Here is a 54868-nt window from a genome sequence, read left to right on the forward strand (position 1 = left end):
CCTGCTTTACTTTGTGTTGCAACTGTCCTAGGAATACTTATGCCTACTTGTTTATAACACCACTGAGTAAACCCAGAACAATCAAAAGTGTTAGGTCCTTCTGCTCCTCGAGCATATTTACAACCTAGCTTGCTTTTTGCTATGCTAATTAGTTTATCTGCTTTAGAATTATCTGCATTACTATTTTGGTTATTACCTTCAACTTGATATGTTTGTTCTTCATCTCCACCTATAATTATATAGCCATTCTTTCTACCAAATTTTTTACATTCACTGGCATTAGCTAATAGTATATCTATATGGTATGTTCCGTTTGTTTCAACATATATTCTTCCTCCATTATCCTTAACTGTATATACTTTGTTATCATAAGCTGTACCAGGAAGTATAATTTTTACTTTGTCACCATATTCAAAAACAGGATGTTTCTTTAGAAAATCATCAGTATACCAAGTTTTCTTAACTCCTTCTCGGTTCATTGGACCTGCAACGGTTCTTGATTTTACATCAAGTGGTTTTCCATTACAATCTATTTTCCCGCCTTCCATTGCATTGTTTCCTGGATAATATGCTGTAAATAATGCTGGGACTTTCTTACCTGTTTTTGTAGTACTTTGTGCAGGACCATTTTTCTTTTCATCTTTATTGTTAGTATTTCCACTTGAATATGAACTTGAAGAATAAGAAGCAAATTCGTCTCCATCAACTAAAGTTAAATCCATAAAATGCGAATTATTTTCAAAAGTATGTTTAACTTTCTCAACTAGCATATAATTTTGAACTTCTATATCTCCCAAATCTAAAAAAACAGGTACTAAACAACCTGCTCTCACTCTAATATCTCCAAGCACATTTTTTAAACTTAGTGACTTAGTTTTCTTATTATATAGTTTTAAAAGTATATCACATTTTTGTTTTATTTCTGCTTCACTCATGTTCTTGTCTACTGTATCAAACATTTGAAGTATTCCCCAACTTCTCATATGCGTAGAATCTTGTGCAATATAAACATCCCTTTTTCCTGTCTCCTCGTTGTCTCTTACTAGTTTAATTTTTGTATAAGTATCACTATCAATCGAAGAATTGTAGTCAAAGTCCTCTATGACATCATTATTCATAACAGTATCTAGTTTCATAGAAGCAACATTTTTTAATGTTATCCTTCCAAAATCATCATACAAGGTAAACATTTCTTTTTTTTCTCTTAAAGTATCATCAAGTGCAGTTAAAACCATATCAAAGAGTGTTTTATTTTCTTCAACTCTAGATATTTTATATTTTGTATCTTCTATAACGTTGTATTTTAAATTAAAATCTTTAGCCAACATTTTTATAAGTTCGCTTGCTGTTTTATTACTATACACATAAGTATCTTTATTCTTAAAGTATCTTAACTGGTCATATGCAACTATCTTGATGTGGTTTTCCTTATCTCTTTTCTTCTGAAATATATATCCATAGAATATACCTATTCCTTTATAATATAACCTTACAGAGTTTCCTTCACAAAACTGTAGTATATCATCCATTACTATTGTAAATTCTAATTTACTTGGTGTTCCTCGTCTTTCAATTTCCCATGTGATTCCATCAATAACGGCAGGTTCGTAAAAATCTTCCCAGTGTGCAATAACCAATCTTACATCTCTATCATTCGCCAAAACTAAATCATCAGCCAAGTTTTAACACCTGCCCTTTATAGATGGTGTATTTACTTAAGTTTTTACCTTTATTCGCTTTATCCATCATAGTTTTATTTAACTCATATACTTTCTTATATAATGAACCATTACCAAGTTGTTTTTGACAGATTGACCAAAGAGAATCACCCGATTTTACTGTATAAGTCTTACCACTTGGGGCATTAACAGAATCGACCCTCTTAGGCTCTATTTTTACATTAGGTCTACCAGTATCACTTTTAGGTGGAGCAGGAACTAATTTTTTAGTTGAGTAATCTCTATATTGTTTTAACTTTATTGCAACCTTAAAATCTGAACCATTGTCTGCATCTTCTACTATGTTATATTCCTCAAGAGATACTTTTCTATTAGTGTTAAATAGTACTTTATTGCCAAGTTGTCGAGACACAATGAACTGAAATGGCTTACAATCTGTCTTTAGTAATTCCAGTTTACTTAAAAAGAATTGGACATCTTTAAATTGACCACGATAAAATGGTAGTTTATTATGTGTAAATTCTGCTTCAAATGAAAACTCTGATAAGCCAGGAGTCTTTAATATGTTTACTTCACCATCATTTATAAGGTCTACAGTTTTATTTTTGTTTGTTATCTTTACTTCTAATTTGCCAGGTGTGATTGGTAATTGCACTCCATCTAAATAAAAATCATAAGCCATTTATATCACCTCCTAAACTATTCCCTCAGCAGATACAACCATAGCGTCATTCAGTTTCTCAGTTAAGACATTAACTATTCCATCTAAGTCAGTATCTTTACTTATGTTGTTTGTATTGTTCATGTCAATTTTAATGTTGACTCCTGTAAAACGATTGATAGTCTCTTGTTCTGCTATGTCTCTTAAGTATTTTAAGTCTTCTTGACTTTTATCCATGGTCTTAGCCATCTTTGCAGTATTTCCCGCAGTATCTTTCGCTCCTTTGGCAGCATCCCCAAGCGGAGAATTTAGACCTGCCGAACCAAATCCATCACCTAAACCATACTTTTTATCCCAAAGGTCGTCAAGTCCAAGCTTTTTCTTTGCATCTTCTGCTATTTTGCTAATGTCAAAAGTGTCTTTCAGTTTGTTTTGTAATTGATGTCCTACATCATATCCTTTTATAAACTCTGACTTTAAATTTTTGTACTCTACTAATTCTGGTTTCCATGCTTTAGGCTCAGGCGGTTTTTGAATGGGTTTAAATGTTGTTTTTGTACCAATTACAGTATTTACTTTTTGAAATTCTTTCATTTGTGGTAAATCAAGTCCTGGAATTTTATTAATCTGTTGTACTAACCAATTCAATCCTTTTACAGCTATATTAACAGCCTTTATAATACCATTTGCTAGATTGGTAGCAAATTTATCAAAAGCTTTGTCTAAATTAACACCTGCCTTGAGTCCTGCATTAGCCATATCAATAAAGAAACATTGCACTGCATATAAGCCAGTTCTAAAGATATTTGCTATTTCAACTACGCAAATATTTATCGCATTTACTATCCCTACAATTACGTTGTAAACAACTGCACATAACCAATACCAAGCTCCAACAGCAAGGCTTATTACACTTATATTTGTTCCTGCAAAATGGTTATACACAGCTACTAATATAAATACAGCAGTTATTACTGCAATTATACCTAGAACTATCCAAAAAATAGGACATGCATATATAGCAGCATTAAATCCCCATTGTTCAGCTTTTCCTATTGCTAAAGCTCTAGCTGTTCCTAAAATTCCTCTTTGTCTAATAACTTCAGATGTCCACGACATCCAATTTGCTACAGTTCCAGCTATAGTAACTGCTTGCATAATACCAAGAGTTATTATATAGGTACTAATAGCTGAAACTACACCTAAAATTATAGGTGAAATTATACTCCAATTTCGCGAAAATACATTAGCAACACTAAGTGCTTGTGTTATTATCCAACCTAGCCCTTGCACGACTAAACTAGTGCCAACAATCATCACATTAAAAAAGCTTTGAAAAGCTGGACTACTTAGTAAATTAATAAATCCACTAAATACATTAAATCCAACTGCTCCAAGTATATATAAGGAGTCCTTAACATCAGTTATAAAGGTTCGGAATCCTTCACTTGATACTGTATCCTCAATTTTCTTCTGTATGGCTCCGAAAATCATGACTGCGTTATTCTTGATTGATGTGAAAATTTGACCTAAAGTGTAAGGCATTTTTTCAAACTGAGCATTAGTTTCAGCTGATGCAGCAAGCAAGGAATTTTTTACAATATCAGCTGTCAACATTCCTTCGCTTGCCATTCCTCTAATTTTCCCAATGTCCACATCGAGATAATCGGCAATGCTTTTAATAATATTGGGTGCTGACTCAAATACAGCATTCAGTTCCTCACCTCTTAATACGCCAGAACCCAATCCTTGCGTTAACTGCAATAATGCTGAACTCATTTCTTGTGTAGTAGCTCCTGCTATTATAAATTTTTTATTCAATTGTTCAGCAAAGCTTACTATTTCTCTAGTGCTACTAAATGCACTTCCTGCATTCATACCTATCCTTGAGACTATTTTCGCTGTGTCTAAGTAAGATGCACGAGACCTTTCAGCCGATTGGAAAATCATCTTATTTAGTCCTCCATCAGATAATTGACCATCATTTATCATGTTTAAACGGGCATTTGTACTCGTCATTTGGTCGCTTAAATTTGCTAACCCTCCTAATGTTTTTAAGCCCATATAAGCCCCAACAACCTTTTTGACACTTCCAACTAATCTATCTGTAGAACTTGCCCCCTTATTTATATCTTCATTAAGTCTTCGCTGTTGCCCATCAGCTTCTCTTATCTGTTGCTCTAATCTATCGAATCCAGCTTCTGCTCTTGCCAATTCTTCTCTAGCTCTTATTATGCTATTAGCATTTACTGCATTACTAGAAGTTCTTTGTAATTGCTCAAATGAACTCAGTACTATATTCATAGCAGTTGTCATGTGTCTAAAAGCAGGTGTCATTCCATCAAAAATTCGGATTGAGGTTTGTATAGTTGCCATTTTTCAACCGCCCTTCTTTTTGATAATAATAAAAGCACTTACCTGTTTTTAAGTAAGTGCTTTTATTATTATAAATTCAATAATTCCTTTTTCTTAGCATCAAATTCTTCTTGTGTAATAGCCTCCATATCTAATAAATTCTTATATTTTAATATTTCATCAGCTGTAGAGTTACACATAGATTCTTCTTTTTTATCTTCTGTTACATTATATTTTGTAATTATTGATAGTATTGATAATATTTCTTGGGCATCAGAAAAAGCTTTCTGATAAATAGAAGAGTTTGTTTTTACTTTACTATTAATTAAATTTATATATTCAATTGGATTATTTATGTCCTTTAAAGTTATTTTTATTTTAAATACTTCTACAACCTTTCTGCTTGTTTTTTTACCTGTAATTCCTCCAACTACAGCACCTGTACCTCCGAACAAAACTCCTCCAGTTATAGCACGACCTAAACCACCTTTAACTATAGTTTCTCCATCTTCCAAAAGTTCAAATTCTAATATATCATCAAATTTTATTATTTTCTCTACTAATATTTGGTTTCTATTTTTATACGATATTTTTAAAAGATTTTGCTCTTCATCGAAAGAAACTGAAGAATTTATATTTTTGGTCTCATTAAATTTATCTAACAATTTCATGTTGTTCTTTTCAATCTCTATAAACTTTTTCATTCCCTCTGAGTCTGCCATCATTTTCATAATACTAGTTACCTTTAGAATCTTTTCAGAGAAATCTATATATTTACAATTACAAGCTGTACAAAAGTTTTCTCCTTCTATCGATGGTATAAGCCCCTTTTCACTTCCACAAATACAACAAGGCTTCTTATTCTTCTTACCAAATAATCCCATTTATTTAATCCCCCTAGCATAATAATTTTATAATATTATTATACTATACTAGTACAATTTTTACATTATACATTATCTCCTTCTGCCTCTCTTTTTCTCTCTTTCAGCTTCTTTCATTGCTTCTTCTTCATCTTCTATTTTAACAAGTATCGAGGCGGCTGCTAATGCTCTCTCATTAACTTCTAAATTCAAGTATTCACCAGGTTTCCACTTTAATTTTTGAATACAATAATGAGTTATGCTAGCATCAAAATCGCCACCTCGAATTAGTTTTTTGCTTCTTCTACTTTTTCTTCAAAAGTTGTATCAAATCCATTTACTTCATTCACTTTTACTGTGTAATTTACATATTCTCCTGCTGTAAGCATTGTTTTTAATAGCTGAGCTTCTCCCATTACTCCATAACTATTTTGTAACTCAACGTCTTTCAAATCGGGAAATACAGTAGATGCTACACATAATTCAGCTACATAACTATTGTAGTCAATTTCACTTGTATATTGTCCAGTATGCTTACCATTGTTACCAATCACTTTTACTCTTTTGGTACAATTTCTTCTTAATGCTTCATCTTCCTCGGAAGATAGTACCCTCAATTCCCATTTTATTGGTTTTCCTTCTTCATCTAAAAATCTATCACTTGCCACATACATTACATTCTCATTTTTTATTGCATTTTGACTTAAAAAAGCACTTAAATTACTCATTTCTTAATTCTCCTTTTATTTTAATTTTTACATAAAAACACACATCTATAATTTATAAATGTGTGTTTTATTCCATTCCCAATAATATTTTAAATTCTTCTGGCATTTCAAAATCATCAAATGTAAAATCTATATCTTCCTCTAAATATTCACTATCTGCATCAAATGTAGCCAATATGCCACCATCCATATTACATTCTTTTAATATAATTGTTTGTCTCCCAACACTTGATGTAGGGTCTTCATTAGTAATTTGCATATCAAAATATACATCTTCTCCAGTCTCCTTATATCTAAGCATAAGTTTTCTAAATATAGAAGTATTATAATGAATAGTTGCACTTCCTGTTCCCTTCCAACCTGTAGTCTTATTCCCTTTTCCTGTTCTACCTAAGATTGGTATTTCACTTTTAGTTTTCTCAAACTTAGCTTCTACTTTTATACATTGCATCAGATGGTATCTCTTGCCTTCTATTGTTACAAAACATTCTGCTAAGGATGCACTTATTGCATCTTTTGAATTCATAGTAATATTACTCACTTTTTTACTCTCCTCTCTAACTAACTGAAACAGTCATGTAAAGTTTAGTCATAGCATTTATAACCTTAACAGCATCACTTACTATAACAGTTTTCTTGTCATTTCCAAGTTCCACCAAAACATCCTCAGTTTTAAAATCTTCTATTGCCCTTATATTCTCTAATTCTTTGTGATGCTTAACAACATCATTCCAAAACGAGATACGACCAGCTTTATCATTTGGAACTTTACCTAAGTACTTTTCATTAAATAAAGTTGCTATATCATTAGCAATTTGGTCAAGTACTCTAACACTTTGATTACTTGAAAAATCGTCATTTTTATCATCTGTAAAGCTAACAAAAGTATTTATATCCTCTAATACATGAACTTCATCACCTACTTTATGGAATATAAACTTACCAGTTTTTAAAGCTTCTTCAAGTTGTATTTGAGTGTAATTAACATCAACATCAAACTCACCATCATATCGCTTATTTGTATTAGATTTATTTATATCACATCCAGCTATAGCACCAGTTGACCAATAAACTAAACTAGATTCTAATAATCCAGTATCTTTAATCTTATTTTCTACAGATACTACACCTTCATAATCACTATCATTTTTCTTATATAGTACAGTTTGAAATTTTGCCCCTACCTTATCTCTCATCCTTTTAGTAAACTCTACAAATAGGCTCTTAATCTCTGATGTTGTAGCCAAACATCCTAAAGCATTAAAGCTATAGCTTTCTATTTTATCTAAGAAAGCTTGATATTCTGTCCCTGTAACTGCTTCTCCATTAGTACCACCAGTAAATACAAGTCCTGCACTTGCTTCTAGTGTTGCATCCTTTTTCCAACTAACATAGTCATTGTCAATTAAATCTGTAATGACTTTAGCTATTTGTGTATCTACTTTCTTATTATCTAGCAAAGTTACAACATCAAATTTAGTATTATCATCAACATTTGTTGTAACTATTACTTTTAAGTCATTACCTCTTATACCACTGCATCTAGCTATAGCAATACTACAACTAGCTTTAACTCCTTTGTTTAGTTTATAAAAGTATCCTAGCCTTATATTTTTAAATAAATCTCTAAGACCTTTTAACTTCTCATGAGTGTAATCATATCCAAAGAACTTTGTTGAATACTTCTCGAAATCATCGCTTGTAACTTGAAATACTTCTTCATCAATACCCCAATCAAGTTCAATTGGCATTGCTACAATACCTCTATCACTAAGAGAACTGGTTGCCCTCTTAGCTGAAATAAAGTTTATATAAGAACCAGGTAGTACCTTATTTTGTGTTACAAATGTTCCTCCACCTAAAGCCATCTAACTCACTCCTTTCATGAATTTATTTATTATTTCCTCTACTTCTGAGAAAGAATATAACTCATTTTCTTTTAAAATTGCATTTAATAAGTCTTTTCTATTTACATATTTTTTAGAATTAACTATCTGCTCCTTAGTGAACTTGTAATTTTCTTCTTTACTTAATGTTTTACTCAAGCTTATCACCTCTCTTTAATCCACCAAACAATTCAACATCACTCATCTTATCTGTATTATTACTTTTTATAGTGAAATAGTTATAATCAACAAAGAAATGTAGTACATTATCTATAATTTCAAAGTTCATATTTGTACCTCTTACTAAATCTCCATCAATTTCTATATACTCTAATTCCTCCAACAACATTTCAGCTATCTCATTTATCTCAAATGATTTATCATTGCTTTTTGGAAAATAATGTACATCAAATGAGTTCTTATTTAATGTCCTGCCACTTGGATATGGTATCTTGCTTGGATTTAAAGGAACAATAAAAAAACAAGGTTCATTTATACCTTGCTCCACATCTTCACTATAAATTGTAAAATTTTCTCCAAATGTTTTATCTAACCTTACTGATATTCCATCTATAATACTATTAAGCATCAAACACTCCTTTCAACAAGATTAGTAATTTTTTCTCTATAATCTTATCAACTTGACTTTGTAACTCCATTTCTGAGATAGTCAAGAAATGTTGCCCTTTTACCCAACCCTTGCCACTCTTAGTTCTATGACCAAATTCAACATAACTTGCATATGTTGTTGGATTAACAACTTCTATAATATAATTATTACCTTGTTTGTAAACAGGAAGCGACCTAGCGTAAGCTACTCCACTCCAGCCTTCTCTTAGAAATCCTGTATCAACTGGTGTTCTTCTAATTACTTTTCCTAGTAACCTTGCTGCTAATTCTCTTGCTGCATCTTTACAAAATTTATCTAAATCAATCTTTGTAAATTTCTCCATCCTTTTACAAGCTCTTTTAAACTCTCTAAAATCAACACTACCCCATCTAGCCATTATGCTTTATCCTCAAATAGTTCTAATATTACCTCTTGATGATTTGGATATATAGCAGGTTCTCCACTTTTTACATATTCTTTATTATTTATAATAAGCTTTGAACCTGCCTTAATATTTATATTTGGAGATATAAAGAGTTTAATCGTCTGTGTAAGTTTAGCCACTTTTCCTTCTTCTGTAGAAGTAATGTTCTTATATGAAAGCTTGCAAGGTTGATTTTCTAATACAATCACTTCTTTGTTATTTGTTCTTTTACTTACAGGGTCTTTAATTGGTTTATATTCTACTATAGTGCATTTATCTCTATATAAAAGTTCTATTGCTTTCCTTGATTTGCTTACCATCTTAAACACCTAAAGGTTAATATTTTATCTTTACCATAAGCAGTAAGGTATGCTATAAGACTGTCAAATCGTTGTTCGGGTGTTTGTGAGCCACTTCCTATAGCAAAGTCTATCTTTGTATCACCTTCTGATATAGACTTTTCTACAGTTTCAAAATTAAGACTTTCTATATCTAATTGACCCATATTCTTCTTAGTAAACAAAAACTCTCCAACTATCATATCTACTTCTATATTGTATAACTCTTTTGGGATTTCATTTATATTGCAATCTAGTTTAATAATATTTTCTATTTTTTCTCTTACAAAATTTATTAACCACTTATCCCCATCTTTTAATTTATATCCAAAGTTTTCAAGTCTTTTTTCTATATCATCAATCAGATTATTTTCCATAACTTTCACCTACTTTTTAGTAAGCTTATTTTTCTCTTTAAGCTGCTTATTTTCTTCTTCTAAAGACTCAACTTTATTTCTTAAAATATTATTTTCAGCCACCAAATCTTTTATATTTAATGACTTCCCATATTTTACTGCCTTACCAGTTTCATCTATCAAATCATATCCCATCTCTAAAAAATCATCTATTCTACATTCTTCTATAGTTAGTATTCTATTTAGTTTTTTTACTTGTGGCACTATATATCACTCCTTTTCTACGCTTCAACAACAAATTGTATAGCATCAGCTTTTTTATTTAATATAAATACATCCTCAAAACTTTCTTCAAAGTACAAGTATTTTCCTTCTGTAACTGCTCTTGGTTCATCTAAAGTAGCGAACTGATAAGAGACTGGTGTAATTACTGCAGATGGATGTATTAAAGACATATTTATTTGTTTAGCTCCTGCTCCTGCTTTCCATCCAGTTGTGAAATCATATGCAGTTTTCATAAGTGCTGATGGAATTTTAATTATCTTTACTGTATCTATATCAGTTGTTTGACGATTAAGAGAAGTCCCTCCATCTTTTATATTTACTGTTCTTTGTATCTCTTTAGCATTTTTAATAATAGTGTTTATTACTGGTGTAACATACAATATTCTTCCATTTTCCGGAACCCTAGCTTCTGTCATTCTTTCCATCATCATGTCAAATATTTCTAAGACATTTGCAGTTGTAATAACTGTTGTATCTGCTACTTTGCCTAGTGCTGTCCAATCAGCATATATTTTAGATATACAATAAGCGTCCATTTCAGGGAACTTTTGTTCTTCATTATATACTTGAGTTATATTACCTATTGAAGCTACATGGTTAGTTTGGTCAATATCTGCTGGATGAACTAAAGTTGACCATTTCCTTTGGTTAGTTAATACTTTAGGTTCCCAAGCATTATCATAGTTTCTTTGAGCTACTGCAATTGTATCCCTATTTGAATCAACTCTCCCAGTTGTAGATATAGTTGGTATTTCTATTGTTTTAGAACCAGTCCATCTATATCTTCCATTATTTTCTGTTGCATACAAATCCCCGAAATTTAAAGTATAAGGATATGCTTGTGCTAAAACATTTGAATATTCTTTTGCATAATTTAGTGCTGCCATTTTATTTCCTCCTATTTATTATTATTTTCATGAGGTCTTACCCCAGTAAAATTAAAACCAAAATCATTTATCTTAGGCTCTTGACCTGGTGTTATCGTATCTATTTTAGGTTCTTCACCTTCTAGCGTTGCATTAAACAAATAATCTTTATCCTGTTTCAAAGGATTTATTTGCTCTTCAAAAGCTTTTTGTCTATCTTTACTATTTCTTAAGCTTTCTATGTCTAAATGAGCTTTTAATGCGATTTCATCTCTACATTTAACAGATTTGAAAGCATCACCTAACCAGTAATTAAAGTCTTTTTCTTCAATTTCTTTTTTGTAAGTTTCTTCTAAAGTTTTCTTATCAGTTTCATAAGTTGTTTTTAAGTTATCTACATCTTCTTTTGTCATACCTCCTTCAAACTTTTTAATAGTTTCATTAGCTGTATTAAGTTGTGTTTCAAGATTTACATAATCTTCTTGAGTAACTGTAGTCTCTTTTATTTTCTTTTCTATAGACTTTTGAAGAGAAACTACATCAATTTTGTTATCCTCGATTTTTATTCCTTCCAGTAATTCTTTTATCCAATCCATTTCTAATATCTCCTTTCATTTTTTACAAAATAAAAAAAAGCCTCTTAAAGACTTTTTTCTAATGATTTATTTAGCTCTTCTTTTACCTTCTTTAAAATTTCATCAGAAACTTCGTCTATATTAGCTTTATTTTCTTTTTTTAATTTATTGCAAAGAATACTTACACTAAGATTAGCAATACAATTAATAACAATTTGTACTACACAAACTACAACTATAACTTGAGTTAATATACACATTAAAATCACCTACCTTTTTTATCTAATAACTTATCTTAGTTTTCCCTTCTTTAGCAAAACGTGTTTTTATATCTTTAGATGCTGTCTCTCTTATATACTCCAAATCCTCATCAGAAAGTTGCTTTGTAGGACTTTTTATTTTTATTTTTGTTTCATTAATTTTTTCTTTTCCAAATATTCTATTTAAATTTTCTTCTAAATTACTCACTGCTTCGTTAAATATGCCAATTTCTTTTGTAGCACTTTTTATATTTTCCTCAAAATCTGTTGTATCTAGCTCCAACTTAGCTGAAAATTCTAAGTTATTTTTCTTAACCTTTTCTTTATCAATGTATTTATGCTTTTGTTCTAAATTTTCAGCATAGTTTGTTAAATTTTCAATAGTTGCAGTATATTCAACTTTCTCATAAGTCATTTCAAATATATCAGCTTTGCAAGGATATATTTCTCCTTTTACACCTTGTATAATGTAATCCCCTTTATTTGCTCTCATAGTACCTTCTAATGTTTCTAAGTCACAACTCGCATTACCACCAATACATTTTTCTTGTATAAAATTACAAACTCTATCATTCCCAACAAACCATTTTGGTAAATCATCATAACCTAATCTAAAAGCTTCCACTTCAACTGCTTTCTTTACAAATCTAGCCATTTATTCATCCTCCAAACTTTCTATTATATCCTTGTTTGTTGCAAACAAAGAAACTACTATAAATATTAAACCAAGAATAAAGTTTAACAATGGAAACAAAGCTATAAAAATAATTTTACTTTTTTTCCAACCCTTATACTTTTTTAAAGCTTCGATTACTTCTTTAATATTTCCAAGCCTTAACATATACAAATAAAACCCAGCACAAAACACAATTATTGATAAAATATATAATTTAAGCATTTCAAATCACCCTCTCAACTAAATTTTTACATAATAAAAGCACCTACTAATATATTATTTAGCAAGTGCTTTCTAATACCAATAAGATGTTTTCTCATCTGGATAATTATTTTCTTCTATAAATTTACGTATCATACAGTAAACATGAGACATATAAAAATGATTCCCTTCACTGTCTCTTTCTGCTATTTTTACTATATCAAAAGATTTATCTTTAGTATAAAGTATAACTTCTCCAAACTCTCCATCTTCTTCTGGTTGATAAAAATAAGATACTTTATCATCTTTTATATAATTTTTCTTTATAAGTACCATGTTTATCCCTCCCTCAAAGCTTTTTCATAATCATATTTTCTCACAACTAAACCATGAGCTTTCTTATAATCATAATTATATCTATCCATAAGAAACTTTTCTAATCTCTCATGTTTTAATAATATTATATCACATTTTCTTATATCTTTTCCCTCAATTAATCTTTGCCAAGAGATAGCCATATCATAACTAGGGTCAAAACTTTTATATCCGCCATATAAATTATATTTATTCATAAATACATGGCTTTTTATATCTTGTATTACTTTTTCACTATAGCCTGTATTTTTAGCTATAGCTTTAATATCACTGGTTCTTTTTCTTATTTCTTCATAATATAAATTAGCATGTTTTTCTTCTCTTAGATATACTTCTAGGTCGTTTAGTCTTTTCCTGCTTATTGCTCCACTTGAGGAACCATCTTTTACATACTTCGAATACCACTCATTATACTTCATACTTGATGGTACATAATAAGTCTCACCATCTTCTTCTCTTGCAGCTCTATAGCTTTCTTCACCATCAAAATACGGCACTACTACACATCTACACCTAGGATGAAATGGTGGAGCTGTAATTCCTATTTCATAATACTTCATTTCAATGACTTTGCCATCAAGAGGACTGCATCTTTTCTCACAAACCCTGCTATCTAATGCACTTACTATTTCATATTTCTCAACTCCTAGACTATTAAAACAATCCCTTTGACTTGCTGAACTAAAAAAGGCAAGCTCAGATTTTACTAATAACTTAGCTTCTTCTTTGCTTGTATTAAAGTTTTTATTAATTTTATTCGTTAAGTCTCCAGGAGATGCTCCATTAATTAAAGTTTGTTTTAATCCTTTATCAAGTTCACTTATTAATTTTGGTCTATGCTTATTCCATATTCTATTACTAAATGTTATTCCATCAGTAGTCCAAGGTTTATTAATTATTTTATTAATCATATTTGGAATAAACATGGCTAATAAAACTCCTGAGCCTTCACCTTTTTGAGTTTCAAAAGCAGTATGATAATAACTATCTTTATATGTGTCTGTTATAAGTGTATTTATATCTTCATACTCTTTTGAATATAATACTTCAATTTGATGCCTTGTTTTTAACTCTAATGCTTCTAGTCTACTTATGCGAACTCTTTTAACCGCACTTTCTAGTTCTTTCATCCACTTTTGACTAATTGCATTTTCTTCTCCATACTTGATATATTCTTCTAACGATAATTTAAGTTCAGTTAATTCACTTGAATTTAATAACTTCTCAGCTTCTTGCATGCTTATTTTATTATCCTTAGCAAATTTCATATACCAATTATTTATTTCTCTAAGGATATTGTAAAGTATTATGTCATATTGTTTTTCTAGTTCCTTGTTAAAGGTATCACCTTTGTTATGAACATCTTCTTCTAACTGATTAAATGTCTTTATCCAGTAATCCATATTATTCATTTATAGATTCACCTTCTTCAGTTTTCTTTTTAGTTGGAAAAGCATCTTCATATTCTTTTATACTTTCTTCTTTCTGTTTTTTAAGTCTTTCAAGTTCGTCATTAACATCTTCAACCCATGGATGATTACTAACAATAGTTTCATCTGATATAATTCCAGTTGATTTAGCTGCCATATCTATCTTTTCAGCTTCATTTATTATCATAGAGTGATTAAATGTTATTTGAACTGACTTATAATCATAGCTTTTACTGCTACTTATCTTTAAATACTCACATACAAACCATAGAAGCTCTCTAATTGCTTTTTTAAACTTCTTCTCAGTCTTAGAACATTTTAAATCAAGTAGTGAATATAAAAATTTAAGTGCTACACCCGATTTATCACCTGTGTTTTGAGATTCGGGATTAACTCCTTGACCAAAAATAATTATGTTCTTTTCTAATCTGTCAAGAAGCTCCTTTTTAGCTTCGATTGGTATGCTTATTTCTAGCTTGTCAACTCCACCTCCACCATCTACTTTAATTGATTTATAATATCTTATATTATCTATAAACTCTTGTAGACTTGTTCCTGGATATTCTTTTAATACGTAAATAACCTCTTGTATCTCATCCAAATTGTCTGCAAGTGTAGAAATGTTATTGTCATATATATCTATTAATGATTTATAGAAAGTTAAATCTGAGACACACTTTTCATTGTTTTTAAAAGGTATAAAAGGTACTTTGCCCCATCCTTGCTCCTTGTTGTTTACTCTAAAATGACCCTCTTGTATTTCTGTCAATTTTCCATATTCATCATATAAAAGCTCTTGAACAAAACTATTACCTCTTTCAATAAAGTAAGTTACATCATTTTCTGTATAATATTCAACTCTTTTTATCTTGTTACCATCTATATCTTCAATGTAGTAGAATCTAATAAATGCAACTAACTCCTTTTGCCTTTTGCTGTCCCAAATAGGAATAGCTTCCTCAACAGGTATTATTACATATTTAAACTCACCTTTTCTATTAATATATGGATGTAACCATTCAATCCCTTTATTACTAGCATTAAGGTATAGTTCTGTTATTGTATCGTCAAATTCTTCCCCTAGTATATCATTTAAAAGCTTAGTGAGATGGTCATCATCTGCATTAAATACAATAGGATTTCCAACACTATAACCTACTTTTTGGTCAACTAAGAGTTTATGATAATTATTAACTGCTTTATTATTAACTTTAGTAAAATCCTCTATTTTAGCACCATCTAAGAAATAATATCTTCTCTTATTATTTATGTCGGCTTTACCATAATAATAATCTTCGCCTTGTTTGTACTTCTCTGGTCTATGTTTTAAAATATAATGCTCTATAACATTAATAAGATTAAAAGTACTCTCTTTTTTTAGTTGAGCTTTTATTAAATCTGTTTCACTTATATAAATATTTAACACCTCCTTTACTTTAAGAAGCTTATTCCATTATTTTTAAGCTTACTATCTATAGAATATCTAAGAGCAGCCATTGCATCATCCATAAACTCAACTGGTTCATCAAGATATAACCCTGTTCTTTCATCTTGTTTCCATTTCCATTGTTGAATTTCTTTTATTGTATTGATGCAACTAGGATGTACATGTATTCTTAACTGTTTTAAATAATCTATTTGAGCCTTAACACTTCCAGGTCCTTTTTTAACTCCTTTGGCTTTATATCCTGCACTTTTCCACATCTTAATTCTGTCTGGTTCAGCACTATCACAGTACATAAATAGATTCTTTTCTAAACCTTTACTATTTGCAATCTTTATTATCTCTGAGGTATCCATTTCATGCACATATATTTCATTGCATATATATAACTCTCCATCCTTAAATCCGATTCTAAGTACTACATTTGCATGGTTAAATCCAAAGTCTTGTGATAACCTCATATTATCAAAATACTCAAATTCTGTAGGAAATTCATGTATGACATAGTTTTTAAGTATTGCTCCACCAGTTTCTCCCCATTCTCCAAGCCCATAGACTTTGTATCCTTCGGGGTCTTGCTCTTTTCTCATTTGCATTCTTCTGTAATATGCTTCATCTATAAATCTATTTTGTAGATAAGTACTATGATGAGTAAATATATCATCATTTTTATAATCAAAATACTTTCTTTTTATCCAATGAGTAGCGGATACTGGATTAAATGTAAATGTCATTTGATAGTACAAGTTAGGATTAGTTAAAATCCCTCTTAAACGGTCGTCTAGTATGTCTATGTCACTTTCCATAAGTTCTGTAGCTTCTTCACACCAAACCCATGTTAATTTTCCTTTCGAGAAGTTAATTGATTTTAATTTTTCTCTCTGTTTTGCATCATTAACTCCTCTAAATATTATAGAATTACCAGTAACCTTACTTTTGATTTCTAAAGGATTTAAAGTTGTTTTCCAATACTTATCAGCTTGCTTACCATAGATACGATTTATAGCTCCTGTAAGTTCTGCATATGTTGAATATTTGTGTGTAGCTTCTGATTTTCTAACTACTAATAAGTTAGCTCCTTGGTACTTTTTATCTCCTAACTTTAGTATATAATCCTGTGCTACATTAACAGATTTTCCACTACCTGCTGAACCTTTCATAGCTCTGTATCTTTTTTTAGTAAAGTTAGCTTCTCTAAAAGATGGATTAAATTGTACTCTAGTTATCATTAGAATCACCATAATCTACTACTATTTTTAATTCATCATCTTCATCATCAGTTCTATTAAGTTCTCTTACTTCACATTTTAACTTCTCAACTCTATTTTTCTGCTCCTCTGTAGCTAAATTCCAATCCTTATGAATCATTTCATCATACTGCTTAATTAAACTCCTTAACTCACTCATTGCCCTACTCTGTGCATTAAGAAAAGATGCTTGCCTATCCCATGCAAATTGAAATTCATACTCTTTCTTCTCACCATTTTCTGTACTTTCATGTTTCTTTAATTCCTTAATCATTTCTTCTTTATCTTTAACATACATTATCTTTTGTGCTCTTATTATTGCTGCATATTGAATTGTTATCTGTTCCCAAAGAATATCAAATTTATCTTTTATGGATATTTCTTGTATCAATTCCCTAGTTTCTTCGGGTAGATATTTTGAGAAGAAACCAAACTTTTCAGCGTTCTTATTTCCAGGTGGACCAGTAGCATTTTTATTACCTATGGGTGCACCCTTTTTACTTTTAGGTGCACCCTTCTTTTTCTCACTAGCCCAATTGTATCTCTTAATCCATGACTTTAAGGTGTTTAAACTAATGTCATACTTTGCTGATATTTCCTTTTGTTTCATACCTTTTAGGTAATCTTGTTTTACATTTTCTTTGACATCTTGCACATCACCACCTCATTTGTTTGTCGTTTTGGGAATAAAAAAAGACCTAGAATTTTATATCTTCTAATTTAAGGCCTCCTATTCTAAATACCACTAGTTCCTTCAATATTTCTCATTTGTCTATCTAAAGTTCTTTTTCTAAGCCACATCAAGCATTCTTCTAACTTCTCTATAGCCTTCTCATTCTCTTTACAAGCATATTTGCTTTCTTGAAATGCTTCTAATCTTGTTATAACTGCTAATATTACATCTTCATTGTTAATTCCATTGATACCATATTCTTTTATAGCTCCTTCTTGAAAACTAAGATATTGAATTGGTTCTATACAATCATCCTCACAATCTGCTCTTCCTAATATAAAGTAACATGGGGCATTATACTTCCATTCTTCTTTATCCTCGCAATAAAGCTTAGTATAATTTTGTGTGCATAAACTGTTTTTAACTTCCATAATTCATTCTCCTTTTATAATTTTCCTAGTTCACATTGAAGTCTATAACCTTCTAATTTCCAAAGTTCATTTTTAATTTGTTCTTCACAAATATCTAGTCCTATTTGTTCATCATAGTTTGCAGGGTCAACACAAGCACTATGTCCTACTAAAGTAAATCCATTTTGAAGTTGTATTGTCATTACTGTACACTTACCCCAATACACTTCCACTATCTTTTCAGCTTGATTAAACAAATCATCTATTTGTTGCTGAGTTATTGAATTTTTATTCATAATCTTATTCTCCTTCTTAATTTATTGTATAAAAAAAGACCATCCCTCAAGACAGTCATTTATATCATTTCTATTAATTCCTTAATCTTTTTATATACTTCTTTATAATTCATATCTTTGTCTATCAACTTGGGCAATTTCATAGAGATAATTCTTTCAAGTGCTTGTATATCAAACAATTCACTTTGATTTAACTCATCTCTTTTTACACCCTTTGGTATACCTAATTTTTTTCTTACAAGTTCGGTAAAATGTTTATAATACATCTTAGGTTTATTACTTCCTTGACTAGTAGCATAATAAACAAACTCTTGTATTTCATCTGTAAAATCTTTTCTTACCTTTTTACCTTCTGTTCTTATATCTAGCCATTCTTGGTCTTTTTCTGTAGCAATATAATAACCATGTATTCTAATTTGTTTAAGCGTTTTTGTAACCCATTTTGTAAATAATTTTGCTTCTGCTTTATTACTTCTAAATGACATATTATACACAGCTTCTTCTGTAACAAATACTTCTCCACGATTATTCAACTTAACTTTAAAATTTCGGTTATAGGAAACTCCGACATCTGAATCCTTAAATTTCTTTTTATATTCCCTATCTATATTTCTTAATGTGTCATGAATATTTACTATGCCTAATTCCTCTCCTACATCTCCAGCATGAAACCAAACTTCACTACCATCTTTTGACCATATCATCCTTACATTTTTCTCTTGTAAAATTTTCAACATACTACTACCTCCTAAATGATTTATTAATAAAGGGTGCTCAAATTAAACACCCTTATTTTCTGTTATCAGAATTACTGATATCTAAAACTTATTAAATTTTTGCATAAAAAAGACCTAGAAATTAATCTAAGTCTTTATTCTCCATATTAACTACATAACTTGCTCCAAGCACAACTCCTCTTATTAGCAAATTTTCATCATCTATACCTTCATCTATAAACTTTTTAATGTGTTCAACTGCATATTCCAAAAATTCATCATCTGCTTTTATATTAAATTTATCTAATTCTTTTATTATCTTTCTTCTTAAATCATTCATATTATCATGCTCCTGTAAAAAAATAAAAGACTAAGCTTACCCAAACTTAGTCTTTTTATAGGGGAGGTATATACTTTGTGGTAACAGTAATAGGAATCGAACCTATGACCTTTCGAGTATAAATCGACTGCTCTAACCATCTGAGCTATACTGCTATGTTGAGTGAGGTTACCAAGCCCCACCCGATTTTTAGACCTCTGAATTAAGATACAAAACTGTATGAGATTTTAATCTCAATTCAAATACTAACATAGTGTATTAATAAAACCTTTTGAACATAGTTAGAATTGAACTAACAGCATCCTCATGCCCTGCCTAGTCTGTTCATAGTAATAAAAAAAGACCATATACTGGTCTTAATTAAATTCATATTTTTCCTTGTACTCTTTAATAGCATCATTCCATGCCTCTTGCTCTGTTATTTTCTTTTCTATAGCAATTCTTTTTGCTATATCTCTTATCTTTGTTGCACCTTCTAATATTCCCATTTCATATTTCCCCCTATTCTATATAATTTAAGCGAGGTCATAAGTCCTCGCTCTATTTAAAATATAAGTTAAACATCTTTTTTAAGTTGTAAATCAGGAAATGGTATAACTTTAGCAGAAGTTAGAGTATTTTTAGGTAAATTTAATAGATATTCTACCTCTTCTGGTTCTAAACTAAAGTTATAAGAGAATGAAAGTTCATCCATAAACTCTTTTGGAGTAAATACCTTCTCATTTAATAACATTAAAATTGCTGTTTTTAACAATGCTGGTAGAGAAGTTAATAATTCATCATCTAATGGTTCTGATTTTCTTAGTCCCCTACGTTGTAAAGTACGAATCATAGACTGATATTCATCCATACTGATAATTCCTAAAGAATATGAACGACGAATCATTGCTTGTATAGAAACTTTCCATTTACGTTTCAATTCTGTATAGTTTGGAATACGTAAAGGAGTTCTCTTAGCATCAATTTTAAAAGTCTCTTCTGGTAATAAGAATGCAGATGCAAATCTATTAGCTTCTGATTCTCTGTCTTTAAATTCTTGTTTTTCTAAAGCTTCTACATCCTCGCTCCACTCATGCAAGCATATATGCCCTAATTCATGAGCTATATCAAAATGAATTCTAGAGGCAGAAGTCTTATTACTAGAATATCCAATCAGATAAACTGTCTCTCCCGAAATATCTACCATCTGACTGAATGCATCTATATCATCTGTAGAAGTCGAGAAACTTGTTACAAGTATTCCATGCTGTTCTACTTCATATATGATATTATCAATAGGTTTTAATCCTAATCCCCAAGCTTCTCTTAAAAGTAAAGCAGCTTCTTCTGGTGTTTTCCCAGAACAATCTGGTAAATTTAATGTTGGGAATTCAATATAATCTTGTAAGAAGAAATATATTTCTGCTAGAAATTCCATTTTTTGAATTTGCTCTGCTCTATATTTTTTATTTGTAGTCAATAATGCTCTGAAATATGTTGAACCTATTGCAATATTATTTCCTGTTTCTAAAAAGAACTTAACTGGAAAACCTAACTCTTTTGCTATTCGTTTCACTACATTATTATCATTTGGTTTCGATTTATTATTCTCATACATCGAAACGGTCTGTCTTTGACAGTCAATTCTCTCAGCTAATTCAGCTACTGTCATTCCTCTATATATACGAGCTTTCTTTAAACGCTCTCCATTAAAATTAATTTCCATAATTATTTCCTCCATCTATTCACTAAAAAGTGACTACTTGGCATCTTCCTCCTTTTTCGCCTTTTTTAAAGGATGTGTTTTCTTTCTTGCAACTGCTTTTGAAGTTAAGTTTAATCCAAGAGTAGGATTATTTGCAATAGGGTTAGTATTATCAACTTTTTCTGCAACTGTACTTTCTTCTATAGATATATAAGAACTCCAATCTTTTTCTGTAACAATGTCTAAGTTTGTATCAATCATTACAGCACGAATAGATGTAAGTTGATATTCAGATGCATCAAACAATATTAATGCATGATGGTTAACAACAACATTATCTTTTATTAGATTCGCAAGTAATTTTTGTACATGTTCCTTAACTTTATCTTCATCATCAAATTTTTTAGGGAAAAAGGATATTTGCCCAATTGGTGCTTTTAAATCTTCATTAAAGTTTTTAGTCAACTCATTCAAGTAGTGCATGTTTCTTCTTTCAGGTTGTTTTTCATATATTTCCTTAAATCGTTGCTCTCTCATTATGGTAAAAATATTTTCACTACTTTTTTCATGTATAATGACCATTCCCCAACATCCACGTTTAGCTTCATATGCCATACAATCAGGAGTATTAAGTACTTCACAAAGGTCTCTATTTAATAAATCCCAAATACGGGTAGGTATACTGTTTTTAGTCACAAGATTCTGCTTTTTAATATCTTCTTTTATTTTATCTCCAACAGCTCCATTAACACATTGAACAATTGTAGAAATTATTTCAACAGGTACTTCTAGTCTTACGTCTTCTGGCATAAAATTATGCACCTCCTACATGTTTATATATTTATTGTAGGCGTTTTGTGCAAAAGTGTCAATATTAAAAGCCAAATATGTGCATTTTTTATATTTAAAGCGTCATTTAAAATTTTTTAATTGTCTATATAATATCCTTAATTATAAAAATTATTCACTTTGGCTAGAGCAAAAACAACCCCTTAACTCTAGCCAAATATTAAGTTTTGAGAGGGAAATATTTCATTTCCACAATATTATTATCTCATGCTTTTTTAATCAAAAAGGGGAGAAAGTAGGGAATAAAGTGGGAATTTCTGGGGAAAAACTGGGGAATTTTCTAATTTTTAAATAATGGTAGCTCATTTTCCTTAATTCTTGGATAAAGCATATCCATAACTTTATATACTAACCTTTCCCTTACACATCTACACGTTTTCCTATCTGAGTTCATTTCTAAAGATATATAAACCATGCTATTTTTCATTCTGCTATCATAAAACAGTTTAAAAAAATGTTCTTCTCTTATATCTAAACATGTAAGTGCATTTTCTATCTTCTTCTTTTCTATTTCTTTATCTTTTTTTAATTTCTTTAATCTAGCAATATCTCTTTCTTTTTTAATAACTTCATCTTCCACACTTGAATTAAAAGCATATGTCGGACTTACTTTCTCACCATAACCAATAGCTTTACACCCAAATATTTCATTTTCTCTACTTTCTATATCCAATTCAAGATTTTTAATCTCTGCATTTAAAAATTTATAATGATGTAATCTACCTTCTACTTTTTTAAATAGTTCTTTTTTATTGATATTATTATCCATACTTTCACACTCCTGTTTATGTTATAATAATCTTGGATAAAAGTTTTATATTTTTGACAAGTGGAGTGTGAAAGCACTCCTTTTTTCTTTTAATTAACCTATTGAAGGTTTTCCCCTTTAAAGAGGGAAAGTCTATCCCTGTCTTAACTTACTATTGATAATTGACTATTTAACAATCTTATTTCTTCTTCAAGGACTGTAGGTAACTTATAATTATCTACTATTTCCAGTACCTTATATAACTGACAACGTTTTATAGCCTTATAACTTTCTACTCCAAATTCTCGCTTAATTTGATGGTATATATCACTATAAACTTTGCCTCTTAGAGATTTATTTTTATAAGCCCTACTACCATGTCCACCAAGTGATTTTGTTGCTACTCTCTTAACTTCTTTAACAATACTCTCACACTCAATATTGAATAGTGGTGCATCATCCATGAAGTTCTCTAACTTCTCATTAACACTCTCTATTTTAGTCTCTAAGACTTCTTGTTTCTTATCTAGCATAAATATAGCTTGTAACTCTTTTGATGCACTTAAAAGAGGATTATTTAATTCTTTTCTCATAGAGAAGTATCCATCAACTATTTTTTCATATTGCTCCCAAGCCTTATCATCTTCTAATATCTTTAGTAGTTTTGAATAACCTCTCTCAGACAACAAGTAAATGTTATTTGCATTTGCATAAGATTGATTAGAGTAACCCATTTCTAAACTCAGTGATTTTAAATCACTCACTTTTAAATCTAATATATCTATCATATCTTTAAATCTTTTTCTATTATTATTTATATTTTTATTTATCTCCTTCAGTTCTCTATTATGTATCTCAGCTATATCCTTTACTAGTATTGCTTTCTTACCTTCTCCAAATCCACCCTCTATGTCATGAAATTTCATTCCCTCAACTTCTAAAGTTCCAAGCACTGTTATTTCTTTACAAATTGTAGTGTTTTCTTTCATAGTCTATCGCTCCTTTTCTCTTTTGAATAATTCATTTCAATTTATTTACAGTTCTAAAAAACATATTGTTACTATTAACATCACATAGTATGCTTAACTTACATTACTTAACGTGTAAGGGGGCAATCTATGTTATCTACAATAATCTTGCTTCTGATGTATTTAATATGTTTACTTCTAATATTTTTAATATGCTTTTCGATTGGGATTATCATATGGAAGCTAAACAAAATATACCCTTTTAGAAACTATTTTTTTATATGGATTATTTTATTACTATTTGCAACATTTATTATTTTTCATATTATTAATTTTCTTAAAACTTTTATTTGATATTGTGTATAATTAGGATAAAATAAGTTTATTTTGTCCTAATTAATATCTTCTAACATAACTTCAACTCTGGGCTTATCACTATAATATTTCTTACTCATTACTTCTACAATTTGAGAATCATCTTTGTATGCGATGCCATTCAAACTATCAGCTACAGACTTAATTATATTATCTAAATCGGGTTTTTTACTTGGTCTTATTAACCCTTCTATCTTGCCTATGGCATCCTTATACGCTTTAGTATTTACCTTATTTTTCTTTAGTGATTCTCTATCTTTTTTAGTAATGTCAAAGTAACAAATAACTGTCATTTTAACATTGCCTTCAAAGAAGTGTTTTACTGTAGAATTATACATAAGTCTAATCCAGTTTTCATAAAGTACAGTTTGTTCGGTTGTGTATGCTTTGCCAGTTTCTGTACTCATTCTAGGTCTTGCCTTTGCCTTTGGTTCTCCATCTATTGTAAAATTAACCTTCATTTGCGACCTCATTTAGTTCTATTTCTTCTACATCTACAACCATGTACCAGTCTGGCTTATATCCAAATTCATTTATCCAATTTTCGAATACTTCATTTAATCTATCATCAAGTATTTTTTCGTCTTCATCTTTTATATAACTTGACCAGCTCTCTCCAAATTCTCCAAACTCATCATTAATTCTATCTTGAACATAATCTAGTATGTTTTCTGCATCTACACAAGGAATATAAGCTTCTTCTTTTTTTCCAATATAAACCCAACGTTTAAACTCTCCAAGCTTTCTAAGTTCTTCCTTAGCTGCTTCAATAGCTTTCTCTTTACTTTCATATTCATCACTGCTAAAACATTCATCATCCCAGCTATATAACCAAACATCTTTCATATAAATTCCTCCTCTATTTATTTTTCTTCTTAGCCTTATTCCTACATCCCTTACAACAATAAATCTCCTTAGATTTTTCATCAATATAAAATAATTTCCCACACCAACTGCATCTTATCCTTTTCAAAGAATCACTTCCTTTTAACTCACATATTTAATCTATTTCAATTTCGACTATAGCTCTGCTTAAAAGCTTCACATTATAATTTTCTTTTATATTTTCCTCATCTTTTTTAAAAGCTCTTGCTTCTTCTAAATCATTAAATATAGAGCTGTATATGTTCCCTTTTTCCCATTCTCTTGTTGTCTGCCAAGTTACTTTAAATTCTGTAATAACCATATCGACGACTCCTTTTATAAGTCAAAGTAAGTCTATAACATTCTAGTTTCATTCATAAACTTATCTTGACTATTTATTTTTACAAATTACTTAGTTGGAACTGCATTATCCTCTATTTCCCAAAGATGAAAGCAATTTTCATGTAAATTTATATATTCTTCTTTTGGTGGTAATATCTGTACTATAGTCTTATTTGGTTTCATTAATTTATATCTAACATACTTAATTTCATTCCAATTAGGAAATCTTTTTTCATTTGATATAGTTAGATGCTCTTTTCCATTTTCAACTGAATATATAACATTGCTCCCAGTATCCATATTATATATTTTCACATTTTTAGCCCCTAATCTTTCAAGCGATTCTTTTGCAAGAATGGACCTATCATTTTTATTCTCAACTAATAACATTTTATTCCCTCCAAATTTTATAAATAATTTTCTGCTTCCTTCTTCAACCATATTTTATGTGCTATATCACAATCTTCACTTTCACAATCTCTCTTAGTATTTTTGCAACTACCACAAATCTCTTTCCTAAATTTCTTATACACTTCTCTTTCATCAAGATTCTTTGACTCGCACATTTCTTTATTAGTCATATACTCACCTACTTAAATTCCTCAAATCTATACTCTTGTGAGACATTAGGATATTTTTCTTTATCAACTTTAGATAAAAATATTTCTATAGGTCTTGAATAAACTCCAGTAGCATCATATAAAGTTTTGTATATTACTAAATCTGTGCTATTATCATCACTTCCATGATGATAGAAATTACCTTTATTGTCTTTATATATAACTACAGTATCATTCGTTTCTGTATGTCTAGAAAGAAATCTATAATCGCCTATATATCTTTCATCAAAACCTGCTGTATCTAATATTTCTCCAAGTTCATTTCCACCAACTCTTTTACTAACTCCCATAACTGCATAAAATCCACCTTTGAAATGTTTATATATACATGGATACTTTAATAATCTATTCATTGCAACCTCCTTATTTTTCATTATAAAAACTTAAATTTTTAATAATTATATCTACAGTTCCATTCACATTATGTCTAATGCCATACTTCATAAAATCCTCAAAATCATCCATTTTGCCTTTTATCTCAAAGCCTGTATCTGTTTTTATATGTCTATTTTTTAAATTTTTCTCAACCCATTTTTTATCAATATTAAAACTTCCATCAAGACCTTTTTCTTCTACATGTTCCTTAAAACTATCTTTTAAATCATCCTTTATTGCCTTATCAGTAAACTCATTTATATCAAGTTTTTGTTTTTCTCTTAGCATGTAAAGCAAGATACTTCTTACGTCTTCGCCCTGCCTCATATCACTATATAAATTCGCTATAAAAGCATCTACCAAGCCTTTAAACGCCTTAGTCTTATACTTATCATCTTTAATTTTAGTAGCATTTAAAAACTCTGTAACAAACTTAGAATTAGTTTCTTCCTTTTCTGCATCCTTGTCTAAAATCCTAAGATGATATTCGTCATTCATTCCACTCAAACCAATAATTGCCCCTATTTTAATTGCTTTAGTTTCTTGAATATTAACTTCATTAGTTGACATCTGTATATTAAATTTATCATCCTCAAAGCTAATAGAATGAGTATACGACTTGTTGTAATCAAGTTTTAATATAGCAATTCCCTTTTCATCTTTTTCAGTATATAAACATATTGCTAAATCACAAGATTCTAATGTAGCATTCACTTTCATAATCTCAAATAAATAAGCTGCTATTTCTTTAGAATTACTTAAAAATAAATTTTCATCATATATTATCTGTTCACAACACTTCTTAATTAGATTATTACTATAGTCATTAAATACAGCTTTTCTGATGTCATTATCTCTTGATACTTTGTTTATTTTCTTTTGAAAGAAAGCTTCAATATCTTGACTGACTCTACCCTCAAAATCATTTAATATTGGTGTATCGCTATTCTTATCCAAAACATGTATTATAAATTTGTGTATTATCATAATTCCACCCTTTCATTCTCTAAATATTCAATCATTTTCTAATATATCTATTAATTCTTGTAAGCAGCTAAGACATACATTAATCGTTACCTCTATCCCCATAATTTTTTTTATATAAATTACGTAACCAGCTTCTTTGTCTATTGCCTTTTCGCAATTATCGCATGTTATAATTTTATCCATTTTGGATACCTGCCTTATTCCATTTTTTTAGCTATTTCATATATTATATTTACGGTAACACTGTTCCCTGCTTGCTTATAAAGTTGGCTCTCTGAACATACACTTGCAGCTCTTTCGTAATAGTTGTCGTTAAAACCTTGTAATCTAAAACATTCTTTTGGTGTCAGCCTTCTTATATTTCCATCCCTTAAAATACCATGCTTATCTTGGGATGTTAGTGTAAACATTGGTTCTCCATTTGCTTTGATTCTACGACCATTTTGTCTTTTATTTATCCTATCAGGTGTTAAAACTGCATTAACCAGGACTCCACTATTATCACAACTTCGATTTGTCACACCTGCATTATATTTTGCTTTAAGACATCTAGCATTCATTGTTATTTTAGAGTTTTTATTTAAGTCTACAAAGTATAACCCCGTTTTAGCACCACCACCTCCTGCTTGACTTCTAATACATCTCGCAATCCCATCTGCATTATAAATTCTATTTGTACTATGAATTGGTTTATTTAGCTGTTTAAGATTTTTTCTACTTTTTCTTTCGATAGGAAATATTTTTCGTGTACTTCGTCCTCTAAAATGTCCAACAATGAATATTCGTTCTCTATTTTGGGGTACTCCAAAGTTTTTAGAGTTAAGAACTTGCCATTCTGCATCATAGCCGATTTCATCCAGTTCAATGAGAACTTTGAGGAAGTCAAATCCTTGACTAACACTAAGTAGATTTTTAACGTTTTCAATAAGTAAATACTTGGGTCTATCTTCTTCTTTGAGTTCTCTAATAATTTTTGTAACTGTGAAAAATAAACTTGAACGTTCTCCTCTGAATCCAAATTGTTTTCCTGCAACAGAAATGTCTTGACATGGGAATCCAAAACACCAGGTATCTGTTCTTGGGATATTTTCTGTTCTAATTTCTCTAATATCTCTTTCAAACCATTCATCCTCCTTTGGTTTGTGCATGGCATTATAACTTAAATTTGCAAATTTATCATATTCGCAATGACCTAAACATTTATGTCCTGCTCTTTCCATTCCTAACCTAAATCCACCTATTCCCGCAAATAAATCCAAAAATGTAAGCATAAATCTCCTCTCTATTTTCATTTCCAAGAGTAGCAAAACACCTCAACGATATTTATATTAAAAGACACTTTGCAACTCTCCAAATTGTTTTAATTAGATATTTTCATTGCTCTTTTACTTCACTTTCAAGCCACTCTTCACATCCATCAATACATTTTTCATCTACACTGCAAATTTCATGTCGATATTGATAACTACAGCAAATACAAGTACATTCATCACCAATTTCGTCTATAAATTCAGCTAACTCTTTTCTACTCATATTTTTTATCATTTCAAAGTTAGTCATTCTTAGCACCTTCTTTATTTTTACAATAATTTTTTATTCCAAGATTCCAACAATCCTCACAAATACGTATGTCTATATACCTAAGCAGACTTGTATTGCCCTTTTCTTTATTAATAAAATATTTTTGTTTCTCAACATTAATTGTCTTCTTACAAAAATCGCACTGTATGAGTTCGTTCATTACTCTTCCACCTCATTTTCAACCCATTCTCTAATTCCTGCCCTGCATTTTTTTTCATCATCAGAAACAAACATACAATCACAAGCACAACAGTCACAAATCTCATGTTCAAACAAAAAGTCTATCAATTTATCCTTAAATCTTTTAGCATTTTCTACTTTCTCTATTTCCCCTTCAACCAATTTTTCATAACAAGTTGGGCATATGTGTTTATCCATCCCAAGTACTCCTTTACTACAATCCTTTTTATATAGCTCAATACATTCTCCATTATATTTTTCAAATATTCTCTTACAAAAATCACATTGTATAACTTTACTCATTTTTAAATCCTCCCATATTATCGCAATTTTCACACTCTTTCAGATTCAATCTATACTCATAAATTCTACCAGCTATAAAACTTCCTATTACAAACATCACAACAGCTAATATATTCATTTTTCTAACATCCCCTCATATTCATACTTACTTAATATTTTTATAGCTGTATCAATCGCCTTATTAACTGAGCACTTTCTCCTACTCAATATAATTTCTGATAATTTAATTACCTGCTCTACATTTGCTAATACCATCTGTCACTCCTTGAATATATTCTGCTTTCCAACCTTCTCTAGTTACTCTATTATCTCTAGCTAAACAGCTAGCATAATCTCCACTAATCTTTAAGTATTTACTTGCATCCTTTGCACTTTTGAATATCCTAACTTCTCCAGTTTCAATATTAAAAACTTTTATAGGTTTACTTTTTGTATCATTAGTTGGTTTTTTCCTTATTTTCTTGAATTTCGATTCATTAAGTTTCAGCTTTATTTTCTTACTTTCATTTGCTTTTCTTACTTTTCTTAAATTAAGCTCAAACATATCTTCTATATCAATAGTTTTTTCTAAAAACGTTCCTGCATCTACCCAAATTTTAGCCATATTCTACCACTCCAAATCTTTAAATATTATTTCATAGCTACACTCACCAGCTTCAATAAATATACCTCTTTCATCTTGATAAATATTTTCTACTCCAATAATTCTTAATTCTGAATTTTCAAAGAATAACTTACACATATTGCCTTCTCTTAAATCTCCAAAATCTATAAGACATTCTTTACCTGTTAAAAATGAAAATTCTTTTTCTCCTGTTTCAAAGTTAAAAACAATCACCAATTCCATAACTCTTAACCCTATTCCACAAATCTTACAATATCTAGCATCTTCGCTTATATCTTCATTTCTACATTGATAACAAACACTAATATTACTTTTTCCTGTCTTTCCCAACATTTCAGCTCTCCTTATTTTGAAATACCTAACATTTTATATTGCATTATTTTTGCTATAACTGCTGATAAATACAATATTTTAAGCCACAACATATCTTTTTTTAAACACTCATTTACAGATATAATCTCAAAAGTTCCTTTCCATTTTTCTGTTAATGGTTCATATTTATCAGTTTTTCTATTACTTAACTTGATTTCTTCTGTTGAATTATTCTGTATAAATTCAAATCTTTCACCATCACACTCTAAAAAGATTTTTCCATACTCTTCTTCCATTTTCCCTCCAATATTTTTAACTTCTAGGAAGTAATATTGTATAACTACTCCCTAGATTATTTAATTTATCCAAATTTACTTTTTTCAAGTTGACCTCTCTTAGACATCTCACATAATTCTTTATCTGTGTATTTGTCAAAAGTCTGATTAAAGTTATGAAACTTATTTTTATTATGCTTACTTGGTATAAGCTCAAAATCCCTCTCTAAAGCTGTTATAAGATAACCTGTGATACTTTTTACATTATCTGTATTCTTAGTAAGCTCTAGCTTCTCTATTAGATAATTTATATCTCTCTTTGTATGTATGAATACATCAACAATCTTTTCAATGTCTTTAGATTCTAAATCAAAATATCTTTTTATGTTATCCACAACCACCGTAACATCTTTATTGTTGTTGTTATTATTATTGTTATTGTTATTGTTATTGTTATTCCCCTCGTCACGAGCTTCGTTACATACACCGTTACGGAGTTCATTAAAATAATCCTCAAATATCTGTTTAAATTTCTTATTTTCTATATGTTCATAAATAAGTGATAGCAATGATTTGTCTTTAACATCTCTCAATTCTTTCCTTACACAATTTTCCATGGGAGTACCTGCTCTATTGAGATTATACTTAGCCCAATTCTTAATTGCTATTTCCCTAGTTTCAGAATTATAGTTTATAAGTTGGTGATGATTAATAAATCTATCCATAACTGCACTTGTAGATTCTAATGTCCAACCTATTTCAAAAGCTATTTGTTTTTTAGTTATCGTATATATTCCAATTTGAGTAGTATGAGGATTAGTCAATAAATACATATAAAATAACTTATCTTCTACTGAAAATTCTTCTTGTATCTTGGGGTCAGTCCAAAAATTTGTATATATCTGTCTGAAAATTGGCACTCTATCACCTACTTATTCAAAATTCATAGTATCTTCCATACTCATTTGACTATCTTTGTTTTCAATTTCTTCTTTTATTTCTACTTCATCCTCTTTTACTTCCTCGAACTCAGCATCTATAAAATCATCTTTTGGTTCATATTCACTTAGTAATTCAATTAATTCATCTACTTCCTCAAATTTTAGTTCTTTTAAGTTGAGTCCATTACTTTCACAAAATTCTTCTAACTTTGATGTATCTTTTTTATTCTCGTAATCATATAAGTCTTTCATTGATGCTAACTTAAGTATTCCTTGTTTTTGAGATGGACTTGCCTTGCCTATTTCAATAGGCTTTTGAGGTAATTTATCGGGTACAGTCTTTATTTCTGCACTATCATATAATCCTTGTAAATCCTCTGGGAACGCTTCTCTTAAAGCTGTAACAATTGCACATTTTCTTATCATAACACAAGGCATTTGCTTCCAAGTAGCTTGGCTCTTTGAATACTCTTCTAAAGACACTACAGACTTTATAGGGAACTTCATACCTCTTACTGATACTTCACACCATCCACCGATTAATTCCTCTTGAGGTAGTTTTAAACTGCCCTCCCTTTCAAATACTTCTCCATTTTTATTTACAGTTACTATCCCAGCTTTCATACCTTCAAATTTAGGATTTTTATTTGCTCTTTTTACAAATACATCTTTACCAACTACTATATTTGCTGGTGAATTACCAAACTTTATTAAATATGCTTCTTTTATAAAAGGATTTAGTTTCTGAGCCTTGCATAATTCTATAAACATTAGAACTTCTTGGTCTGTTACATTTCCACTACCACTTACTAGATAATTCTTTACTGTTGTATAATCAAGTATTTGACCTGACTCTAAAGTACATGTCGCTAGTTCTAAAGCCTTGTTATTCATTTTCTAACCCCTCCATATCCTTTATATTTCTTCTTAAAACTGACATAAAGCCATCTATATAATCTCCGTATTCATTTTCTTTTTCATTATCTTTTAAATGCTTTTTAAACTGTTCTAAAGTCCAATCTTTTTTATGTTTTTCTATGCAAGATTCTACGGCTGATATTTGTCCAAACCTTTCATCTGCATCTATTTCATCCACTGCCATGAATTTTAATAAAAATAATCTATCTTCTAAATCTTTTATTATTTCATTTCTAGTTTTCATTTCTTCCCCCTTGTGCTATAATATACATTAATATTTTTATTTTTTGTTTTTGATTAGAGCCATTACCAGTGGCTCTTTTCTTATATCTGCACATCTATAGGTCTATCTCTTTCGATTTCTTCTAAAAACAATTCGAATCTCTTGTAATCTTCACTTTCCTTATGTTCTATTGTTTTAATCTCTATATTTATACTTTCTAAAATATTTTCAACAGCATACTTTGCTCTTTGCCATGCAACTATTTCTCTTAGATAATCTCTCATGTGTGCATTGTCTATTAAATCCCTGTCTTTGTTTCTAAGTTTCTCATAAAGCACACCATTTTTACTTATCTCTAATTCAGCTAAATCTAATTGTTTTTGCACCATTTGTTTTACTTTGTTTAAACTTTCCATAATTAAACCCCCTAGTTTAAATTTTTAACTTCATAATCATTATCTTTAATATCTTCTACTGTTAATGCTTGATACTCCATACATCCTCTTTCTTTATCGTAGTATGCTAAATTCAACTCTTTTTCTGTTGCTACTACTACAATGCAATCAATTTCAAAACCAAGTCTTTTACAATTTACTTTTACTGCATTCCCTACTTCAATTTTCTTTAAATCAAATTCTTTTGATAATTTAATCATTATTCAACCTCCTTATTTTTCTATTTCTTTTATGTAATCCCAAAGTATGTGTAATATAAATGAATTCATAGAACTGCCTTCTGTTGATGCTATATCTTTTATTTTTTCAAGTAATGTTGTTGGTAATCTAAAAGTAAACCTTACTCTCTCGTCTTTGTCATACATTTGACGTCAACTCCTTTCTTGTTTTAATAATACCATGTCATATATTTGACGTCAAGCATTTTTATTGACTTTCTTCATTAATTATTTTATTATTAAAGTGTCATAAAGACGTCAAATTTTGTATTAAGGAATGATAAAATATGTCCAATAAAGATATTTATACTCGTGAAGAAGATAAGAGATTTACACTAAGAATTAATAAACTTCTTTTTGAAAAAATCGAACAACTTGCTCAAAAAGATAAACGTTCTGTAGGTAGAGAAATTGAATTTATTCTTGAGAGGTATTTTGAAGATAATCCTTTAGAATAAAAACTACCATATCTTTTAATGTATATCCTTTAACTTTTGCCTGTTTTAGAAGCTTGTCTTTAAGTTCTCTAGACAGGCGTATTGTTGTTTGCTCTATTTGCATCTAATCACCTTTTTCTTTAATTATTTATAGATTAAACTCATTTTATTTTTAAATTAGCTGGTAAATATGTGTTCACTACATTTATATCTCTTGTTAATACACTTCTTTTAACTTTTTTATCTTTATTAAATTTCTTATTACTTCTCTGCTCATCATAGTATGTAATCTTATATAACTCTTTGCCCTGCTCTACCTTATATATTTTGTTTTTATAAATTGTTTTCAACTTATCTCTCCTATCTTATTTTTAATTTAAGTCTGTTACTAAAAAATCTCTTTTTTAACTCTATAGTTGCAATCTTTTCTCTATTTTTAAGTAATAAAAGTTTGTTTGTGCATACTAGCAGTTCCAACTAAATCACCCCCTTTCTCTTTTTCATTACATTCCTATCTTTTAGTGCATTTTTCATTACGTACTCTTCAAAAGAAATTAAATCTATCCTATAGGAACTACCCAAAGGAATTACAGTATAATGATTTTGTGCCATTGCTTCTCTTATCATGTTTCTTGCAGTTGAATCAGAAACTTTCAAGTACTCACAGAACTCTTTTACTGTGACTAAATTCATTCTTCTAATTCCTTCTCTATCTAAAAACATCTTAATTATGTCTGTTGTATCGTCTCTTTGCATTAATTCCTGCACTAAGTCTTTTGTATCTATGAATTGTAATGCTGTACTCATTTTTATACCTCCTTTATATATTTTGAATATTCTGTATTCAGTTTTCAAAGTGCTGGTTTTACTTAACCTAACATTGATATTTGATTTACTGATTTCAATTTGTTGATAAAGTATATTTGACCTTTGCCGGTTACTTTTGGTGTTTTAGTAATCTTTGTGCTTCCATCAGGATTATATATTGCTCTTTTTTTAGTTTCCATTATTTTTAAGTCAACACTCTTTTGAGTTGGTGTATTATAATCCTCACCTTTGCGTTTTATTAAGTAACCATTATCTCTTAGCCATGCAAATAATCTTTTCTCGCCTGTGTTAACTCCATTTTGATTTAGTAGCTTTGCTAACTCTCCAATTAATATAGAGTCATCAGAAGAGGCTACTGCATCAGCAAAAAGTACTTTTGGTTGTTGTAACTGAATTACCTTATCTTTTTCCTCTATTTCTCTACTTTTCTTTTCTATTGTCTTTTGAGCTACTTGTAATGCTCTTGCCATTATTTCATCATCTGACATATCTTCTGTTGTATGTATATATCCTCCGGTTTTACGAATACTTGGTAGTATCTCATTAGTTACCCAACGTTTAAATGTTTTTGCACTTGGCAACTTAGAACTTAATATTAAAGAATAAAGTCCACTTTCATTAATTAACCTCATATTTTGATTTCCTCCAGGTGTCGGTATTTCACCCGCCCCCTTATCTTCATCATCAACATGTCTTTTTAAAGCATCAGATGTATCTTTATACCCTAGCTTTTCTGCTATATCTTTTCCAACAAACCAAGGCTCTTCTTTTATCTCAATTACTCTTATTTCACCAAAAGTATTATTTTTAAATATTTGTAGATTGTTCATATTTAAAACTCCTTCCTTGATATTTAAGTTTTTTATGTTTTTATACTCATATTGAGTATCAAGTGTTCAAAAAAATTTCTTTTAAATCTTTCCCAAAATACTCAGCTATTGCAAGTGCTTCTTTTATTGTAAACCTTCTAGCTCCATTCTCTTTACTTGCATATGTTGTTATCTTCATTCCAATGTTGTCTGCTACATCTCTCTGTCTTAAATTTTTTTCTTTTCTAAGTTCTTTTAAAGTATAATTTTTCACTTCTTATCACCTCTCAATTCCGCGTTTTGAGTATTGGTATATTTATATATTAATACGCAATTTGCGTATTGTCAATACTCTTTTACAAAAAAAATTCATTTTGCGTAATTAATACACAAAACGCGTATTTTGTAGTAAAATAACGATTAAGATTAATATGACGGGGGAATATAAAATGTATTATGAAGAAAATGTCTTTGCTAAAAGATTAAGAGATGCTAGAGAAGAACTTGGTTTAATGCAAAAAGAAATGGCTAACAAGTTAAATATGCCAGTTACAACTTATAATGGTTATGAAACTGGAAAAAGAAGCCCTTCTTTAGATATTGTTAAGCATATAGCTGATATGTTAGATATATCAACTGATTATTTGCTAGGAAGAACTAATATAAAAATTAATATTTCTAATTTGAAGGAAGAAGAACTAATAGAAAAATTAAATCCAACTGATGAAATGAGAGAATTATTAGAACATTTTAATAAACTTGATGAAGATTCTAAAGATAAAGCTTTAAAAATAGTTAAACTTTTTTCTGAAGAAAACAATTCTAAAATAAGCAAAAAATAATATTTTTATAAATAATTGAAAAAGAGGAACTAGTCCTCTTTTTTTATGTTGAGCAATATTTCTAACTCTTCTCTACATTCATTATATTTCACTTCATCCTTCTTTTTTAAATTTTCTAACCCTTCATAAAAAATTAATAGTTTACAGTAAATTTCTTCTTCCATACTATTATCCCCCATTATTCAGAACTTACGTTCTTATTTTTAGTTAAAAACTCCCAACAATTTTTAATAAAAACTATGTAATTATACCCTTTGATTTCTAGAAATGTTTTCCGACTATTCAGAATTGTCTTTGATAATTATCTTACTTACATAATAATACTTTTGTTAAATATATGCAATAAAAAAAGGGGAATTGTAACAAAAAAATCGAAATTTGTAGACAGTTGGTTATTTTTTCCATTCCTGTATATTATTAATCGTCTTTTTAATTATAATTTTTTGTATTTTCTTGTTTTTATAATATTTTTTATTATTTAATTTTAAAATCTTCGTTTTACTTTTTATACCATATAAATATAGTATTCTTTTCAAAACTATTTAATTCTATGTTTTTCCCAATATACATAGTATTTGTATGGAAGATTTTATATACTTAAATTATTATTATAAAGTAAAACAAAAATAAAAAAGGATAAACATGTTGAACATGTTTATCCTTTTTCCTTAAACATTAATAATTAAACTAGCTTGCATCTGACTTAGAACAATCTTTATCAAATATAATTTGTTTTGACATCTTATATATTATAAATAAAACAATGCCTAAAAATATAGAACCTGATATAGCTATAAAAGCTACTTTATTATCTAAATTCAAAATATCAGCTATAGCACTAAGGATATTGTAATTATCAATATTATATAATAAAAATACTATAAAAATTGAAACACTTGAAAAATAATTATAATAAAATAACAAAGGATGCCTATTTATTAAACAGTTTGATATTTTTCTATCTTCACAACCCTTGCATTCTTTTTTCTCCATATATATCTTACCATGAACTAACTTTGATACTATATAGAGCAACATATAAATAACATTAAACATTATAAAACCAATCGTAAGTAGCACAAAGATTAATCTATATTTACTTACATTATCCATATTGTTTAACGCACTTCCTATTAAGCTCATGCCTCCAAGAAATGCGATTATGACAGCTGCAAATATACTTAGAATACTTATAAATTCACTCTGTGATTTTGAAACCCGTTCCTCACACTCTTTTACTGCCATCACATAATTTTGTATCTCAGACCTCATATTATTATTTGTTTCTTTTGTATTTTTACTTTCATTTCTTAGAGATTCCATTTCTTTAGCTCTAGGAATCTCTAACAAAATATGATTTAATATATGAACTAAAATATCATCAATATCCCCTTCATTGGTTTCCATATAAAGTAAAGTGTTTATTTGTAAATTATCTCTACTATCAACGCCTAAAACTTTTATATATTCTAATATAAAACTGTACCTAATACTATTTCCATCCAGTTCAATCTTCTTTAGCTGTTCTAATTTTCCTTTTTCTAACTTTTTTAATACTAGCTCCACTTGCTCATCAGATACAAACTTCATTGTTCCTCCTAATGCTTTTCGAACCAATCCTTTAAATCCCAAATTGATATTTCCTCATTTCGACCTCTCATATAACTATATTTCCATGGGTCTTCTGAGTGAGTTTGCTCTACAATATCCCATACATCTTTATATACTAACGATTCCACAATTTTATTTATAAATATTTCATCGTTTTCATTAAACAAATTAAAATCTATAGGTTTTATATTTTTTATTGCCTTACTATTGTATTCTCCAAACTCAAAATATACATCTGGAACTACTGGACCATAATCCCAGGCCTCTATCCTATTATAAAAAAGAGGTTTTCTAAAATTGGCTACATATTTTCCTTGTACATAATATAGTATCTTTTGTAATTTCAAATTACTTATAGGATGATTGCATGCATTTTCGCAATACCATAAGATATATTTAGCAACCTCTATAGCACTACAATTTACGTTAAACATATAAAACACCTCCGCTCGTATTCATTATTAAATAATATTTGTAAAATTATATTATTTATACTAAGTTTATATTATTTGAATAAAATGTCATAATAGCGGTTCTATGTCTATAGAATTATTATAGCATAAAATTTCCACTTTTACTTATTCTAATCAAATATATGTCAAAAAATACCATATACTTTGTGCTTTTTAAAATATAGATATAAATTAGTATATACTTCTTTATATTCAAAATCGTCGTAACATTATACAAGAACTGTTTCGATAATGACCAAGTATTTCTATTTAATAATCATAAAATTGTTTATCACGTACATACGTTCGATAACATTGTACAATATATCTTGTTTTATCAATTTAAAAACAAATACATCAATCTAACACAGTTAAGTATCCTTTTTGTAACATAAGTATAACACACTAAAAGCTCAAAAACTACTATATTTGTAAAATTTTATATAATACAATACAATATGCACGTATAGTTTTAATTCTCTTAATTGTTAAAATACACCTTAATAATTTTACACTAAGCTTTCTTTTCATTCTTTAAAATATTTATCTTCTCATCAATTGACACGTATATAAATACGTGTTATAATATAATTGTAAGGAGGGAATATGAAATCTTATTCTTCAAGAGAAATTTTAAAAATACTTAATGCAGATGGATGGTATGAAGTAAATTGTGTTGGTGACCACCACCAATTTAAACATCCTACCAAAAAAGGTAAAGTTACAGTACCACATCCAAACAAGGATTTGGCTATCAGAACTGTAAAAAGTATTTTTAAACAAGCTGGGATTAATGTTAGTTAATCCCTTCTCTCCTTGCAAAACCTTTAAAGGAGTTGATAAAATGAAAAAAGATATATATGTGTACCCTGCTATACTAAGCTATGATAGCGATGGTATCTCTGTAGAATTTCCTGATTTGCCAGGTTGCCTTACATGTGCAGATACAACAGAAGAAGCCTTAAAAATGGCAAAAGAAGCTCTAGGGCTACATCTGTATGGCATGGAAGAAGACAATGACATAATTCCAAGTGCAACTACTATAGATAACTTAATTTTAGAGAAAAATCAAATACCAACTTTAATAGAGATATATATGCCTATTCACAGAAAAGCTATAGAAAATTACTCTGTTAAAAAAACTCTTACTATCCCACAATGGCTTAATAGAGAAGCTGAAAAAAATAAGGTTAATTTTTCTCAGATACTTCAAGAAGCTTTAAAAAATCATCTTAATATTCATTAGATATAATTAGAGCAGTCTAACTGCTCTTTTATATAAAACTTATAAAGGGAGTGTACATATGAATATAAAATCAGCTTTTATAAGAAAAAGAAGTGAAAAATTTCATGTATATGTGGAATATGTGGAAGAAGAAACTGGCAAAAAGAAACAGAAAAGTTATGGAAGTTATGAAAAGAAAAAGGATGCTGAAAAATATTTAATTGAAATAAAGTCTACTATAAACAATAATAAGTTTGTTGTTCCAAGCAAAACAACTCTTGTAGAAAGGTGTTATAAATACATAATGTCAAATGAAAAAAAATGGTCTCCTTATACAACTGTAAATAGAAAATCGTGGGTTAAAAATTATATAGAGACTTTTTTTAAAGATACAAGATTGATAGATGTGAATCCTAGCCTTCTTCAAATCTTTATAAATAAAAATTTTGACGGTTCTGCCTCATCAACTGCAAAAGTTAGATATAATTTTCTATCTTCTGTTTTAAAAGAGGCTTATCGACTAAAAGAAATATCTGAAAATCCTTGCGATTTTGTAAAATTGCCAACTCAAAATGTTCCATCTGAAATTGAAATATATAATAGAGAAGAAACACTATTGTTAATAGAGAAGTTAAAAAATAGTTTAATAGAAATGCCCATCCTCTTAATGTTGCTGTTAGGTTTAAGAATTGGAGAGGTCGCTGGTCTTAGATGGTCTGATGTTGATTTAGATAATAGTATAATAAATATTAATCAAATTCTCATATATGCAAATAGTAAAATAACTTTTAAAGAACCAAAAACTACAAAATCAAAAAGAACTTTATCAGCTCCAAACGAATTAATTGAAAAATTAAAAATAGAAAAATTAAAACAGAACAAAATGAAATTGCAAGGTACACTTGAAAATGAAAATAATTTAGTGTGTTTAAATACAAATTTAAATCCTTGGATACCAACAACATTAAGTAAAGCTTTTCATAACTTTATTAAAAGAAATAATTTAAGAAATATTAGAGTACATGATTTGAGACATACAAATGCAAGTTTGCTTTTGTTGGGGGGTACTAACATGAAAGTGGTTTCTGAAAGATTAGGTCATACAGATATAAAAATAACTATGAATAGATATTCTCATGTGCTTGAAGAAATGGACAAAGAAGCTTCTGACAATCTAAGCAAACTTCTATTTAAATAATGAAAACTGACTGTCAGTTAAATGTCAGTTAAACCTAAAAAATAGGTTTTGTCAGTTAAATGTCAGTCAGTTATTTTATAATAACTTATTTTAAATATCGCTAAAACTGCACGTTTTAACACTTATTTATGTTTGTTTATACGTATTTATTATTCCTTATTAAAGTAATACCCTGCTCCTCTTATTGTTATGATTTTTTGAGGATTTTTGTAATCTTTCTCTATTTTCTTTCTCAGTCCGTTCACTGCAACTACTACACTATAATTATCCTCTAGATAATCATTTAACCATACATGTTCATATATCTCTTTGGTAGTTAAGGTCTTTTCTGGATTCTCTATAAAATAGTTCAACAACTTATTTTCTGTTGGAGTTAATTTTATTATTTTATCTTCTAATTTTATTACTCCACTTGTTCTATTGTATTCTTCTAATCTTGTATTACTTTCATTGTTATTTATATATGAATTTACTCTTCTTAAAATTGCTTTTACCTTTGCATATAGTATTTCCAAATTTAAAGGTTTGATTAAATAATCATCACCACCAGAATTTAAAGCATTTAAAATACTTTGGTCTTCATTTATATAAGTCATATAAACAATCGGACACGTAGTTACATTTCTAATCTTTTTACATAAAGTCCATCCATCACCATCAGTTAAGATTATTTCTAAAAATATCAAATCGTATTTATTGCTAAATATTTTTCCAATAGCTTCTTCACAGTTATACGCCAAATCTACATTTATTCCTTTTTGCTCCAAGAAATTTTTTAATTCCTGGCAATTATTCTTGTCTCCATCTATTATTAATATCTTAGTTTGCATTATAATCACTCCTAAATATCATTATTCTTTTATATTAAATAACTATTTATTATAAAAAACATAAACTTAATTTTATTGTAAAAACAGTTCCTTTTCCCAACTCTGAATCTACAAAAATCTCTCCATCATGCTCTCTTATAATGGATTTAACAATATATAATCCTAACCCTTGACCTTTTGAAGTACTATTGTCCCTTTCTGTAAAGAATCGGTCAAATATCTTTGGTATATTTTCTGCTGGTATACCTTTACCATTATCAGAAATTTTAATAATTGCAAATCCATCTTCTTTATTCACTGACAAAATTATTTTCCCATCAAATGAAGTAAAGCTCAAAGCATTATAAATTAAATTTTCAAATGCTCTAGCCAATCTTTCTTTATTTACTTTTGCATATATTTTTTTATCTAATATATAAACTTCAAAATTTACACCACATGCTTGTGTATCTGGTAAATTATTTTCATATACCTCTTTAATAAAATCATTCAGACATATTTTTTCACTAAGACCAATTTTTTTATCTTGTAATGTAAATTCTTGTAAACTACGTACTCTATTTTGAACTTCATTTGATTTTTGGTTTATTGCATAAAGATAGGTTCTTGTCTCCTCATCTACATGAATATTCCCCACCTTTATTAAATCTATAAATGCCTGTATAGCTGAAACAGGTGCCTTTAAATCATGTGCTACATCTGCCAAGAATTTTTTACGTTCATTTAATAGTGTTGTAAGTTCATTAGTTCTTACTTCAACTTCATGCTCAAGATTTTGTGTGAGTTTTTCATTTTCTTTTATTATTATTCTATTTCTATTTATCATCATAATAGAAAATAAAATAACTATTAAAAAACCACAGTATTCTGTTTGCCATCCTGTAAATATAGGTTCAAACCTATTACTAGTCACTACATCAAATAATATACTGACACCAAACACTATGTTTGCTGAAACTAAAATATAGGAGCTTAATTGCTCAAAGTATGTTTTTTTATAAATTGAAACTATTGAAGACATCAATATATAAATAAATACAACATATTTATATATGTCTATTAATTTTCCATAGATATTAACAAAGTATATATCATATGGAAGAAGAATAACTGGTATCACAATGGATATGATACACATAGTAATTCCTAATGGTAAAATTAAAAATCTATATACTTTATTTCTTTCAATTTTGGATATATTTCCATTTATACAAATAATACATAAAACTGCTATAAAGTATGATGAATCTTCAACTGCATATGTAAAGTTCACTAAAGGAAGCCCCATTAAATGTATAAAAGGATATGACACGTGTATAGCAAAAAAAATACACATACATCCAAAGTATAAATATAGCTTGCTTTGTTTTGAAAGTACCCAAACAGCTAGAGAAAATATAGCTATTGCAATAGTTGTAAAACAAATAACACTATAAAAAACTAATCTATAAAATATCATATTACTTACATCTTTTGTTTTTCCTAATGCAGGTGGATAATACAAACCGCTATAATAATGTGAGAAATTGGACACATTGATTATAATTTCTGTATCTTTCTTTGCAACAAAACTTACTACTGTGTTTTTAATTTTAGGTCTATATCTTTCTGTACCTATATCTCCTAACTTAGAGACTATTTCACCATTTATCCAAACTTCACTTGAACAAAAGATTTCTGGAAGTTCTAGGCTTAGTACTTTGTCTTTACCTTCATTTTTTATCCTCATGCGATAAGTTGCATTTCCATATGGCGATTGTTTTTCTTTTCTCATGGAAAAATCTGGATATTGTCCTATAAAAATGTATTCTGGTTTTATATCTTTCTCTCTAAAATCTTTTGGCTTAAATATCTTATGGTTATAAAATTCCCAATCATCTATTAGAAAAACAAGTTTATTTTTAGAAAAAGTATCCTCATCTATAGTTAAAATTCCATCACTTGCTCTAATAGACTTATATGTATATTTATTATCATACTTATAAAGAAAATTTAATCCTATTATTGCCAACAGAGAGACTATCAATACAATGAGAGTTCCTTTTAGTACATTAGACTTTTTCATTGCATTAACCACATCTCTTTCTTTTGTAGTAATATTAAATGATAAGATAAGAACTATTTATTGCTTACATTATCTTGCTTATGGTACAAACTTATATCCTTTACCCCACACGGTTTGAATATATTGATGCTCTCTGCTTAAAGAATTAATTTTTTTCCTCATCTGTGCAATATGAACTTGTACAGTATGTTGATCTCCAACATCAGGCATTTTCCAAACTTGATTATATATCTCTATTTTTGAAAATACTTGTTCTTTATTTTCAGCTAAAAATAATAGTATTTCAAACTCCATGGTGGTTAAGTCAATACCCTTTTCATCAAAGGTTACTTTTCTTGAATTTACATTTATTACTAAGGATGAAAACTTTAACACATTAGGAACTGATGTAATGTTTTTATATTGCCTCATCCGAGCATAGATTCTAAGTTCAAGTTCTTTTAAGCTATATGGCTTTGTTATATAATCATCTCCTCCAGATAAAAAACCTTGAACTCTTTCCTCTTCATGTTCGTAATTAGATAAAAATATTATAGGTATGTTAACCTTTTCTTTTATAGCATTACATATTTTATATCCATCTGAATCTGGTAGTGCAATATCTAGTATTATACAGTCTAAAACTATACTTTCTACTATCTTCATTGCACGTTTAGCAGTCTCTGCTGTGTATACGTTAAAACCTATGTTAGAAAAATAAATTTGATTTATGTTTAAAATATCAACATCATCATCTACAACTAATAAGTTATACATTACACCACTCCATTCAAAAATATTTTAATCATAATCTAAAGTTATAAGTATTACAAATTATAATGTTTTACCTCTTAATCTAACTAATATTATTATTTTATAATATCTTTACAAACTAGACTATAAAACTTAAGTATTTTTGAATAATTCTTGAACATTGTCTTAAATATTAAGCATTCATTATTAAATACTAATCAAAGTCTCCGATTGTTGGAAAATGGAACTTAAAATCATTATATCTCATATATATACGATATTTATAGAAACTTGTCCATTAGCCAGTTTGAGTATTGATTTATACGATTTATATGGTTATAATATAAAATAAATTGTATTATTTTGGTAAGTACATTGTTATAAAAAAATTATATTATGTATTTTAATTGATTATAAAATTATTATATCTTCGTTATAATTGCATTATATTTTTTAAAAAATTTCCCTTTTCCAACAAAGGGCTACTTTGGCTAAATATAGCCATTTATATATATAAGTAAAGTTATTAAAGCTTATAATTTTCAAATTTCATATCAACTATGTTAAATTTAAAACAAAAAAAAGGCTATGTAATATAAAATTATATTCATAGCCGGTTGCACCACTAACTCCATATACCTCTAGATGCCCAATAATAAGATATACTTCTCAGTTTCTAAAATATTTTCATTAAACTTGTTTAAATTGTTCTGATAAATTTCATTTCTATTCTAACATTGTAATATTATCTTGTCAATATTTACATATTTTTTAAATATAATGTACTAACTATATATATTTTTTATTTAAAAATGTTTATAGTTCTATCATCAATAATAGACAATACCCTGCAAGTTATAGTAGCATTTTTATAAGCTGACTTTGCAGGGTATCATATATTTTTTTATGTTAAGTTTTTATCTTAATAATTAGCTTTATCTTATTGATTAACTTTAATGAATCCTTTTTCTGAAACAAGTGCTTGTCCTTCATCACTCAATATATAGTCTATCAAAGCCTTACCTTTTTCTGATAATTTATCTTCTTTATTAACTAATATAAATGGTCTTGATATTGGATATTTATTAGCTATTACATTGGCATCAGTTGCATCAACATCATTTACTTTTAAACTATTTACTTTCTCATCAACATATCCAAATGATATATATCCTATAGCATTTTTATTTCCTTCAACTGTAGTTTTTATATTTCCTGAACCATCACTTATTTGTGCATCTTTAGTCAATTCTTCTGACTTGAATCCTACAATTTCTTGGAATCCATCTCTAGTTCCTGAACCTTCTTCTCTTGATACTATTACTATTGGTTCATCATTTCCATTAACTTCTTTCCAGTTAGTTATCTTTCCTGTGTATATACCTTTTATTTGGTCCATTGTAAGATTTTTTACTGGGTTGTCTTTATTAGTTATTAATGCTATACCGTCTATTGCTATCTTAGTTTCCTTCAATCCAGCACTTTTTTCTTCATCTTTTAAATCTCTTGAACTCATACCTATTTCAGACGTTCCTTCTATTGCATTTTTTATACCTCCAGAAGAACCAATTTGTTGTACTTCTACACTAACACCTTGATTTTTTTCCTGAAACTTCTCTCCAATAGTTTCCATAAGAGGCCCTATTGAAGTTGAACCTGAAACAGAAACTTTATTTGAATCTCCTGAACCTCCAGAGTCAGAACCACATCCTACTGCTAAGACTCCAACCAACATTGTACTAGCTAAAAGAACTCCTATTTTCTTTTTGAACATTTTACTTACCCCCGCTTATATTTTAATTTTTTTGTTTTCATATTTGCTATATTTTAATAATACATATTTTTTGTTAAGTGAATATTAGAGCGAGGTTAAGTAAATGTAAATATTGTTAAATGCATGTAAAAATTTAATTTTATATAGTATATTTAAAATTAGATTAATTTTTTTAAGTGTTTTCCAATCAACACTAGTATAATACATCATATAATATTCTTATAATTTTTTATCTAAGCTATTAATTTATCATATTTTATAATTCTTTTTCTAATTTATTAACCAAACTAGCAAACACATTTAAAGCTTCTTCTATAGATTGTTTTTTCGTCATATCTACACCAGCAGATTTCAATTGTTCTAAAGGATACTCTGACCCTCCACTTTTTAAGAAGTTTATATATCTATCTACAGCTTTACTACCTTCTGAAAGTATCTGTTGACTTAATGCACTTGCAGCAGAAAATCCTGTAGCATACTTATACACATAAAAATTTGAATAAAAATGTGGAATTCTTGCCCACTCTATCCCTATTTGCTCATCTACTATTGCAGATTTTCCATAATACTTCTCATTTAATTTATAGTATATATCAGTAAATTCATCAGCAGTAAGTGGCTCTCCACTTTCTACTCTTTCATGTACAATTTTTTCAAATTCAGCAAACATAGTTTGTCTATAAACAGTAGTCCTAAATTGCTCTAAATAATAATTTAATAGATATATAGTTTCATCTTTAGACTTAGAATTTTCTAATAAATAATTTATAAGAAGTAATTCATTTAATGTAGATGCAACTTCTGCAACAAATATTTTATAATCTGAATATAAAAATGGCTGACTTGTTCTCGAATAATGGCTATGGACAGAATGACCTAATTCATGAATTAATGTAAATAGAGAGTTAAGGTCATTTTTATAACTCATTAATATATAAGGATGTGAATCATAGCTTCCCCAAGAGTAAGCTCCTCCTTTTTTACCTTCATTATCATATACATCAATCCAACCTTCTTCAAATGCATTTTTTATAACTTTTAAGTATTCTTCTCCTAAAGGCTTAAGTGCCTCTAATATAATGCTCTGTGCTTTTTCATAAGGTATATCCATATCAAATTTATCAGTTAGAGGAACATATAAGTCATACATGTGTATTTCATTTAATCCCAAGAACTTCTTTTTAAGTTCAACATACTTATTCAAAGTAGGAATACTTTCATCTATTGCTGATATAAGATTATTATAAACCTCTAGGCTTACATCATCTGAAAATAGCGATGCTTCTATTGCTGAATTATATTTTCTAGTTTTTGCATAAAATATCTCTGACTTTATTCCACCATAAAGTGTTGAAGCAAATGTGTTTTTATATTTTCCATAAGTAGAAAATTCTCCTTCAAAAGCTTCTTTTCTAACTCTTCCATTTTTACTTTTTATAAATAGAGAATAGTTTGAATGAGAAAGTTTAACCTTATTACCTTTTTCATCCTCTATCTCAGGAAATTCCATATCTGCATATGCTAACATATCATATACATTTTCTGGAACTGTTGATAATTCAGATGTAGCTGCAAGTATCTCTTCTTCTTTTTCACTCAAAGTATGAGGCTTATCTCTCAATATATCTTTTATATATTTTGTATAAAATGATAACTTCTCATCCTTCAAATATTCATTTAATCTGTCTTCTTCTATGGACAGTATTTCTGGAACTATATAAGAAGTAGCCACTCCTAAATCAGTTGATAACATTTCTGTCTTAGTGGCTCTTCCTTGATTATCATTGATTCTAGTATCTTCATGTTGCTTCATATGAGTATATACATATAGATTCTGGATGATTCTAGATGCATTTTCAGAGATACTTAATACTTTGTATAAATTTTCCTTACTCTCAGAAAATTTACCTTTGTATTCTTTTACTTCTTGAATAAGATTTTTTACTTTACTTATGTCTTTTTCAATATCTTCTTTAGTAGAGTACATCTTATCTATTTTCCATTTGTATTTTTCTTCTATCGTACTTCTATCAGTTCCCATATTATACACCTCTATTTTAATTCATTTTTATATTTTATTTACTTTACAAAATATATTGTATATATTTTAGTCCAAATAATCTACATTTATTACTCCTTCTATCATATTTATTTCTTTCATAACATCATGTAAGTGTATTCTCTTATCATAAGATATAAAAAAGTTTACTTTCCAATATTCTTCACTACGACATTCTATTTCCATATTCCTTACAATAAGTTGATTTTTTTCAAATTTATCATATAAAAAAGGTATTGAATCTAAATTATTTATTTTTAATATCAATACATTTTTTTCTTGACTAAATAGAAATGTATTTAGTATCCTAAGCACAAATAATGCTATCATTACGAACAACCATCCTAAAATTGCTAGCTCATAATAACCATAACCAACTGCTATACCAATACATGCAGTCGCCCACATACCAGCAGCTGTAGTAAGCCCCTTCACTCCACCTTTGTTCTTTAGAATTGCTCCTGCACCTAAAAAACCAATTCCAGACAACACTTGAGCAGGCATTCTTGCTGGGTCAGCATTTGTATATAAACTATAGTCAGACAATAACTGGATTGAAGTTATTGAGGTAATACAAGAACCTATTGCTATTAATATATGTGTTCTAAATCCTGCAAATTGCCTTATCTTTTCTCTCTCTAGTCCTATTATTCCTCCTATAACTAATGCTAATAATAATCTTATTGCTATCTCCTTAGTTCCTATATCGCCCATAATATAAAACCTCCTGACCCAATTATAATTTATATCATATAAATAACTTCTACATCATATCATACAGATAATTTCTATATCAGAAATAACATCTTATACATTAATATTATTATTAGTATATGATAAATAGTAATATCTGTTAATTTTTAATACAAAAAAACCCACAACTGTGGGCTATTTGCTTAAGTACATGTATTTATTTATTAATATATCTATTTTCTTACTTGATTCTACGAGCTCTTCTTGAAATATTTCTGGATATTCTATGTATGTATTTATCTCTTCCCTAACTGCTTCAATTTCATTTTTTAACGCTTCTAATTCATTGTTCGCCATAATAATCACCACTATTACAAATTTGTATATTTTTATATACATTTTATCAAACAATATTATATTTTGTCAATATTATGTCAATAAAACTTACTATAAAAATGCTTTAATTTGGGCACCGTATACCTAGATACTAATCCTACAAACATACCCGTTACTAATGATGCCATTAACATAAATGGCAAGTATCCTATAGCAAGTATATTTTCTATTATTAAACTTGCAACTATTAATTGACCTATATTATGCCCTATTGCCCCTAAAATACTTATTCCTATCATTGATAATCCCTTTATTTTACTTGCTAAATACATAAATAAAAGGCTCAAATAAGCTCCTCCTATGCTAAATAAAAGATAAGATAGAGGACCTGCAAATATTGATGACAAAATTACCCTGATAGTAACAATTATAACAGTATCTCTGACACCTAACAACATTAATGAAATTAAAGTTATAATATTACTCAAACCCAATTTTGCTCCTGGAAATATAATTATAAGAGGGTTTGGTATATATGTCTCTAGTACATATAAGGCTAAACTGTATCCTATCATAAGACCTAAAAATGTCATTTTTCTAGTTTTCATTAAGTTAATTCCTCCAAATTTTATATATCATATTACATTATAATACAAAATATATAAAAACACCTAATTTAGACTAAAATATTCTATAATATATTTAAAGTAAATATCATCAATTTGAACTTGTAATTCCCCCTATAATCCTTGACTTTTTGTATCATACTTGTTACAATTTTAATGATAATGAATTTCATTAGGAGGTGTTAATAATGACTGTTTACGATTTGAAAATAGGAGAAAAAGGACTTATTAATAATATAGATGGAGATATTAAATTATCTAAAAGATTACTTGCACTTGGATGTATAAATAGTACTGAAATAGAAGTTAAAAAAGTTGCTCCATTTGGAGACCCAATTATAATTAGATTTAGAGGATTTGACTTAGCTATTAGAAAATCTGATGCTAAAAATATTTCTTTACAATAATAGAGGAGGAGCTACCTGTGATTAATGTAGCATTATTAGGAAACCCGAATGTTGGTAAGACTACTGTTTTTAACCTGCTTACAGGCTCAAATCAGTATGTTGGTAACTGGCCTGGTGTTACTATTGAGAAAAAAGAAGGATTTATTGGGAAAGAAATAAAGGTTGTAGATTTACCTGGTATATATGCAATGGATACTTTCTCAAATGAAGAAAAGGTTTCTAAGTCATATTTAGAAAATGAAGATGTTGATGTAATAGTGAATGTAGTAGATGCTTCTAACTTATCAAGAAATCTCTACTTAACAACTCAACTTATGCAATTTAATAAACCTATAGTTATACTGCTTAACATGTTAGATATTGCAGAATCTAAGGGTGTTAATATAGATGATAAAAAATTAAGTGAAGAACTTGGAGTAATTGTTGTTCCAATCATTGCAAAAAAGAAAGATGGCGTAGAAAAAATAGAATCAGAAATTAAAGATGCTACTAAAAAATCATTTAAATATCGAACAGACTTTGGAAGCGAAACAGAAACGTATAAGAAGTTAGAATCTATCTTATCAAGATGTACAAAGACTACATATACACACAAAAAATCTATCAGTGATAAAATAGACAATATAGTTTTAAATCCTATATTAGCCTATCCAATATTCATTGGTGTATTGTTTCTTTTATTTAAGTTCACCTTTGATTGGGTTGGAGGACCACTTCAAGAGGGCTTTGCAGGCCTTATAGAAGCTTATATCTCTACACCCGTTAGTGATATGTTAGCTAACTCTAGCCCGTGGTTTAAATCACTTATTGTTGATGGAATAATTGGAGGTGTTGGTGGTACTTTACCATTCTTCCCTTTAATATTTACATTATTCTTTGGTATATCTCTATTTGAAGATAGTGGATATATGTCAAGAACAGCATTTTTGATGGATAAGGTTATGAGAAAGGTTGGTCTATCTGGTAAAGCTTTTATACCCATAGTTATGGGTATGGGATGTTCTTCTCCTGCTATAATGGCAACTAGAACACTAGAAAGTGAAAAAGACAGAAGAGTTACAGCTCTTATTGCACCACTTATGACTTGTGGAGCAAAGCTACCTATATATGCATTATTTGTAGCTATATTTTTCCCACACAATGCTGCTTTAGTAACTACATCATTATACTTGGTCGGTATCATTATGGCAATTGTGGTTGCACTAGTTTTAAATAAAACAGCTTTTAAGACAGAGGCTGAACCATTTATATTAGAGTTACCAGAATATAGAATACCTACTATAGACGCACTTATTAAAAATACTTGGAATAAATCAAAAGGGTTTTTAATAAGAGTAGTTACTGTAATGTTTGCAATGTCAGTTGTTATTTGGGGACTTTCTTCATTTAATGTATTTGGATTTACAGAAGATATAAATGTAAGCTTTTTAGCTACTATAGGTCATATTATATCTCCTATATTTAAACCTCTTGGTTTTGATGACTGGAGAACTTCAGTTGCTATCTTAAGTGGTCTTGGAGCAAAAGAAATCGTGGTAAACTCTTTGAATATACTATATGGTAATTTGACTGTTGTATTACCAACAATATTTAATGGTGTTACTGCATATACATTCTTAATATTTACAGCTCTATATACTCCATGTATAGCTGCTCTTGCAACTATGAAAAAAGAATATGGAAATAAAATGATGTTTACATCATTTGCATATCAGTTTATATTAGCATGGATAATGGCTTTTATAGTTAAAAGTATTGGTGGAGTATTATTTATGGGAAATTCAATAGTGGAAGCTTTAATCGGCGGAATAATCATAGTTCTTGCATTTTTAATTTTATTTAATAAATTTAAATCTACCAAAAATGGAAATAGCTGTAGTGGATGTTCTGGTTGTTCTGGATGTCCAAGTACTAATTCTTGCTCAGGTGAGGAAAACAGTAATAAAAAAAGTAGTACACACTAATATGTAAATATTTTAATTTAAAAATAAATTTAAAGAGCTATCTTTCAAAAATAGTTCTTACAAAAATCTTGTTATAACAATATAGAAGCTATCACACAAACAAATGTAAATTGTTGTGTAATAGCTTCTTTTTTACTTATTTAGTCTCTTATTTACTTATTTAGCCTCTTATTACCTAACTTCATGTTCAACTCCCTATGTTTCTACAAATCAATCTTCTTTTGTTTTTACCTCATATGTTTCTTCACCATCATATAATTCTTTGAATAATTTTGCAGTTTTTTTACCTGCTTTTGCATAAGCTTTTCCAACTTCAACACCAGTTTCATGGTATGCTTTCCCAATTTTTTTAGAAGAAGATACTATATTTTCTATTTCTTTTTTTATACTATTCATATAAAATTCCACCTTTCCAAAAACTTGATTTTTATTTTAGATAGAGTATACTATTATATAATATTATACACAATGTATAAATTATAAATATTTTGTATAGTTCTATACAAATTAAATAAATTTTGTATGAATTTATACATATATCAAAAAATTATTGGAGATAATTAGAAGATGAAAAAAGAAAGAAGAGATATAAGAAAATCAAAAGAAGCAATAAAGCAAGCATTTATTAAACTAAGTATAAATAGTGATATTAGTAAAATTACTGTGAAAGAAGTTTTAGAATTAGCTGATGTAAGTAGAGGAACATTTTATGCACACTTTAAAGATATTTATGATGTTCAAGAACAAATAGAAGAAGAGCTATTCAATAAATGTATAAGTCTAATGAAGGAAAGTAATATTTATGATATTGTTGAAAATCCATATCCTCAAATTTTAGAAATTGTTACCTTTTTCCAAGAACATGCAAACACAATTAAAAATTTATCTTGTAATGGTAAAAGTACATCCTTTTTTTATAAATATAAAGAAATACTGAAAAAAGGCATTCAAGAAAGTAGTCATACAATAGAAGATAAAGAAACAGTTGATATTTTGGATGCTTGTATTATAGGAGGAATTATAGATGGCTGTTTAGAAATGATTTCTAAAGAATATAGTGGAAATAATTCAGAAACAGCAGAAAAAACTGCAAAAATTATTAGTATATTTATTACAAAAGGTATGCATGGGCTGAAAAATAAAATATAAAATAAAAATTCCTATGGTATCATTAAAAAACCATAGGAATTTTTATTAATTATGGTTATAATTATTAATTAATTAGAACCATAAACTTCTTCTTTTGTATAACATTTGCTATCAATTAGTATCTTATCTAAATTTTCTTTTATAACCAAGCGTCCAATAATAAGACTCGCTGATATTGGTTTTTCACTACCATTATCCAAAGTGTCAGTATAGTTAATTCTTTCTCCTCTAGCCACGTAATAGGCTTCATTTATAGCGGTTTATGCTAATACCTTTCCGTCCATATATAGTACTTGATTGTGTTCCTGCAATGATTTGTTTCACTGCTTCTAACTGGGCATCCATATCTGTAGTATCTTTAGGTCTTATAATTAAGACATATATACTACTGTCAATTAGCTCTATGTACACTTCATTTTGTGTTTTTCTATCTTTAATAGAACTAAGACATATATCAATTTCAACACCAAGTTCTTTTGCTAGTTTTTCCATATATCAAAAACCGTTAAAATAATAGATTCTATTGGCTATTTATATAAATATTTTATTTTAAAATAAAATTCATATTATCAAACTAATATTTAAAAAGATTAATACATATCTATATAATCTGTAAAAAATCAATATGAAGATTACTTCTTTTTTATTTAGTAGAATTATAGTTGTTAATACATATAAATAATGTCTCAAAATAAACTACAAAATTCATTTTGAGACATATATTTTTATCTTATTCTTAATTTACTATTTACTCATATCTTTAGATTTATCTATGCAAGCGACAATAGATTTTATAACTGCTGATCTAAATCCTTCTTCTTCTAACACTTTAACTGCTTCTATAGTAGTTCCTGCTGGAGAACAAACCATATCTTTTAATTCTCCTGGATGTTTTCCAGTTTCAAGAACCATCTTAGCTGAGCCCATAACAGCTTGAGATGCAAATTTATAAGCTTGCTGTCTTGGCATACCAGCTAGTACTGCTGCGTCTGCAATAGCTTCTATAAACATAAATACATATGCAGGAGAAGAGCCACTAATACCTGTAACTGTATCCATTAAATATTCTGCTACTATTTCTGCTTCTCCGAATGATTCAAATAGAGCTTTAATCATATTCAATTCTTCATCAGTAACATTTGAATTTTTACAAAGAGCTGACATACCTTCTCCAACAAGTGCTGGAGTATTTGGCATTACTCTTACTATCTTTTTATCTGAACCTATAATACTTTCAAGAGTTTCTATAGTTTTTCCTGCTGCTATTGATACTATTATTTTACTTGCATCTATT

81 protein-coding genes, 1 tRNA gene and 1 riboswitch (1 of these 83 cut by a window edge) are annotated in these 54868 nt (G+C 28.8%); of the genes, 8 read left to right on the top strand and 74 right to left on the bottom strand.

Annotated elements, in window-relative coordinates; all coding sequences use genetic code 11:
* From IC173_RS11655 to IC173_RS11915, 55 genes are all read right to left on the bottom strand, one after another.
* The coding region (locus IC173_RS11655; protein WP_227855584.1) for an NlpC/P60 family protein at positions 1-1679 on the bottom strand (1679 nt) is incomplete at its 3' end.
* Positions 1672-2361 (bottom strand): LysM peptidoglycan-binding domain-containing protein, encoded by a 690-nt coding sequence (locus IC173_RS11660; protein ID WP_227855585.1) that lies wholly within the window; start codon positions 2359-2361, stop codon positions 1672-1674. The genes IC173_RS11655 and IC173_RS11660, both read right to left, overlap by 8 nt.
* A 12-nt stretch (positions 2362-2373) precedes the next feature.
* Positions 2374-4716: a tape measure protein gene (locus IC173_RS11665; RefSeq protein ID WP_227855586.1), complete on the bottom strand. Its 2343-nt coding sequence runs from the start codon at positions 4714-4716 to the stop codon at positions 2374-2376.
* A 68-nt stretch (positions 4717-4784) separates the two neighbouring features.
* Complete coding sequence (locus IC173_RS11670) at positions 4785-5579, bottom strand: SHOCT domain-containing protein (RefSeq protein WP_227855587.1); 795 nt, start codon at positions 5577-5579, stop codon at positions 4785-4787.
* 266 nt (positions 5580-5845) lie between these two features.
* Entirely contained in the window at positions 5846-6286 is a 441-nt protein-coding gene (locus IC173_RS11675; RefSeq protein WP_227855588.1) for a phage tail assembly chaperone, read from the bottom strand.
* Between the two features lie 67 nt (positions 6287-6353).
* On the bottom strand, positions 6354-6812 hold the full coding sequence (locus IC173_RS11680; protein ID WP_021418476.1) for a phage tail tube protein: 459 nt from the start codon (positions 6810-6812) through the stop codon (positions 6354-6356).
* Between the two features lie 31 nt (positions 6813-6843).
* Positions 6844-8154 (bottom strand): phage tail sheath family protein, encoded by a 1311-nt coding sequence (locus IC173_RS11685; RefSeq protein ID WP_227855589.1) that lies wholly within the window; start codon positions 8152-8154, stop codon positions 6844-6846.
* Entirely contained in the window at positions 8155-8340 is a 186-nt protein-coding gene (locus IC173_RS11690; RefSeq protein WP_413927551.1) for a hypothetical protein, read from the bottom strand.
* On the bottom strand, positions 8324-8761 hold the full coding sequence (locus IC173_RS11695) for a DUF6838 family protein (RefSeq protein WP_227855591.1): 438 nt from the start codon (positions 8759-8761) through the stop codon (positions 8324-8326). The genes IC173_RS11690 and IC173_RS11695 overlap by 17 nt, the downstream gene beginning before the upstream one ends.
* Positions 8754-9179 carry an HK97 gp10 family phage protein gene (locus tag IC173_RS11700; protein ID WP_223195606.1) on the bottom strand — a complete coding sequence of 142 codons (426 nt, stop codon included), beginning with the start codon at positions 9177-9179 and terminating at the stop codon, positions 8754-8756. Before IC173_RS11700 ends, IC173_RS11695 begins: the two co-directional genes overlap by 8 nt.
* The gene (locus IC173_RS11705; protein ID WP_227855592.1) at positions 9179-9526 is read right to left on the bottom strand and encodes a hypothetical protein; all 348 of its coding nucleotides are present in this window, start codon (positions 9524-9526) and stop codon (positions 9179-9181) included. Before IC173_RS11705 ends, IC173_RS11700 begins: the two co-directional genes overlap by 1 nt.
* Positions 9520-9921, bottom strand: a complete 402-nt coding sequence (locus tag IC173_RS11710; RefSeq protein WP_227855593.1) for a hypothetical protein — start codon at positions 9919-9921, stop codon at positions 9520-9522. The genes IC173_RS11705 and IC173_RS11710 overlap by 7 nt, the downstream gene beginning before the upstream one ends.
* A 9-nt stretch (positions 9922-9930) precedes the next feature.
* Positions 9931-10164 carry a hypothetical protein gene (locus IC173_RS11715; RefSeq protein ID WP_227855594.1) on the bottom strand — a complete coding sequence of 78 codons (234 nt, stop codon included), beginning with the start codon at positions 10162-10164 and terminating at the stop codon, positions 9931-9933.
* Between the two features lie 17 nt (positions 10165-10181).
* Positions 10182-11072, bottom strand: a complete 891-nt coding sequence (locus tag IC173_RS11720; RefSeq protein ID WP_227855595.1) for a capsid protein — start codon at positions 11070-11072, stop codon at positions 10182-10184.
* Between the two features lie 11 nt (positions 11073-11083).
* Entirely contained in the window at positions 11084-11647 is a 564-nt protein-coding gene (locus IC173_RS11725) for a phage scaffolding protein (protein ID WP_227855596.1), read from the bottom strand.
* 44 nt (positions 11648-11691) lie between these two features.
* Positions 11692-11886 carry a hypothetical protein gene (locus IC173_RS11730; RefSeq protein ID WP_227855597.1) on the bottom strand — a complete coding sequence of 65 codons (195 nt, stop codon included), beginning with the start codon at positions 11884-11886 and terminating at the stop codon, positions 11692-11694.
* A gap of 22 nt (positions 11887-11908) precedes the next feature.
* Positions 11909-12541: a hypothetical protein gene (locus IC173_RS11735; RefSeq protein WP_227855598.1), complete on the bottom strand. Its 633-nt coding sequence runs from the start codon at positions 12539-12541 to the stop codon at positions 11909-11911.
* The gene (locus IC173_RS11740; RefSeq protein ID WP_227855599.1) at positions 12542-12784 is read right to left on the bottom strand and encodes a hypothetical protein; all 243 of its coding nucleotides are present in this window, start codon (positions 12782-12784) and stop codon (positions 12542-12544) included. It abuts the gene before it with no gap.
* Between the two features lie 72 nt (positions 12785-12856).
* Complete coding sequence (locus tag IC173_RS11745; RefSeq protein WP_095904183.1) at positions 12857-13099, bottom strand: hypothetical protein; 243 nt, start codon at positions 13097-13099, stop codon at positions 12857-12859.
* Positions 13100-13101: 2 nt separating this feature from the next.
* Positions 13102-14550, bottom strand: a complete 1449-nt coding sequence (locus tag IC173_RS11750; RefSeq protein WP_227855600.1) for a minor capsid protein — start codon at positions 14548-14550, stop codon at positions 13102-13104.
* On the bottom strand, positions 14543-15994 hold the full coding sequence (locus IC173_RS11755; protein ID WP_227855601.1) for a phage portal protein: 1452 nt from the start codon (positions 15992-15994) through the stop codon (positions 14543-14545). The genes IC173_RS11750 and IC173_RS11755 overlap by 8 nt, the downstream gene beginning before the upstream one ends.
* 5 nt (positions 15995-15999) lie before the next feature.
* Positions 16000-17241, bottom strand: coding sequence for a PBSX family phage terminase large subunit (locus tag IC173_RS11760; RefSeq protein ID WP_227855602.1), 1242 nt, complete (start codon positions 17239-17241; stop codon positions 16000-16002).
* Positions 17231-17914, bottom strand: coding sequence for a phage terminase small subunit (terS, locus tag IC173_RS11765; RefSeq protein WP_227855603.1), 684 nt, complete (start codon positions 17912-17914; stop codon positions 17231-17233). The genes IC173_RS11760 and terS overlap by 11 nt, the downstream gene beginning before the upstream one ends.
* A gap of 80 nt (positions 17915-17994) precedes the next feature.
* A complete protein-coding gene (locus IC173_RS11770; protein ID WP_227855604.1) occupies positions 17995-18363 on the bottom strand; it encodes a hypothetical protein in 369 nt (122 codons plus the stop codon).
* Positions 18364-18377: 14 nt separating this feature from the next.
* The gene (locus IC173_RS11775) at positions 18378-18638 is read right to left on the bottom strand and encodes a Gp49 family protein (RefSeq protein WP_227855605.1); all 261 of its coding nucleotides are present in this window, start codon (positions 18636-18638) and stop codon (positions 18378-18380) included.
* Positions 18639-18697: 59 nt separating this feature from the next.
* Positions 18698-19375 (bottom strand): Bro-N domain-containing protein, encoded by a 678-nt coding sequence (locus tag IC173_RS11780; RefSeq protein WP_227855606.1) that lies wholly within the window; start codon positions 19373-19375, stop codon positions 18698-18700.
* Between the two features lie 121 nt (positions 19376-19496).
* Entirely contained in the window at positions 19497-19694 is a 198-nt protein-coding gene (locus IC173_RS11785; protein WP_227831632.1) for a hypothetical protein, read from the bottom strand.
* A gap of 78 nt (positions 19695-19772) precedes the next feature.
* Positions 19773-19849 (bottom strand) — tRNA-Ile (locus tag IC173_RS11790).
* 201 nt (positions 19850-20050) lie between these two features.
* On the bottom strand, positions 20051-20182 hold the full coding sequence (locus IC173_RS20740) for a hypothetical protein (RefSeq protein ID WP_255613378.1): 132 nt from the start codon (positions 20180-20182) through the stop codon (positions 20051-20053).
* A gap of 68 nt (positions 20183-20250) precedes the next feature.
* Positions 20251-21399, bottom strand: coding sequence for an XRE family transcriptional regulator (locus tag IC173_RS11795; RefSeq protein ID WP_227855607.1), 1149 nt, complete (start codon positions 21397-21399; stop codon positions 20251-20253).
* Positions 21400-21432: 33 nt separating this feature from the next.
* Positions 21433-22188, bottom strand: a complete 756-nt coding sequence (locus tag IC173_RS11800; protein WP_227855608.1) for a DUF5986 family protein — start codon at positions 22186-22188, stop codon at positions 21433-21435.
* A gap of 319 nt (positions 22189-22507) precedes the next feature.
* Complete coding sequence (locus tag IC173_RS11805; RefSeq protein ID WP_074179355.1) at positions 22508-22996, bottom strand: hypothetical protein; 489 nt, start codon at positions 22994-22996, stop codon at positions 22508-22510.
* Positions 22997-23139: 143 nt separating this feature from the next.
* Complete coding sequence (locus IC173_RS11810) at positions 23140-23964, bottom strand: ORF6C domain-containing protein (RefSeq protein ID WP_227855609.1); 825 nt, start codon at positions 23962-23964, stop codon at positions 23140-23142.
* Positions 23965-24335: 371 nt separating this feature from the next.
* Positions 24336-24779 (bottom strand): RusA family crossover junction endodeoxyribonuclease, encoded by a 444-nt coding sequence (locus IC173_RS11815; RefSeq protein ID WP_227855610.1) that lies wholly within the window; start codon positions 24777-24779, stop codon positions 24336-24338.
* Positions 24769-25164 carry a hypothetical protein gene (locus tag IC173_RS11820; protein ID WP_227855611.1) on the bottom strand — a complete coding sequence of 132 codons (396 nt, stop codon included), beginning with the start codon at positions 25162-25164 and terminating at the stop codon, positions 24769-24771. The genes IC173_RS11815 and IC173_RS11820 overlap by 11 nt, the downstream gene beginning before the upstream one ends.
* 154 nt (positions 25165-25318) lie before the next feature.
* On the bottom strand, positions 25319-25504 hold the full coding sequence (locus IC173_RS11825) for a hypothetical protein (protein WP_074105478.1): 186 nt from the start codon (positions 25502-25504) through the stop codon (positions 25319-25321).
* An 86-nt stretch (positions 25505-25590) separates the two neighbouring features.
* A complete protein-coding gene (locus tag IC173_RS11830; RefSeq protein ID WP_227834398.1) occupies positions 25591-25914 on the bottom strand; it encodes a DUF1827 family protein in 324 nt (107 codons plus the stop codon).
* Positions 25915-25931: 17 nt separating this feature from the next.
* Positions 25932-26105 (bottom strand): hypothetical protein, encoded by a 174-nt coding sequence (locus IC173_RS11835; protein ID WP_227855612.1) that lies wholly within the window; start codon positions 26103-26105, stop codon positions 25932-25934.
* 8 nt (positions 26106-26113) lie between these two features.
* Entirely contained in the window at positions 26114-26497 is a 384-nt protein-coding gene (locus IC173_RS11840) for a DUF1653 domain-containing protein (RefSeq protein WP_227855613.1), read from the bottom strand.
* A gap of 10 nt (positions 26498-26507) precedes the next feature.
* Positions 26508-27506: a nucleoid-associated protein gene (locus IC173_RS11845; protein WP_227855614.1), complete on the bottom strand. Its 999-nt coding sequence runs from the start codon at positions 27504-27506 to the stop codon at positions 26508-26510.
* Positions 27507-27703: 197 nt separating this feature from the next.
* The gene (locus IC173_RS11850) at positions 27704-28777 is read right to left on the bottom strand and encodes a DNA cytosine methyltransferase (RefSeq protein WP_227855615.1); all 1074 of its coding nucleotides are present in this window, start codon (positions 28775-28777) and stop codon (positions 27704-27706) included.
* Positions 28778-28880: 103 nt separating this feature from the next.
* The gene (locus IC173_RS11855; protein WP_227855616.1) at positions 28881-29066 is read right to left on the bottom strand and encodes a hypothetical protein; all 186 of its coding nucleotides are present in this window, start codon (positions 29064-29066) and stop codon (positions 28881-28883) included.
* Positions 29059-29247, bottom strand: a complete 189-nt coding sequence (locus tag IC173_RS11860; RefSeq protein WP_227483511.1) for a hypothetical protein — start codon at positions 29245-29247, stop codon at positions 29059-29061. Before IC173_RS11860 ends, IC173_RS11855 begins: the two co-directional genes overlap by 8 nt.
* The gene (locus IC173_RS11865; protein ID WP_227482704.1) at positions 29247-29570 is read right to left on the bottom strand and encodes a hypothetical protein; all 324 of its coding nucleotides are present in this window, start codon (positions 29568-29570) and stop codon (positions 29247-29249) included. Before IC173_RS11865 ends, IC173_RS11860 begins: the two co-directional genes overlap by 1 nt.
* Positions 29563-29688: a hypothetical protein gene (locus IC173_RS20745; protein ID WP_255613379.1), complete on the bottom strand. Its 126-nt coding sequence runs from the start codon at positions 29686-29688 to the stop codon at positions 29563-29565. Before IC173_RS20745 ends, IC173_RS11865 begins: the two co-directional genes overlap by 8 nt.
* Entirely contained in the window at positions 29685-29825 is a 141-nt protein-coding gene (locus tag IC173_RS11870; protein WP_227855617.1) for a hypothetical protein, read from the bottom strand. The genes IC173_RS20745 and IC173_RS11870 overlap by 4 nt, the downstream gene beginning before the upstream one ends.
* On the bottom strand, positions 29794-30174 hold the full coding sequence (locus tag IC173_RS11875) for an NUMOD1 domain-containing DNA-binding protein (RefSeq protein ID WP_227855618.1): 381 nt from the start codon (positions 30172-30174) through the stop codon (positions 29794-29796). Before IC173_RS11875 ends, IC173_RS11870 begins: the two co-directional genes overlap by 32 nt.
* 3 nt (positions 30175-30177) lie before the next feature.
* Positions 30178-30528 (bottom strand): hypothetical protein, encoded by a 351-nt coding sequence (locus tag IC173_RS11880; RefSeq protein ID WP_227855619.1) that lies wholly within the window; start codon positions 30526-30528, stop codon positions 30178-30180.
* An 11-nt stretch (positions 30529-30539) separates the two neighbouring features.
* Positions 30540-30803, bottom strand: coding sequence for a hypothetical protein (locus IC173_RS11885; RefSeq protein WP_227855620.1), 264 nt, complete (start codon positions 30801-30803; stop codon positions 30540-30542).
* A 65-nt stretch (positions 30804-30868) separates the two neighbouring features.
* Positions 30869-31702: a hypothetical protein gene (locus IC173_RS11890; RefSeq protein WP_227855621.1), complete on the bottom strand. Its 834-nt coding sequence runs from the start codon at positions 31700-31702 to the stop codon at positions 30869-30871.
* A 12-nt stretch (positions 31703-31714) separates the two neighbouring features.
* The gene (gene bet, locus IC173_RS11895) at positions 31715-32617 is read right to left on the bottom strand and encodes a phage recombination protein Bet (protein WP_227855622.1); all 903 of its coding nucleotides are present in this window, start codon (positions 32615-32617) and stop codon (positions 31715-31717) included.
* The gene (locus tag IC173_RS11900) at positions 32610-32885 is read right to left on the bottom strand and encodes a hypothetical protein (RefSeq protein WP_227855623.1); all 276 of its coding nucleotides are present in this window, start codon (positions 32883-32885) and stop codon (positions 32610-32612) included. Before IC173_RS11900 ends, bet begins: the two co-directional genes overlap by 8 nt.
* 80 nt (positions 32886-32965) lie before the next feature.
* Positions 32966-33280, bottom strand: coding sequence for a hypothetical protein (locus tag IC173_RS11905; RefSeq protein WP_227855624.1), 315 nt, complete (start codon positions 33278-33280; stop codon positions 32966-32968).
* An 11-nt stretch (positions 33281-33291) separates the two neighbouring features.
* Positions 33292-33519, bottom strand: coding sequence for a hypothetical protein (locus IC173_RS11910; protein ID WP_227855625.1), 228 nt, complete (start codon positions 33517-33519; stop codon positions 33292-33294).
* 12 nt (positions 33520-33531) lie between these two features.
* Positions 33532-33684, bottom strand: coding sequence for an Arc family DNA-binding protein (locus IC173_RS11915; RefSeq protein WP_227855626.1), 153 nt, complete (start codon positions 33682-33684; stop codon positions 33532-33534).
* Between the two features lie 140 nt (positions 33685-33824).
* Between IC173_RS11915 and IC173_RS11920 the strand changes: the two genes are divergently transcribed.
* Complete coding sequence (locus tag IC173_RS11920; RefSeq protein ID WP_227855627.1) at positions 33825-33995, top strand: hypothetical protein; 171 nt, start codon at positions 33825-33827, stop codon at positions 33993-33995.
* Positions 33996-34135: 140 nt separating this feature from the next.
* On the opposite strand, the gene IC173_RS11925 is transcribed toward IC173_RS11920, so the two are convergent.
* From IC173_RS11925 to IC173_RS11940, 4 genes are all read right to left on the bottom strand, one after another.
* Complete coding sequence (locus tag IC173_RS11925; RefSeq protein ID WP_227855628.1) at positions 34136-34324, bottom strand: hypothetical protein; 189 nt, start codon at positions 34322-34324, stop codon at positions 34136-34138.
* A gap of 127 nt (positions 34325-34451) precedes the next feature.
* The gene (locus IC173_RS11930; protein ID WP_227855629.1) at positions 34452-34781 is read right to left on the bottom strand and encodes a helix-turn-helix domain-containing protein; all 330 of its coding nucleotides are present in this window, start codon (positions 34779-34781) and stop codon (positions 34452-34454) included.
* A gap of 62 nt (positions 34782-34843) precedes the next feature.
* On the bottom strand, positions 34844-35632 hold the full coding sequence (locus IC173_RS11935) for a phage antirepressor (protein ID WP_227853342.1): 789 nt from the start codon (positions 35630-35632) through the stop codon (positions 34844-34846).
* Between the two features lie 58 nt (positions 35633-35690).
* Complete coding sequence (locus tag IC173_RS11940) at positions 35691-35885, bottom strand: helix-turn-helix transcriptional regulator (RefSeq protein ID WP_196337413.1); 195 nt, start codon at positions 35883-35885, stop codon at positions 35691-35693.
* A gap of 175 nt (positions 35886-36060) precedes the next feature.
* On the opposite strand from IC173_RS11940, the gene IC173_RS11945 reads away from it, so the two are divergent.
* Positions 36061-36453: a helix-turn-helix domain-containing protein gene (locus tag IC173_RS11945; RefSeq protein WP_227831654.1), complete on the top strand. Its 393-nt coding sequence runs from the start codon at positions 36061-36063 to the stop codon at positions 36451-36453.
* A gap of 29 nt (positions 36454-36482) precedes the next feature.
* Here IC173_RS11945 and IC173_RS20750 read toward each other — a convergent pair whose 3' ends face one another.
* The 3 genes from IC173_RS20750 to IC173_RS11955 form a co-directional block, all read right to left on the bottom strand.
* The gene (locus IC173_RS20750) at positions 36483-36617 is read right to left on the bottom strand and encodes a hypothetical protein (RefSeq protein WP_255613035.1); all 135 of its coding nucleotides are present in this window, start codon (positions 36615-36617) and stop codon (positions 36483-36485) included.
* Between the two features lie 523 nt (positions 36618-37140).
* Positions 37141-38085, bottom strand: a complete 945-nt coding sequence (locus tag IC173_RS11950; RefSeq protein WP_227482725.1) for a hypothetical protein — start codon at positions 38083-38085, stop codon at positions 37141-37143.
* The gene (locus IC173_RS11955; protein WP_227482726.1) at positions 38052-38498 is read right to left on the bottom strand and encodes a type II toxin-antitoxin system antitoxin SocA domain-containing protein; all 447 of its coding nucleotides are present in this window, start codon (positions 38496-38498) and stop codon (positions 38052-38054) included. Before IC173_RS11955 ends, IC173_RS11950 begins: the two co-directional genes overlap by 34 nt.
* Before the next feature lie 624 nt (positions 38499-39122).
* On the opposite strand from IC173_RS11955, the gene IC173_RS11960 reads away from it, so the two are divergent.
* Genes IC173_RS11960 through IC173_RS11970 form a run of 3 tightly spaced genes read left to right on the top strand, consistent with a single transcriptional unit; the run spans position 39123 to position 40939 of the window.
* The gene (locus tag IC173_RS11960; protein WP_227855630.1) at positions 39123-39320 is read left to right on the top strand and encodes a type II toxin-antitoxin system HicA family toxin; all 198 of its coding nucleotides are present in this window, start codon (positions 39123-39125) and stop codon (positions 39318-39320) included.
* 40 nt (positions 39321-39360) lie between these two features.
* The gene (locus IC173_RS11965; protein ID WP_227855631.1) at positions 39361-39762 is read left to right on the top strand and encodes a type II toxin-antitoxin system HicB family antitoxin; all 402 of its coding nucleotides are present in this window, start codon (positions 39361-39363) and stop codon (positions 39760-39762) included.
* A 58-nt stretch (positions 39763-39820) separates the two neighbouring features.
* A complete protein-coding gene (locus IC173_RS11970) occupies positions 39821-40939 on the top strand; it encodes a site-specific integrase (RefSeq protein WP_227836289.1) in 1119 nt (372 codons plus the stop codon).
* A 149-nt stretch (positions 40940-41088) separates the two neighbouring features.
* Here the strand turns inward: IC173_RS11970 and IC173_RS11975 are convergent, their stop codons facing one another.
* From IC173_RS11975 to IC173_RS12010, 8 genes are all read right to left on the bottom strand, one after another.
* Positions 41089-41769: a response regulator transcription factor gene (locus tag IC173_RS11975; RefSeq protein WP_227433687.1), complete on the bottom strand. Its 681-nt coding sequence runs from the start codon at positions 41767-41769 to the stop codon at positions 41089-41091.
* A 49-nt stretch (positions 41770-41818) separates the two neighbouring features.
* Positions 41819-43834 carry a sensor histidine kinase gene (locus tag IC173_RS11980; RefSeq protein ID WP_227835081.1) on the bottom strand — a complete coding sequence of 672 codons (2016 nt, stop codon included), beginning with the start codon at positions 43832-43834 and terminating at the stop codon, positions 41819-41821.
* Between the two features lie 78 nt (positions 43835-43912).
* Positions 43913-44590 carry a response regulator transcription factor gene (locus IC173_RS11985; RefSeq protein ID WP_227433685.1) on the bottom strand — a complete coding sequence of 226 codons (678 nt, stop codon included), beginning with the start codon at positions 44588-44590 and terminating at the stop codon, positions 43913-43915.
* Positions 44591-45168: 578 nt separating this feature from the next.
* Positions 45169-45252, bottom strand: a riboswitch (cyclic di-GMP riboswitch).
* Between the two features lie 254 nt (positions 45253-45506).
* A complete protein-coding gene (locus tag IC173_RS11990) occupies positions 45507-46340 on the bottom strand; it encodes a phosphate ABC transporter substrate-binding protein (RefSeq protein ID WP_227433684.1) in 834 nt (277 codons plus the stop codon).
* A 256-nt stretch (positions 46341-46596) separates the two neighbouring features.
* Positions 46597-48381: an oligoendopeptidase F gene (gene pepF / locus IC173_RS11995; RefSeq protein ID WP_227433683.1), complete on the bottom strand. Its 1785-nt coding sequence runs from the start codon at positions 48379-48381 to the stop codon at positions 46597-46599.
* 66 nt (positions 48382-48447) lie between these two features.
* On the bottom strand, positions 48448-49113 hold the full coding sequence (locus IC173_RS12000; RefSeq protein WP_227828304.1) for an MgtC/SapB family protein: 666 nt from the start codon (positions 49111-49113) through the stop codon (positions 48448-48450).
* Positions 49114-49287: 174 nt separating this feature from the next.
* Complete coding sequence (locus tag IC173_RS12005) at positions 49288-49449, bottom strand: aspartyl-phosphate phosphatase Spo0E family protein (RefSeq protein ID WP_009891746.1); 162 nt, start codon at positions 49447-49449, stop codon at positions 49288-49290.
* Between the two features lie 77 nt (positions 49450-49526).
* Positions 49527-50036 carry a Gx transporter family protein gene (locus tag IC173_RS12010; protein ID WP_227433681.1) on the bottom strand — a complete coding sequence of 170 codons (510 nt, stop codon included), beginning with the start codon at positions 50034-50036 and terminating at the stop codon, positions 49527-49529.
* 206 nt (positions 50037-50242) lie between these two features.
* On the opposite strand from IC173_RS12010, the gene IC173_RS12015 reads away from it, so the two are divergent.
* Together IC173_RS12015 and feoB are read left to right on the top strand one after the other, a co-directional pair.
* Positions 50243-50461, top strand: a complete 219-nt coding sequence (locus IC173_RS12015; protein ID WP_227433680.1) for a FeoA family protein — start codon at positions 50243-50245, stop codon at positions 50459-50461.
* Positions 50462-50478: 17 nt separating this feature from the next.
* Complete coding sequence (gene feoB, locus IC173_RS12020) at positions 50479-52425, top strand: ferrous iron transport protein B (RefSeq protein WP_227855632.1); 1947 nt, start codon at positions 50479-50481, stop codon at positions 52423-52425.
* Positions 52426-52635: 210 nt separating this feature from the next.
* On the opposite strand, the gene IC173_RS12025 is transcribed toward feoB, so the two are convergent.
* A complete protein-coding gene (locus IC173_RS12025) occupies positions 52636-52821 on the bottom strand; it encodes a hypothetical protein (protein WP_227433678.1) in 186 nt (61 codons plus the stop codon).
* A 171-nt stretch (positions 52822-52992) separates the two neighbouring features.
* Between IC173_RS12025 and IC173_RS12030 the strand changes: the two genes are divergently transcribed.
* Positions 52993-53574 (top strand): TetR/AcrR family transcriptional regulator, encoded by a 582-nt coding sequence (locus IC173_RS12030; protein WP_227855633.1) that lies wholly within the window; start codon positions 52993-52995, stop codon positions 53572-53574.
* Between the two features lie 68 nt (positions 53575-53642).
* On the opposite strand, the gene IC173_RS12035 is transcribed toward IC173_RS12030, so the two are convergent.
* From IC173_RS12035 to proC, 3 genes are all read right to left on the bottom strand, one after another.
* Positions 53643-53810, bottom strand: a complete 168-nt coding sequence (locus IC173_RS12035) for a hypothetical protein (RefSeq protein WP_227433676.1) — start codon at positions 53808-53810, stop codon at positions 53643-53645.
* A 10-nt stretch (positions 53811-53820) separates the two neighbouring features.
* Positions 53821-54066 (bottom strand): hypothetical protein, encoded by a 246-nt coding sequence (locus IC173_RS12040; protein ID WP_227481858.1) that lies wholly within the window; start codon positions 54064-54066, stop codon positions 53821-53823.
* Between the two features lie 252 nt (positions 54067-54318).
* Positions 54319-54868, bottom strand: partial view of a pyrroline-5-carboxylate reductase gene (proC, locus tag IC173_RS12045; protein WP_227433674.1) — the 3' portion only. It continues 254 nt past the right edge of the window; 550 of the gene's 804 nt are visible here — the last part of the coding sequence; its start codon lies beyond the right edge, outside the window — the gene reads right to left on this strand; the stop codon is at positions 54319-54321.

Origin of the sequence: Clostridioides sp. ES-S-0048-02, assembly GCF_020658495.1 — a bacterium.
GTDB lineage: Bacteria > Bacillota > Clostridia > Peptostreptococcales > Peptostreptococcaceae > Clostridioides.

What these genes read in the sequence shown, in the direction of transcription:
- IC173_RS11660 (WP_227855585.1), bottom strand. Translation starts at nt 2,361, where the DNA reads ATGGCTTATGATTTTTATTTAGATGGAGTGCAATTACCAATCACACCT.
- IC173_RS11665 (WP_227855586.1), bottom strand. Translation starts at nt 4,716, where the DNA reads ATGGCAACTATACAAACCTCAATCCGAATTTTTGATGGAATGACACCT.
- IC173_RS11670 (WP_227855587.1), bottom strand. Translation starts at nt 5,579, where the DNA reads ATGGGATTATTTGGTAAGAAGAATAAGAAGCCTTGTTGTATTTGTGGA.
- IC173_RS11675 (WP_227855588.1), bottom strand. Translation starts at nt 6,286, where the DNA reads ATGAGTAATTTAAGTGCTTTTTTAAGTCAAAATGCAATAAAAAATGAG.
- IC173_RS11680 (WP_021418476.1), bottom strand. Translation starts at nt 6,812, where the DNA reads ATGAATTCAAAAGATGCAATAAGTGCATCCTTAGCAGAATGTTTTGTA.
- IC173_RS11685 (WP_227855589.1), bottom strand. Translation starts at nt 8,154, where the DNA reads ATGGCTTTAGGTGGAGGAACATTTGTAACACAAAATAAGGTACTACCT.
- IC173_RS11695 (WP_227855591.1), bottom strand. Translation starts at nt 8,761, where the DNA reads ATGCTTAATAGTATTATAGATGGAATATCAGTAAGGTTAGATAAAACA.
- IC173_RS11700 (WP_223195606.1), bottom strand. Translation starts at nt 9,179, where the DNA reads ATGGCTAGATGGGGTAGTGTTGATTTTAGAGAGTTTAAAAGAGCTTGT.
- IC173_RS11705 (WP_227855592.1), bottom strand. Translation starts at nt 9,526, where the DNA reads ATGGTAAGCAAATCAAGGAAAGCAATAGAACTTTTATATAGAGATAAA.
- IC173_RS11710 (WP_227855593.1), bottom strand. Translation starts at nt 9,921, where the DNA reads ATGGAAAATAATCTGATTGATGATATAGAAAAAAGACTTGAAAACTTT.
- IC173_RS11720 (WP_227855595.1), bottom strand. Translation starts at nt 11,072, where the DNA reads ATGGCAGCACTAAATTATGCAAAAGAATATTCAAATGTTTTAGCACAA.
- IC173_RS11725 (WP_227855596.1), bottom strand. Translation starts at nt 11,647, where the DNA reads ATGGATTGGATAAAAGAATTACTGGAAGGAATAAAAATCGAGGATAAC.
- IC173_RS11730 (WP_227855597.1), bottom strand. Translation starts at nt 11,886, where the DNA reads ATGTGTATATTAACTCAAGTTATAGTTGTAGTTTGTGTAGTACAAATT.
- IC173_RS11735 (WP_227855598.1), bottom strand. Translation starts at nt 12,541, where the DNA reads ATGGCTAGATTTGTAAAGAAAGCAGTTGAAGTGGAAGCTTTTAGATTA.
- IC173_RS11740 (WP_227855599.1), bottom strand. Translation starts at nt 12,784, where the DNA reads ATGCTTAAATTATATATTTTATCAATAATTGTGTTTTGTGCTGGGTTT.
- IC173_RS11745 (WP_095904183.1), bottom strand. Translation starts at nt 13,099, where the DNA reads ATGGTACTTATAAAGAAAAATTATATAAAAGATGATAAAGTATCTTAT.
- IC173_RS11750 (WP_227855600.1), bottom strand. Translation starts at nt 14,550, where the DNA reads ATGAATAATATGGATTACTGGATAAAGACATTTAATCAGTTAGAAGAA.
- IC173_RS11760 (WP_227855602.1), bottom strand. Translation starts at nt 17,241, where the DNA reads ATGATAACTAGAGTACAATTTAATCCATCTTTTAGAGAAGCTAACTTT.
- IC173_RS11770 (WP_227855604.1), bottom strand. Translation starts at nt 18,363, where the DNA reads ATGGAAGTTAAAAACAGTTTATGCACACAAAATTATACTAAGCTTTAT.
- IC173_RS11775 (WP_227855605.1), bottom strand. Translation starts at nt 18,638, where the DNA reads ATGAATAAAAATTCAATAACTCAGCAACAAATAGATGATTTGTTTAAT.
- IC173_RS11780 (WP_227855606.1), bottom strand. Translation starts at nt 19,375, where the DNA reads ATGTTGAAAATTTTACAAGAGAAAAATGTAAGGATGATATGGTCAAAA.
- IC173_RS11785 (WP_227831632.1), bottom strand. Translation starts at nt 19,694, where the DNA reads ATGAATGATTTAAGAAGAAAGATAATAAAAGAATTAGATAAATTTAAT.
- IC173_RS20740 (WP_255613378.1), bottom strand. Translation starts at nt 20,182, where the DNA reads ATGGGAATATTAGAAGGTGCAACAAAGATAAGAGATATAGCAAAAAGA.
- IC173_RS11795 (WP_227855607.1), bottom strand. Translation starts at nt 21,399, where the DNA reads ATGGAAATTAATTTTAATGGAGAGCGTTTAAAGAAAGCTCGTATATAT.
- IC173_RS11800 (WP_227855608.1), bottom strand. Translation starts at nt 22,188, where the DNA reads ATGCCAGAAGACGTAAGACTAGAAGTACCTGTTGAAATAATTTCTACA.
- IC173_RS11805 (WP_074179355.1), bottom strand. Translation starts at nt 22,996, where the DNA reads ATGGATAATAATATCAATAAAAAAGAACTATTTAAAAAAGTAGAAGGT.
- IC173_RS11810 (WP_227855609.1), bottom strand. Translation starts at nt 23,964, where the DNA reads ATGAAAGAAAACACTACAATTTGTAAAGAAATAACAGTGCTTGGAACT.
- IC173_RS11815 (WP_227855610.1), bottom strand. Translation starts at nt 24,779, where the DNA reads ATGAAGGTTAATTTTACAATAGATGGAGAACCAAAGGCAAAGGCAAGA.
- IC173_RS11820 (WP_227855611.1), bottom strand. Translation starts at nt 25,164, where the DNA reads ATGAAAGATGTTTGGTTATATAGCTGGGATGATGAATGTTTTAGCAGT.
- IC173_RS11825 (WP_074105478.1), bottom strand. Translation starts at nt 25,504, where the DNA reads ATGGTTATTACAGAATTTAAAGTAACTTGGCAGACAACAAGAGAATGG.
- IC173_RS11830 (WP_227834398.1), bottom strand. Translation starts at nt 25,914, where the DNA reads ATGTTATTAGTTGAGAATAAAAATGATAGGTCCATTCTTGCAAAAGAA.
- IC173_RS11835 (WP_227855612.1), bottom strand. Translation starts at nt 26,105, where the DNA reads ATGACTAATAAAGAAATGTGCGAGTCAAAGAATCTTGATGAAAGAGAA.
- IC173_RS11840 (WP_227855613.1), bottom strand. Translation starts at nt 26,497, where the DNA reads ATGAATAGATTATTAAAGTATCCATGTATATATAAACATTTCAAAGGT.
- IC173_RS11845 (WP_227855614.1), bottom strand. Translation starts at nt 27,506, where the DNA reads ATGATAATACACAAATTTATAATACATGTTTTGGATAAGAATAGCGAT.
- IC173_RS11850 (WP_227855615.1), bottom strand. Translation starts at nt 28,777, where the DNA reads ATGCTTACATTTTTGGATTTATTTGCGGGAATAGGTGGATTTAGGTTA.
- IC173_RS11855 (WP_227855616.1), bottom strand. Translation starts at nt 29,066, where the DNA reads ATGACTAACTTTGAAATGATAAAAAATATGAGTAGAAAAGAGTTAGCT.
- IC173_RS11860 (WP_227483511.1), bottom strand. Translation starts at nt 29,247, where the DNA reads ATGAACGAACTCATACAGTGCGATTTTTGTAAGAAGACAATTAATGTT.
- IC173_RS11865 (WP_227482704.1), bottom strand. Translation starts at nt 29,570, where the DNA reads ATGAGTAAAGTTATACAATGTGATTTTTGTAAGAGAATATTTGAAAAA.
- IC173_RS20745 (WP_255613379.1), bottom strand. Translation starts at nt 29,688, where the DNA reads ATGAATATATTAGCTGTTGTGATGTTTGTAATAGGAAGTTTTATAGCT.
- IC173_RS11870 (WP_227855617.1), bottom strand. Translation starts at nt 29,825, where the DNA reads ATGGTATTAGCAAATGTAGAGCAGGTAATTAAATTATCAGAAATTATA.
- IC173_RS11875 (WP_227855618.1), bottom strand. Translation starts at nt 30,174, where the DNA reads ATGGCTAAAATTTGGGTAGATGCAGGAACGTTTTTAGAAAAAACTATT.
- IC173_RS11880 (WP_227855619.1), bottom strand. Translation starts at nt 30,528, where the DNA reads ATGTTGGGAAAGACAGGAAAAAGTAATATTAGTGTTTGTTATCAATGT.
- IC173_RS11885 (WP_227855620.1), bottom strand. Translation starts at nt 30,803, where the DNA reads ATGGAAGAAGAGTATGGAAAAATCTTTTTAGAGTGTGATGGTGAAAGA.
- bet (WP_227855622.1), bottom strand. Translation starts at nt 32,617, where the DNA reads ATGAATAACAAGGCTTTAGAACTAGCGACATGTACTTTAGAGTCAGGT.
- IC173_RS11900 (WP_227855623.1), bottom strand. Translation starts at nt 32,885, where the DNA reads ATGAAAACTAGAAATGAAATAATAAAAGATTTAGAAGATAGATTATTT.
- IC173_RS11905 (WP_227855624.1), bottom strand. Translation starts at nt 33,280, where the DNA reads ATGGAAAGTTTAAACAAAGTAAAACAAATGGTGCAAAAACAATTAGAT.
- IC173_RS11910 (WP_227855625.1), bottom strand. Translation starts at nt 33,519, where the DNA reads ATGATTAAATTATCAAAAGAATTTGATTTAAAGAAAATTGAAGTAGGG.
- IC173_RS11915 (WP_227855626.1), bottom strand. Translation starts at nt 33,684, where the DNA reads ATGTATGACAAAGACGAGAGAGTAAGGTTTACTTTTAGATTACCAACA.
- IC173_RS11920 (WP_227855627.1), top strand. Translation starts at nt 33,825, where the DNA reads ATGTCCAATAAAGATATTTATACTCGTGAAGAAGATAAGAGATTTACA.
- IC173_RS11930 (WP_227855629.1), bottom strand. Translation starts at nt 34,781, where the DNA reads ATGAGTACAGCATTACAATTCATAGATACAAAAGACTTAGTGCAGGAA.
- IC173_RS11935 (WP_227853342.1), bottom strand. Translation starts at nt 35,632, where the DNA reads ATGAACAATCTACAAATATTTAAAAATAATACTTTTGGTGAAATAAGA.
- IC173_RS11945 (WP_227831654.1), top strand. Translation starts at nt 36,061, where the DNA reads ATGTATTATGAAGAAAATGTCTTTGCTAAAAGATTAAGAGATGCTAGA.
- IC173_RS20750 (WP_255613035.1), bottom strand. Translation starts at nt 36,617, where the DNA reads ATGGAAGAAGAAATTTACTGTAAACTATTAATTTTTTATGAAGGGTTA.
- IC173_RS11955 (WP_227482726.1), bottom strand. Translation starts at nt 38,498, where the DNA reads ATGTTTAACGTAAATTGTAGTGCTATAGAGGTTGCTAAATATATCTTA.
- IC173_RS11960 (WP_227855630.1), top strand. Translation starts at nt 39,123, where the DNA reads ATGAAATCTTATTCTTCAAGAGAAATTTTAAAAATACTTAATGCAGAT.
- IC173_RS11965 (WP_227855631.1), top strand. Translation starts at nt 39,361, where the DNA reads ATGAAAAAAGATATATATGTGTACCCTGCTATACTAAGCTATGATAGC.
- IC173_RS11970 (WP_227836289.1), top strand. Translation starts at nt 39,821, where the DNA reads ATGAATATAAAATCAGCTTTTATAAGAAAAAGAAGTGAAAAATTTCAT.
- IC173_RS11975 (WP_227433687.1), bottom strand. Translation starts at nt 41,769, where the DNA reads ATGCAAACTAAGATATTAATAATAGATGGAGACAAGAATAATTGCCAG.
- IC173_RS11980 (WP_227835081.1), bottom strand. Translation starts at nt 43,834, where the DNA reads ATGAAAAAGTCTAATGTACTAAAAGGAACTCTCATTGTATTGATAGTC.
- IC173_RS11985 (WP_227433685.1), bottom strand. Translation starts at nt 44,590, where the DNA reads ATGTATAACTTATTAGTTGTAGATGATGATGTTGATATTTTAAACATA.
- IC173_RS11990 (WP_227433684.1), bottom strand. Translation starts at nt 46,340, where the DNA reads ATGTTCAAAAAGAAAATAGGAGTTCTTTTAGCTAGTACAATGTTGGTT.
- pepF (WP_227433683.1), bottom strand. Translation starts at nt 48,381, where the DNA reads ATGGGAACTGATAGAAGTACGATAGAAGAAAAATACAAATGGAAAATA.
- IC173_RS12000 (WP_227828304.1), bottom strand. Translation starts at nt 49,113, where the DNA reads ATGGGCGATATAGGAACTAAGGAGATAGCAATAAGATTATTATTAGCA.
- IC173_RS12005 (WP_009891746.1), bottom strand. Translation starts at nt 49,449, where the DNA reads ATGGCGAACAATGAATTAGAAGCGTTAAAAAATGAAATTGAAGCAGTT.
- IC173_RS12010 (WP_227433681.1), bottom strand. Translation starts at nt 50,036, where the DNA reads ATGAAAACTAGAAAAATGACATTTTTAGGTCTTATGATAGGATACAGT.
- IC173_RS12015 (WP_227433680.1), top strand. Translation starts at nt 50,243, where the DNA reads ATGACTGTTTACGATTTGAAAATAGGAGAAAAAGGACTTATTAATAAT.
- IC173_RS12025 (WP_227433678.1), bottom strand. Translation starts at nt 52,821, where the DNA reads ATGAATAGTATAAAAAAAGAAATAGAAAATATAGTATCTTCTTCTAAA.
- IC173_RS12030 (WP_227855633.1), top strand. Translation starts at nt 52,993, where the DNA reads ATGAAAAAAGAAAGAAGAGATATAAGAAAATCAAAAGAAGCAATAAAG.
- IC173_RS12040 (WP_227481858.1), bottom strand. Translation starts at nt 54,066, where the DNA reads ATGGAAAAACTAGCAAAAGAACTTGGTGTTGAAATTGATATATGTCTT.